The following is a 57,671-nucleotide window of genomic DNA, read 5'->3' on the forward strand; positions in this document are numbered from 1 at the left end:
ATCTCCCCGTTGCAGGGCCGCGCGACGCCCCCGACAGCACAGCCATCTCACCGTGGAGGCCGGCCTGGCATGGCCGACGGGTTGATCTGCTCAACACGCCAACGTTTGAAAAGATGGCTTAATTAATATTATTGATTCGCTTTGCATACCAAGCCTGTTTATATTTGAATATTGTATTTACAGACCATAACTTTAGCGCGGCGACCACGCCATACCTCGACATTGCGAAACATTTATTACAACGCGCATCAATTTTAAGAATAGTCAGAATTTCAATCAGCGCAGAGGCTTCTGACTTATTTATCGGGTTGAACTTCACACCTGGCAATACCGCGGCTAATCACGCCGAAACAGACGGAAGCGATCCGCCTGAAGTCCGCTTATGTCCGTGCCGGCCACACTGCCGAAGGAATGCCGACTGCTCCGTCGAATAGCCACCTAGCCGTGCGCAGCAGCGCGGCGCTCAGCACTTCAGGCCGGCCGGGGCTTCCGCCAAGAACGAGCTCCACCGTGAACTCGCCTGTCGGGTGTTCAACCGACACGCGCTTTCGCGTGCCCTCAGCGTCCACATCGGCGAGGCCGTCGCAGACCGTACCCGGCAGCACCGCAGCCGTGGCTACGCTCACCGCGCCGAGTACACCGATCGACGCGTGGCAGCGATGCGGAATAAAGCTGCGCGTACTGATCGTGCCATGCTGGCGAGGCTCGGCCACCAGACACATCTTCGGAACCGTGCGCGCGCTCACGTCGCCGAGATTCATCAGTGGCCCCACTGTGAGCCGGATCTTTTCGATGCGCGCCTTCAGTTCCTCGTCCGCGTCGAGTTGCTCGCGCGTTTCATAGCCGGTGCGCTCGAGATCGCGCGCTCGCATCAACACGAGAGGCATGCCGTTGTCGATGCACGTCACGTCGATACCGTCGACCGTATCCTTGAGATGCCCCGTAGGCAGCAGCGTGCCGCAGGTGGAACCCGCCGTGTCCCTGAACTCGAGCGGAATGGCCGCTGCGTGGCCTGGCACGCCGTCAATGCGGGCATCGCCTTCGTAGGTGACCTGGCGACCCGGCGTACTGACCGTCGCTACGGCGATCTGCCTGGTGTTGACCATGTGAATCGCAACCGGTGTGCTGCCATCGCGCGCATCCACGAGACCGCGTTCGATCGCAAATGGGCCGACGCCCGCGAGAATGTTGCCGCAGTTCTGCCCGAAATCGACCCGCGCTTCGTTCACAACGACTTGCGCAAACAGATAGTCGACGTCGGCATCGTCGCGAGTGGAGGGCGAGATGATCGCCACCTTGCTCGTCAACGGATCGGCGCCGCCGATGCCGTCAATCTGACGCGGATCGGGTGAGCCCATCACGGCAAGCAGAACACGGTCCCGAAGAGCAGGATCAGCCGGCAAATCCGACGCCATGAAATAGGCGCCTTTCGATGTGCCGCCGCGCATCATCATGCACGGAATGCGCGTTTGTGCGCGACTGGGCATGACCTCGCCTCTTCCTCAAATATCTTCGGCCGAGGCGACGTAGCGCAGGCCTTTTTCCGCGAGCTTCTCGCGCATCGCATAGTAGTCGAGTCCCAGCGTACCGCCGGCCAGCACCGAACGCGTCTTCTCTTCCTTCGCCATGCGTGCTTGCGACGCCTGCGCAACATTCGCCACGGTATCGAGCGGCACGACGACCACGCCGTCATCATCCGCAACGATGACATCCCCGGGATTCACGATCTGCTGCGCGCACACCACCGGAATATTCACCGAGCCGAGCGTTTCCTTGACCGTGCCTTGCGCCGACACAGCCTTCGACCAGACCGGGAATTTCATTTCCCTGAGCGAGGCGACGTCGCGGCATCCCGCGTCGATGATCAGTCCGCGCACGCCACGTGCCGTAAGCGAGGTCGCGAGCAGATCGCCGAAATAGCCGTCCTCGCAGGGCGAAGTCGGCGCCACAACGAGAACGTCACCCTCGCGGCATTGCTCGACGGCAACATGCAGCATCCAGTTGTCCGACGGCGGCACCAGCACCGTCACCGCCGACCCCGCGATAGCCGGCCCCGAGTAGATCGGCCGCATATACGACGCAAGCAGACCGAGCCGGTTCTGCGCCTCGTGAACGGTGGCGGCGCCTGCGTGCTGCAGCACGGCCACATCGCGCGGATCGGCTCGACGGATAGTCGTCACCACGATGCCTCGCTTCATGCCAGATCTCCCGTCACGGCCGGCGTAATGCGTTGATAACCTTCCGCGTACTGAATATCGCGCGTGGCGGTGATGCCGATATTGCGCTTGGCCTGCACGCCACGTTGCAGGGCGACGCGCGTGTAGTACTCCCACAGGTGCTCCTGGCCCGCCATGCACTCGATCGCGCGGCGCTTGGTGTCCCAGACCTCGGTGATATCGAGGAACGTATTGGGCGTCCATTCGCACTGTTCGGTTTGATGCGGTTCGAACGCGTAGACAGGCGGCGCACCGACCACCTTCTGCCCGGGATTGTGACCTTCGGCCTGGGCGATGATCCGCGCTTCCTGCGCCACGTGCATGGCGAGTGGATGATCGAAGTTGTAGGGGTCTTTCAGCGAATGGCTCAACACGAACGCCGGTTGCAATTCACGGTACACATCGACCAGGCGCATCAGAGCCTCGTCCGTCACGCGCAATGGGTAATCACCGAGGTCGAAAAATTCGACTTCCGCACCGAGGATGTCCGCGGCCCGCTCGGCCTCCTCCTTGCGCGCCGCCTTGACCTTCTCGATCGTCATTTCGCCCTTGCGCCAGAGTTTGGCCGACTCTCCGCGCTCGCCGAACGAAAGACACACCACTTTCGTACGGTATCCATTTTTCTTGTGCAGAGCGATTGCGCCACCTGCTCGCCACACGAAATCGGCGCTATGCGCGCTCACTACCAACATCGCCTTGCCTGCCATTTCCAACCCACCTGTATTCACTATGCGATGGGTACTATTGTAGGTTTCGAAGGTGGCCAGGAAGCACCTAAAGGAGCGTGCAATGCCATCTAATCTGTTTATGGGAATGAATCGGCTCAACGCGAGACCGGCCTGGAGCCTTGAGGAGCGCGTTGTTCAACGATATTCTCGAACACGCGGCACAACGCGGCTGCAACTACGCCGTCCCGCGCTCGAATCAGAACAGGTGATGTATCCCGCTCAGAAACACCGTCTGCCTTCCACCTGACGCCGCACCGATGCCGAGCGTGTTCGCCACCGCCCCACCACCGGCGGTCTCGAACATCAGGTCCGCATAAAGTTGAGTCGCTTTCGACAGCGAATACACGTTCGCCACGGTGAATTGAGTCCAGCGATTCCCCGCGAGCGTCGCCGTCCACGCCCCCGCCGCAACCTCTTCCGCAGGCGTCAGGCGCACATTGACGCCGCCGTCGACCGTGCGAAAGTGCTCGCTGCCGCCGTCCGACTGGATTCGCACATCCGTTGCAAGCGCATGCAACGTCACGCGTTCGAAACGATACGATCCGCCGATCCCCATATCGCGTACCTGTTTCGCGTTGAAGGTGGCGCCGGGCGCGAGTGCCTTTCCTTCGAACGACGTCAGGCCGAGTCCGTTGGAAAGCGGCAGCAAACGGTCACGGTATTCTGAGTACACGGTCACCAGCTTGAGCGGGCCATTTGTATAGTTGGCGCCGAAACTGATAGTCCGTCCGTTGGTGTTGCTGGCCGATGCGCCGGGAAATCCGTAGAGCGCACCGAAACTGAGTCCGCCGTAGTTCGCACTTTTCCACTTCACCGTGTTCGACAACTGCACCGGCAACGTGCTGCCAAGGCCATCGAGATTGCCGGGGTGAAACGCCGAAAAGTCGCCGAGCAGTTGACCGGTCGACACCGAGCCGAGCCAATCGAAATTCCAGTCTGTCTGACGGCCGAGCGTCACGGTGCCGAATATCGGATCGGACAGTCCCACATACGCCTGACGATTGAAGAAGGTACTGCTGCTGGCGGACGCACCGGTCGTCGTGACGAAACCGCTTTCGAGTCTGAATACCACCGAGCGCCCCGCGCCGATGTCTTCAACGCCCTGGAAGCCGAAGCGGTCGGCCTGGAAGGTGCCCTGTTCAGCGATATAAGCATGGGCGCCGTGCAGATTGCTCACGTAGCCAAGACCCGCGTCGAGACTGCCATACAGCGTGACGCGGCTCTGTGCGTTGGCCGCGGTCGAAACGACAAGCGCAGGCAGGCACGCGACAAGCGTCGCGCGGAAAGCGAAATGGGTTTTCATGGCGTGTTGGTTGAAGCGTTGGAGGGAGAACTGCATGGGCGTGCGTTAGCAGTTAAAGCCCGAGGTCATCAAGTCGTTTGGATCTTCTCTGCGGCCCCCAGATGCCATGCGCCGAATACCAGGTTGACGACGATGGCGGTGAGTGTCCCCGCCGCCATGCCGTTGCCCAATACGATCTGCACATAGCCCGGGAACGATGCGTACACGTTGGGGACCAGAATCGGTATCAGCCCCGCAACGAGCGCGGCGGCGAGCGTGTACTGATTGCCGCGCGCATGCAGGTCGACCTTGCCGAGCAGATTGACGCCCATCACGCCGATCATCGCGAACACGATCAGCGCCGTGCCGCCTACCACCGGCGCGGGAATGGCGTAAGCAAAGCGTCCGAGCGGCGCGAACAGCGCGACGATCATCAGCATCGCACCCGCCGTCGCGGTCACGTAGCGCGAGCGCACGCCGGTGGTCTGCACCACGCCGATGTTCTCGGCGCTCGTGATGATGAGCGAAGTGCCCAGCAGCGAGCCGAGGAGCGACGCCACCGCGTCGCCGCGAATGGTCCTCGGTACATCGCGGCGCATATCGATCTTCCTGCCGGTGATCTCGCCGACGGCAACTGTCTGCCCGGTTGCCTCGGCCATCGAGATCACGCTGAAAATCAGCATCGGCAGCGCGGCGAGCACGTCGAAACGCGGCATGCCGAAAGGCAGCAAAGTCGGCAGCGTGAAGAGCGGAGCACCCCACATGCCACCTGCGGGCATCAGTCCCATTGCCCAGCCAGCACACGTGCCCATCGCAAGACCGAGCAGCACGGCAAGCCGCCCCACCGTGCCCGTGAAGATGCGCGCTACGGCCAGCGTGGCCACGATCGTGAGCAACGCGAGGCCGAGCGACTGCGGCCGCGCGAAACCCGGCGTACCCGGCTGCCCGACGATGATGCCGGCGTAAATCTTGATGAGGCTCACCGACACGAGCAGCAGCATCGTGCCCACCACCACACGCGGGAAAAACCGCAGACAGCGCGCGAATACCGGCAGGACAAGCCAGTAGAACAGGCTGGTGAGAATCGCCGCGCCCGCGGCGGTGCGCAGATCCGTCTGCGTGGCGATAACGGCGAACAGCATGGCGGGCGCCCCGCCCGGCACCATCACGAAGGGCAGCCGTGCGCCGATCGACCCCGCCCCGAGCGATTGCAGCAGCGTGCCGGCGCCACAGGCAAAGAAGGTCGCGCCGATCAGATGCACGGTCATGTCCGATGAGAGCGACAGCATCCTCGACACCAGAAAAACCGCGGTGACGGGCGAAGCCGCCATCGAGAGGACATGCTGCAGGCCGAACAGCGCGAGTTGCCAGGCTGGCAGGCGCGCATCGACGCTATGTGTGGCTGGGTCAGGATTCACGTTGCCCCCGAGGGATCGAAAACGCGGCGTTCAGGCGCGCAGCCACGGCAATTGCTCGCGGCTGTAGCGGAAGGTCTGGAAGACGCTGTTCAACTGGCCGGGGCCGGTTTTGCGCGCCGCTTCGTCCGGGTACTGGTCGAACCAGGGAATCACGTATTCCCACACCACTTCTCCAGCGGGCGTCACTTCGAAGAGGCGGCCCGTGGCCGACTCGGTGATGTGCGTGTTGCCATTCGCGAGCCGCTGCGCGTTGCCCATGAAAGCGCTGTAAAACGCATTCACCATGTCGTCGGCGTACGACCACACCACCTCATTGTTCGACGGATCGATCTCGAGCACGCGCGAGAAAGCCACGTGCGCGCCGCTACGGAAGTTGCCGTTGTCGAACGTGAGAATGTTGCCGTTGGCGAGCGCCACGGGTGCGTGCTGGTGCGACACCACACTCGGCGGAATGTGCATCGTGACGCCGCCGGTCTTGCGATCGACGGCGATGATGCCCGAGGTGGTGCGCAGGCTCATCAGCACGTCGCCCTTCGCATTTACGCCAAGCCCGTTCACGAGCGGCCAGTGATACCGGCCGAAGCCGGACGCGATCGGAAAATCCTTGGGCGTGAGGTGTTCCCATGCCTTCCATTCCCACACCAGCTCGCCCGATCGATTCACTTCGCGGATCACATCGCCGTACATGACTTCGTCGGGGCCGTGCGCGGTGCCGCCCGGCACACGCTCGGCAAATCCCGCCGGCACGGGTGCGCACGCGGAGTAAAGCAGGTTGCCATTGGCGAGCCACTGCGCGTCATGATGATGCGCGGGATCTTCGTAGTGCCAGACCACCTCGCCCTCAGGCGTGACTTCGGAGAAATCGCCACCGTGCCACATCGACCATGGCGCGTAACGGTCTTCCGAGTTTGCATGGTTGCCGTTGTAGCCGAGATTGCCGTTGGGAAGAATCACCGCGTGGCGTCCGGCTCGCACCGGCATCTTCCACTCATGCACGACTGCGCCCTCGATATCGATGAGATAGACGCGGCCACCCGCCGTTTGCGGAGCTATCAGCGTATACCCGCCGAATGAAACCCTGGGGTCGTGAGCAATGAGGCCGACGCCGCGGCGGCGCTGGGTAATTTGATCGACTGTTGTGGTCACGGTTCGCTCCGTTAAGATGATGAAGCGAAATCTAGGCTATCCGTTCCGTCAATAAAATCTGATTATTCTTTACGGCCCGTATGGAAAAACCGTACGGTTGATTTATGCGTCCAATATCGCAGACATTCCGTTGTTTCGACGAGGTAGTGAGGCGCGGTTCGATCCGCAAAGCCGCCGAATCGCTGCACCTGACCGCGGCCGCCGTGCACCAGCAAATCCTCAACCTGGAGGAGCAGGTCGGCTCGCCGCTCTTCGACCGTTTGCCACGCGGCATGCAGCTCACCACGGCTGGCGAGATCATCATTGCTGCGGTGCGGCGCGGACAGCGCGATTTCGACAACGCGATGACTCAGGTGGAAGATTTGCGTTCGTTGCGCCGCGGGCATATCAACCTCGCGGTGTCGCCTTCGTCAGCGGAGCAGCTAGTGCCTGAAGCCATTCAGGCTGCAATGAAAAGCTATCCGGGGGTGACGTACAGCGTGCGCTCGGGCAACGGTGAAAGTATTCTCAAGTGGGTGGAGACCGGTGAGGCCGACATCGGCTATGGCCTGCGTCGCAAGCCGCCGCCGGGCGTCGTGGAAGTGCGCGCCTTCTCGCAGCACCTCGGGCTCGTCACGCCGCCTGGGCATCCGCTGACGAAGCTCGGCAAACGGCCCCGGCTGCGCGACTGTCTCGACTACCCGCTTATCCTCATGACACCGGATACGGAGTTGCGGGCCATGGTGGATCAGATCGACCACCGCGAGCAACGCAAGGCGCGTCCGCTGGTGGAGACGAGTTCGGTTTCGATGGTGCGCCGACTCGTTGCGGACGGTGTCGGGATCGGCTTTCTGATTGCGGAGAATGTGGCGGAGGACGTAACCCAACGCAAGCTTGCGTGGACTGCGCTCGCCGACGCCGGCGCGAAGTCGTTCAGTTGCCTTTATCAGCGCTCAGATCTGACCACGACCGTTGCGATGAGCATGTTCCTGCAGTTCCTCGGCCACGCGATTGAGGCGACCGAGAGCCAGTTCCACGCTTCGACGCAATCCGGCCGCAAGCGTGGTCAGCGGGTCAAGTAAGGAATCCGGAAGAGTTCAGAGTTCGGTAGCGCGCTCAACGGCGAACCGCTCCAGACACGCCTGCCTGACTCTTTCGACCGACACGGCCCAGTCTTCGCCCACTGCCCGACGGAATAGCCGCAGCGTGTGCGGATACCACGGCGAATCGTTGCGTTCGTGCATCCAGCGCCAGTCGATGTCTTTCTCCGGCAGCATCACCCAGCATGGCTTGCCCAGCGACGCAGCCAGATGCGCCATGGACGTGTCCACGCAGATCACCAGATCGAGTTGTTCGATGATCGCGGCGCTGTCAGCGAAATCGTTCACTGCCGAGCCGAGTTCGAGCAGCGGCTGACCGGCGGGCGGGTTTTGCGCCTCGTCCTCGCCCTGGCCTTTTTGCAGACTCACGAAGCTCAGGCCCGGCACGCTCCAGAGCGGTGCGAGCGCGGCCAGCGTGGGGATCGACCGGTTTGCATCGTTATGGTGTTTCGCATTGCCTTTCCACACCAGCCCGATCTTGCGGCCGGGCGGCAGGGTCTCGAGCATCGGCCGCCATTTTTCGACGAGCGACGGCTCGGCCGCGAGACGGACCGGGCGCGGAATCGTGTCCACTACCGTACGCAAGTGCAGCGGCGCGCTGAGCAAGCTCGTCCAGCAGTCGTATGTCGATGCGGCTACATGGGCCAACGCCGTATCGTGATCGAGCACGGCATCCACACCGTCCACCGTAGCCATCAGCCGGTGCAAGGCAGGCTGGCACGCAAAGGCGATATGCGCGGCCCCTTGCGCCTTGAGCAGGGCGAAATAGCGGCTGAACTGGACCATGTCGCCGAGGCCGTCTTCCTGCCAGACCAGCAAGGATTTGTCGGCGAGCGAGTCGCCCGGCCATTGCGGACAGCTCAACATGGAACGCGTCTTGTGATGCACGAAACCCGGCTGGTCGTAGCGGCACTCGTACAGGCGCCAGCCCTCTTCAAAGCGGCCCATGCCGAGCACCAGCACAGCCAGACCGAACCTGGCGTCGCCGTAATCGGGGCGTAATGCGAGTGCCCGCAGGTAAGCGGCTTCGGCCTCCGGCAGCCGCTTGAGTTGCGCCAGCGCCGCGCCGACGTTGTAGTGAGCCTCGGCCAGATCCGGATGCAGCGCGAGCGCTTGTGCGAAGGCCTCGACAGCCTCCGGCAAACGGTCGAGCTGACGAAGCACGCAGCCCAGGTTGTTGTGCGCGTGAACGATGTCCGGCCGGCAGCGAATCGCCTCCCTGTAAGCCATTTCGGCTTCGGGCAGACGCTCCAGGCTGGTTAGCGCGAGGCCGAGGTTGTAGTGCGCCTCGGCATAGTTTGGGCGATGCGCGATTGCCGCACGGTACGCCGCCTCAGCCTCGGGCAGACGCTTGAGATCCGCCAGCACCGCGCCGAGGTTGAGGTGCGCCTCGGCGTAATCCGGGCGAATCGCCAGCGCGAGCCGGCAAGCCAGCTCGGCCTCGGGCAAACGGTACGTCGCCTTCAGTACGCCGCCGAGGTTATTGAGCGCTTCGGGATACTGGGGTTTGATGGTCAGTGCCTGCCGGTACGCGGCGTCCGCCTCGGCAACCCGGCCGAGTTCCATCAGCACGTTACCCAGGTTGTTGTGCGCCTCGGCATGTTCCGGCAGCCCGATCAGCGCCTCACGATAGGCCACTGCCGCCTCATCCAGGCGCCGCAGCTCGTGCAATACGATCGCCCGGTTGTAGTGCGCTTCTGCGTAGTCGGGGCGGATCGCGACCGCCTGACCATACGCTTCCTCCGCCTCTTCCCGGTAGCCCATCCCGTAGAGCACCGTGCCGAGATTGTTGTGCGCGTCGGCCTGGACGGGGCGCAGCGCGACCAGTTGACGATAGACCGCCTTGGCTGCCGACAGGCGGCCGTGCGATTTGAGCAGCATGCCGAGACTGCTGTACACCTCGGCATAGTCGGGTTTTGCGCGCAGACACTGGCGCCAGTAGGTTTCTGCGTCCGACAGATTGCCCATGCCGTACCAGCAGGCACCCGCAATATTCAACGCGTCGGCCCGTGCGTCTTCCTCCACTTCGTCTTGCGGTTCGAGGATCGGCTCCACCAGCGACCAGGCATCGGCGAATTGCCCGTTTTTGCAGAGCAATGCCGCCTGCTGATTGATGTCGGCTATCGAGGATGCGCTCGTCTGCGTGGCGGTCATGAGTCGTGGTAACGGGTTGCGGCGCTCGGGCCGGATCAATCGTGTTTTGCACGCCCTGTCCGGCGTTTTGCGTATCTGCGCGGCCGCGCAGGGGGACGAAGAGCCGGCAGGGAAAGCGGAACATTTACCACACAGATTAAGGGAAACGCTCAGGCTGTAACGCCCCGAAATGAGCCGGTTTCCGCCTTCTAATCCGGCGCTATAGACGGAATCACAGGAGAAAAGACCGCGCGGCAGTGCTAGAATCGCCCGCGTCTTTACGTTCACCACCATGACTCCACGCTCCCATAACCGCATGACCGCATGGCTTGGCCTGATCGCCATGTGGCTTGTCGTGTTCGCGCCGGTCGTGAGTCAGATGCTGGTATCGAACCGCGCGAACGAGCCCTACGCGGCGCTCTGTTCGGCGCTACAGCCGGCCAATCAAAGCCTGGTGAGCCAATCCACGCAGGCCAACCCGGCGCCTGTCCACCTCAGCCACGACGACGCCTTCGGCGCATGCGGCTACTGCCATCTGCTCCAGCATCACGTCGCCATGCCGAGCGTCGCAGCCGTTGAACCGCCGCTCGCGCTCGCGCTTGCCGGCACGGTGCCGCCCGCCCTCTCCACCCGCTTCACGCCGCTCGGCGCGTTCCCGTCCGGACGCCCAAGAGGCCCGCCCGCCGTTTCCTGATCGCTGTTGTTCCTGATCGCGCATTTGCCGCACCCGTTGAGGGGGCGCGCGATCGCCTGTCCAATGTATCAAGGAAACGTTCATGCTCAACTTCGCTCTGCGAAGGCTGCCCTTTTGCGCCCGGCGCATTCCCTCCGGCCGGCGGCCGCTGTCGTCGCTGTCGAATTTCCCGGCGTATTTTTCTGCGCTAGTTCCGGCCTTCGCACCGGCATTTATCGCCCCCCCGGCTCACGCGGAAAGCGCGCCTGCCGACGCCACGCTGCCTGCTGTTAGCGTCACCGCCAGCGCCAATGCCGTCGCCGCCCCGCGCGCCGTGGACCCTAACCTGCCGGCCTCCGTCGAGACCGTGACGCGCGAACAGTTCGACAACTGGAACGTCGTCAATACCGAAGACGTGTTGAAGTACATGCCGAACCTTGCCGTGCGCAAGCGTTTTATCGGCGATCTGAACTCGATCATCGCCGTACGCGGCACCAGCAATACGCAGAGCGCACGCGGTCTCGTTTACGCGGACGGCCTGCTGCTGAGCAATCTGCTCGGCAACAGTTATTCGTTTCCGCCGCGTTGGTCGATGGTGTTTCCCGACGAGATCCAGCAGGTCGACGTGATCTACGGACCGTTTTCCGCGCTCTATCCGGGCAATTCGCTAGGCGCCACGGTACTCATCAGCACCCGCATGCCGAAGAAGTTCGAAGCCGACGCGGACGTCAAAGCCTTCACCCAGCACTTCGGCCTGTTCGGTGTGAATCAGAATTTCAACGGCAGTGAGGCGAGCGCTTCGATCGGCGATCAGATCGGGAAGTTCTCGTATCGCCTGGGTGTGAATCACCTGGAGAACACGAGCCAGCCGCTGCAATTCGCCACGCTGGCCAAGTCGAGTACGCCCGCGAAAGCCGGCGACACACCGGTGACCGGCGCGTACTTCTACAACAACCAGACCAACACGCCGACTGCGGTGCTCGGCGTGAACGGCGAAGGGATCGAACACACCGTGCAGGACCAGTTCAAGCTGAAGATGCAGTACGACTTCACACCGACACTGCAAGCCGCCTTCACGCTCGGCTACTGGCACCAGACCTACAACAGCGCGACGTCGAGTTTCCTGCGCGATGCGAACGGCAATCCGGTATACAGCGGCAAAGTTGCGATCGGCGGCTACGAGTACACAATTCCGGCTGCCGCCCTCGCTCCGAGTCTCGGCTACAGCGAGAACTGGCTATACGGCCTCACGCTGAAGACGCGCAACGCCACCGGCTGGAATGGCGAAGCGATCGCTTCGTACTACGACGTCAGCAACAGCGTGGCACGCACCGCGAATTCGGGAGCGCCGGGCAACGGCCCCGGCACGGTGATCTTCGGCGACGGCACCGGCTGGAAAACGCTCGATCTGCGCACCACCTACACACCCGTCACGCCGCAAGCGGGCCTGACGAGTCACGCGCTGAGCTTCGGCTATCACTACGACAACTATTTCCTCGACAACGAGAGCTACAACACGCTGAACTGGCGCGACGGCGCGGCAACCTCGTTTGCCAACGCATTCAAGGGCAAGACGCAAACTCAGGCGCTGTACGCACAGGATGCCTGGCACTTTCTGCCGCGCTGGAAGCTGGTCTACGGCGTACGGTATGAAGACTGGCAAGCCTATGGCGGCTCGCAGGCGCTGCCGGGCAAAGCGTTCCCGTACAGCGACGCGAACCAGCATCATTTTTCGCCGAAGGCCTCGTTGTCGTTCGATGTCACTGACGATCTGACTTTGCGCGCATCGATTGGCCGCGCCTATCGCTTTCCGACGGTGGGCGAGATGTTCCAGGGGCAAATCAATGGCTCGTCGATCATCAACAACAATCCGAATCTGAAGCCCGAAGACGATCTCTCTAAAGAGTTGACCGCTGAATGGGCGCACTGGAACGGCGTGTTCCGCTTCTCGCTGTTTCAGGACGACGTGAAGAACACGATCTTCAGTCAGACCGATACGACCGTGATTCCGAACGTGACGAATTTCCAGAACATCGGCAAGGTGCGCTCGCGTGGCGTCGAAACGAGCTACTCGGGACAGGATGTATTCGTGCGCGGCCTCGATCTGCTGGCGAGCGTGGCGTACACGCAGTCGAAGATCATCGCGAACGCGCAGAACCCGGCGACGGTCGGCAAGTACTTCTATCGGATTCCGCTGTGGCGCGCGAATCTCGCCGCGACGTATCACATCGACGAACGTGCGGCGATCACGCTCGCCGCGCGCTACTCCGGCCGTGAATACAACACGCTCACCAATACCGACACCAATCCCAATGTATTCGGCGGCACCAGTTCGTACACGGTGGCGGACGCGAAATTCACGTTCAAGCCGACGAAGCTGAGTGAAGTCGGTATCGGCGTCGACAACATCTTCGACGCGCGCTACTTCGTCTATCACCCGTATCCGGGCCGCACGTTTTACGTCGAAGCGAAGTTGCGTATGTGAACACGCGATTGGCATGCGCGGTTTGCGCTCACGAGTTGCAAACCAGCGCATGCAGCGCTGCGCACCCGATCGACCCATTTCTGCTTCAGGAGGATTGAATGTCCACCACCACCGCACAACGCGCGACCTCGGCACCAGGCGCCGCGAACGCCGGCTACCGGACGCTCTGGCGCTGGCACTTTTACGCAGGACTCTTTGTGATGCCGTTTCTGGTCGTGCTCGCGATCACCGGCACGCTGTATTGCTTCCAGCCGCAAATCGAACCGCTGCTTTACCCGCACCGCCTGATCGTCGAACCGCAAGCCATGCCCAGGCTGACCGAAGACGCATTGCTCGCCAAAGCCCGCGCGGCGATGCCTGCCGACGCGCGCGCGGTGACGGCACCCATTGCGAGCGCACTGGAGCGCAGCACCGAGTTCATTTTTCGCCTCGCCGACGGCGAAAAACAGAGCGTCTATCTGAGCCCGTACAGCGGCGAAGTATTGGGCACGCTGAGCGTCGAGCACCGCTTCATGCAGGTGGACCGCATGCTTCACCGCAAGCTGCTGCTCGGCAAACCAGGTGAATTGCTGATGGAATTGGCCGCGTGCTGGACGCTAGTGATGATCGGCACCGGCATCGCACTCTGGTGGCCGCGTGAGAAGACCACCGCACGCGCGGCGCTGGTGCCGCGCTTCTCGCTGCGAGGACGTCCGCTCTGGAAGAATCTTCATGTCGTGATGGGTATCTGGCTCGCGCTCGGTGCGCTCATCTTCGTGCTGAGCGGTCTGCCGTGGACAGGCTCATGGGGTAAGCAGTTCAAAGCGCTCGCGACCGCCGCTAATCTTGGCGCGCCGCCGGGTTCGTGGGGTGGCTTGCCGTTGCGTTCTGCCCTGCCCGGCGTGCGTGCTGACAAGCATGCGGGTACTGCGGACGCAGGCGCCGAAACGCAGCAGGGCCACGGGGAACACAGCGCGCACCAGGCGAACATGGACTCGATGCCGGGCATGGTGATGGACGATCTGCCCTTGCCACTCACGCCGTGGGCTGTCGGCAACACGCCAGTGCCGCAATCCGCCGATGCGCACGCGGCGCAAGCGCTGCCGCTCGGACACATCGTTGACCTCGTCGCATCGCTGGGTGTTCAGAGCGGCTACGACATCGTGCTGCCTTCATCCGCGACAGGCGTCTACACCGTCTCGTACTTTCCCGCCGACCCGAAAGACGAGCGCACGCTGTACATCGACCAATACAGCGGCACGGTGCTGAAAGACATCCGTTACGGCGACTACGGCGCGGTGTCGAAGGCCGTGTCGTACGGCACGTCGTTGCATATGGGCCGCTATTTCGGCGTCGCCAATCAGATTCTCTGCGCTGTGATTTCGCTTGGCCTCGCGGGAATGGCTGTGACCGGCTTCGTGATGTGGTGGAAGCGCCGGCCGCAGCGCTCGCTCGGCGCACCCTCGCGCGAACGCGCCGCACCGCCGATGCGTGGCTGGAAAACCGGTCTCGTTCTGCTCGGCATAGTCTTTCCATTGATGGGCGCCACGCTACTCGCAGTGTGGCTTGCCGACCGTACTATTTTTGGCCGCGCTACGCGGCAACCTGCTTAACGCCTCATTTCCGCCGCTAAAAACAAGGAACACATCATGAAGACGTCACGCAACCTTCTCCTCGCCGCCTTGCTGTGCGGATCATCCGTTCAGGCCTTCGCCGGCGCCGCGGCAACCGTGAGCGTATCGGATTGCTGGATCCGCGCGTTGCCGGGTGACCTGCCATCGGGCGGCTATTTCAAGGCCGGCAATACGGGCGATCAACCGGTCAATCTCACCGGCATCAGCACTGAAGCTTTCGGCATGGCCATGCTGCATCAGACGCAAAGCCAGGGAAGCACGTCTTCCATGGCGATGGTCCATCAGGTGGCGGTGCCCGCGCACGGCTCGCTCGTCTTTGCACCGGGCAACTATCACGTGATGCTGGAACAGCCGAAACAGCCGCTCAAGATCGGCACGACGATCCCGCTGACGTTCTCGTTCAGCGACGGCGAGAAAGTCACCGCCTCCTGTGCCGTGAAAAGCGCGAGTACGATGAGCCAGTAACATGCCGGATAATTCATGCGGCAGGCTTAAAATCGGCTTACGTATGGCCCCGGCGCCACGAATCAGGCGCACCGTCCCAGCCCCGAAGCAGCCGATAGCGAAGCGACGGTTGAAATGGTGCGGCGAGTAATCCATCGCCGCTTACTCAGGAGAAGCAAATTGAACTCGAAACTTAGCCGGCCGGCATTGATCGCCGCGGCCCTCGCAGGACTCGCGGCCACCGGCATCAGCGCAGCGCATGCGGACGAGAGGGTTCAGTGCTTTGGCGTCGCCAAGGCCGGCCAGAACGACTGCGCGAGCAAGACCGGTGTGCACGGTTGCGCCGGTGAGGCCAAGGTCGACAACGACAAAGGCGACTTCAAGACCGTGCCGAAAGGAACCTGCCAGAAGATGGGCGGCAAGTTCGACGAACAGCATTCCTGATGCCCATGCGGCGCTCCTGTGCCAGTCGGGGCCGATGATGCATCCCCCCGTTCCTTCTGCCTGCGCGCCGCCCGGCATCGGTATCGGTTTGCGTCATGCCCATTACCGCGACTTCCTCGGTGCTACGCCGGCGGTCGACTGGGTCGAGGTGCACAGTGAAAACTATTTCGGCGACGGCGGCTTCGATTTGCACGTGCTCGACACCGTGCGACGCGACCTGCCCGTCAGTTTGCACGGGGTTGGTCTCGGGCTTGGCTCGGCGAAACAGCTCGACCTCGCTCACGTTGCGAAGCTCAAACGTCTGATCGAGCGAATCGAGCCGGCTGTCGTCTCTGAGCATCTTTGCTGGGGCGCGACATCGGCTGGCTATCTGAACGATCTTTTGCCGATGCCCTTGACTGAGGCGGCGCTCGCGCTGCTCTCCGTGCGTGTCAGCGAACTACAGGACGCGCTCGGCCGGCCGGTTCTATTGGAAAACGTCTCCACCTACGTTCGATTCCGCGACGATCAGTACGGCGAGACGGCATTTCTTGCCGAACTCGCGTCACGCACGGGTTGTGGCGTATTGCTCGACGTGAACAACCTGTATGTGAACCAATGCAATCATGGAAAGGACGCCGTCGCGGCCATGAACGCGCTGGCGATCGGCACGATTGGTGAAATTCATCTTGCTGGTCATCGCGTGACGGACATCGCCGTCATCGACGATCACGGCTCACGTGTCGCGAACGAAGTCTGGGCGCTTTATGAGTACGCACTGCAGCGGTTCGGTACGATACCGACGCTGATCGAGTGGGATACCGATGTACCGGCGTTAAGCGTTTTACTCGACGAGGCAGGTCGCGCACGCGATATCCAGAAAACCGTTCACGGCGGGCGATCGGCACTCAGCCCTTCGACTCAATACGAAGCCGGCAATGCGCACACCGCTTGAGTCACTGCAGCGCATGTTTGCCGAATCGCTTGAAGGCGAACAGCGGCCTGTGCTTTCGCAACTGCAATGCACGGGGCGTGGAGTCGATTACGCGGAAGGTCGCGCGGACAGTTCTGGATGCGCCGCTGAACAAACACCCGGCGTCAGCGGCGATGGCAATGGCGCCGCCAACGAACTCGCGGACAATCTGCGCCGACGCATCGACCTCTATCGGAGTAGCATTCGCGCCAATCAGCGGACCGCACTCGCGAGTGCGTATCCAGTCCTGTTAGCGCTAGTCGGCGAAGACTACTTCGATGCGTTGTCAGTGGTTTACGCAGAAGCCCATCCGTCACAGAGCGGCGACCTCAATCGCTTCGGCGCAGCGCTACCGGCTTTCATCGAAACCTACGAACAAGCCCCCCGTTTCCGCTATTTCGCCGACCTCGCGTGTCTCGAGTGGTCGCTGCATCTGGCCTACTTTGCCGCCGACGCTAACGCGCTCACGCAAGTGGAATGGGCCGCCATCCGCCCCGAGGAGTTGCTCGAAGCGAAACTGGCTGTGCATCCCGCCTGCGCGCTCATCGCTTCACCCTATGCGATTGCCGAGATCTGGGCAGCGCACCAGCCAGGCGGCTCCTTTCCGGCAAATCCCGAGTCACCGACCCATGCACTGGTCGTGCGACCACAATGGCGGCCGCAGATACTCGTTCAATGCCCCGCCGCACATGCTGCTTTCGATGCCTTGCAACGCGGAGCGACGCTCAATGACGCGCTCGACTCGGCGTTTGCAATCGATGCCGAATTCAATTTCACGTCGCAATGGCGCGCGTGGATCGCAGCCTCGGCGATTACAGGCCTCCAGCCCTTTTAAGCAGACCGCAGACCGCCCAGCCGGCGCCAGTGCCGGCGCCAGTGCCTTAACAACCTGCCGAACCTGTCCATCCAGAAGAATTTCGACCGCACCGTTGCCCTGTCCGCTCGTTTACGTTAAATTATGCTCGATTATGATCGTTTCGCAACCGAGCAGGGTAAAGTCATGCAACGAACGCGACAGGACGCAGTGGACGGGCTTCTGCCCGAGGAACGGGAGCGGCTGATTCTGGAACGGCTGCGGGCACAGGGCCGCGTATTGGCATCCGAACTCGCTGCCGAATTCCAAACATCTGAACATACGGTCCGCCGCCACTTGCGCGAGCTGGCCGATCAGGGCCATTGCAAGCGCGTGTATGGCGGCGCCCTGCTGATCTCGCCTGCCGGCGTAGACGCCTCGGTCCGCATGCACGAAGCCGTGGATCGCAAGGCCTGCCTCGCCGTCGTCGCTGCGTCCATCGTCCGGCCCAAGCAGATCATTTTGCTGGACACCGGGTCGACCAACGTCGCGATTGCCGCGGCACTCCCGGACAACGCCGATCTAACCGTCGTGACGAACTCGCCCGAGGCTTGCGCGCGGCTCCTGAACCGGCCGGGCTTCGACATCATTCTTGTCGGCGGCCGCATCGCGCGGCACGCAGCCGGCGCGACCGGCGCCACAGCCTTGCTGCAGATCCAGCAGATCAAGGCCGACCTCTGCTTTCTGGGTGCGTGCGCGTTCGATCCAGACGAAGGCGTCGCCGCGTTCGACGCTGAAGAGGCCGAACTCAAACGGGCGATGGTGCAGGCAAGCAGCCAGGTCGCCATCGCCGTCACTTCGGAAAAACTGATGACTGCTGCGCCGTTTTACGTTGCGCCGGCGCGCGCCGTGGACCACCTGTTCGTCGAAGCGGATGTGACGGCCGCGCGGCGTGCCCAACTCGCAGCGGTGTGCGACAACGTGATGGTGGCGCGCTCATGAAAGTACTCGCTAATCCGGCCGGCACATCGTTCACGAAACCGCTCAAGGAGCGGGTCGCCACCCTCGGCGTGTTTCTCGCCAATGGATTCGGGATCGGCGCCTGGGCAGTCGAAGTGCCGCGCATCAAGGAAAGCCTGTCGCTCAGCGACACGTCGTTGGGGATCGCGTTGTTCGCCTTCGCGCTAGGGGCCATCATTGCGATGCCGCTGGCCGGACAGCTGGCGCCGCGCTTCGGCAGCGGCCGGGCCACCGCGCTGCTCGGCGCTGCGTTTGTCATCGCGCTGCCGCTGCCCGCCTTCGCACCGAACCTGGCGACGCTGTGTATCGTGCTCCTCGCGCTCGGCGCAGCGAACGGCGCGCTCGACGTCTCGATGAACGGCCACGCCAGCACAATCGAAACGCAGTGGAAGTCGCCCATCATGTCGTCGTTTCATGCGGCGTGGAGTGCGGGCGGCCTGCTCGGCGCGGCGACGGGCGCCATGCTTCAGAAAAACGGTATTGGCGTAATCGGCGCTCTCGCGCTGCCGGACGTTTTCATCGCCGTCCTCATGGCCGCTGCAGCGATGCTGGCATTGCGTGATCTCGGTCCGCGCGCGGCCGCGTCCTCGAGTGGCTTCGCATTGCCCAACGCCAAAGTGATGAAGCTTGCGCTGCTCGCGTTCCTTTGCATGATGGTGGAAGGCGCGGTGGCTGACTGGAGCGCGGTGTATTTGCGCGCTACCTTGACCGAAGCGGCCAGCGTCGCGGCGGTCGGCTATTCCGCGTTTGCATTCTCGATGGCGGCTTGCCGCATCGTCGGCGATGTGTCCGTGCGGCGCTTCGGTTCGAACAAGGTGGTCGGCTTCGGCGGCCTGCTGGCGGCGGCCGGACTCGCGCTGGTGTTGAGCCTGCCGACCGTGCTCACGGCTTGCGTGGGCTTTGCCATGGTCGGCGTCGGTCTCGCGAATATCGTCCCGGTGATTTTCAGCGCGGCGGGCCGCTCGACCGATACGCCGGCTGTTGGTGTTTCGATGGCGGCCACCGCGGGTTATGCCGGTTTTTTGGTGGGTCCGCCGTTGATCGGACTCGGTGCAGGTTTGCTTGGCTTGCGCGTGGCGCTATGCGTGCTCGTCGTGGCTACCATGGTTGTTTGTTTGACGGGGGGCAAGGCGGTGCGTGGTGGGAGTGCTGGTTAGAACACGCCGGGCTTGCGAAAGCAGCGGCCAGCTCAGCGCGCCCAGCAGTGAACGCGGTTGCGCGCCGTCGTCCAGACCGGTGGCCGGCCATTCGTGCTTCGAGGGCACCCAGAGGGTGCCGAACAGGTGATCCCACAGCGGCAGTAATTGCGTGAAGTTGTGGTCGTAATGCTCGGTGCGATTCGAGTGATGCAGGCGATGGTATTGCGGATTGTTGACCCACGTCGTGAAGCGCCCCAGGTCGATGCGCAGATTCATATGCGCGAAGTAATTGCCGAACATGAAAATGATCCCGGTCACGCCGACGATCCACGGCTCGACCCTGAACAGCACGCCGACCACTGGATAGAGCAGGCATCCCTTGAGGAGCACCTCGAGCCAGTGATGCCTGAACGTCACCGTGATATTGAACTCGGCGGCACTGTGGTGCAGTGAATGCAGCTTCCACAGCACAGGCCATGCATGCTGCAAGCGGTGAAACGCATACTCCAGCACATCGAACGTCAATAGTACGATTACGATGGACGCCAACGCGCCCCATCCCCGCGAGGCCAGCACGACCCAGCCTCCGCCGAGCGCATTGACTAATGCGACACTGATCATCGCCATGAGCGGCCGCATGACTTCCGCGAATGCCATATACAGCGCCGCGTAGGCGACGTTAAAGCGCATCCCGGCGCGCGATTGCAATAAGTCGGCCGGCCAGCGGCGCTCCAGTGCCCCGCCCACGCCCATCATCAGCAGGGCGAGCGCGAAGGCGCCCAGCCAGTGGCTCGCGTGGTGCAGCAGTTCAGAAAATCCGCCCGATGCAAACATGTGATTTCCCAGTCAATACGGTACGCTCAATCGCCTGGCCGCCCAACCTGGCCCGCGCAGGGTCGAGAACATTGGCCCATGACCTGCGGCGCGAACTGGCACGCTTACACGATCATATTCTGCAAACCGAAGTTCGTCAGCAGGAAGCCGATGTCCGCGATGAATTAGCCGAGACACATTGGCTGCCGGACGAACCGGTACGCGCGTGACCAGCGACATGTCCACTGTCACGCATGAGGCCGCCACGAGCAACAGCAGTGTGATGCGTGTGGGCGCCGCGGCAGTTTCGCACGCGTTACCCGGCATGGTGTGGGCGCTCACTGGAGAGTCGGTGTCATGGTGCGCTCACTGCGAAATACGAAGGATTTGCGACGCCAGCTGCGAAAAGCATGGCGCCAGGTCCCCGGGTGTCGCCGCGTGGCAATACACGCCTACCGGCTGCTTCGAGTTGTAGCAGCGCGGTAGCGAATCGGGTGTATTCGCCATGCATTTGAGAACGTCCTGGCCCAACTCGTTATCGGGGCCTGCGGGTTGCACTAGCTGCGGGCCCAAGCCGAGCGTGAACACATAGATGTTGTTGTTGCGTGCGTCCGCTGCCATCGCTTCGAGCAGGTTGCGTGAGGCTCGATTGACATTCTGATAGGTGACGGCCGCCGTGACAACGCGCGGACTATTCGTGATGATCGGAAAGGTCGTGTCGGTCGGATTGTGCGCATTGTAGTAGGCGGGAAGTGACGGGATGAAACTGCTCGAATCGCCCTCCAGATCCGAGTCGTAACACGGCGAACTAAACGCTGTCTGCAACTGATCGAAGCGCCACAGCCCGCTCATCTTGCCTTTACTGTCGGGCGACGCTATCGTGCCAACGAGGTTGTTACACGCCTTGGCCTTCTTCGCAAACGTAAACGCCGACGCAAAGCTATTCGGCGCACCATCGGAAAAGAACACGATCACGCGTAGACTCGACGGATTCTGCAACTTGTTCATCTGATTACGCGCATTCCAGAACGCTTCCGAGGAATTGGTGCTGCCAGAGAAGCTATATTTCTGGATTTGCGACGTCATCGTCGCGCGCTCGAAACCACGTGAGCTGTCCAGTTTGAACGGCGTGTCGATGATAGTGCCGTAAGCGAAATGCATCAGGGCGACCCGGTCGTTCGTGATGTCAAAGCTGTTCAGGAACGAGATGGCGTTCGCTCGCACCACGGGTGGCTCGGTCGGGTCCGTTCCCATCGACCCAGTCGTATCGATCACAAACGCCATATCGAGCGTCTTGCGGATCGCCTGCGAAGATGCGCTAACGTTCAGCACCTTGAACCCAAGCGTCTGCATGAAGGTGACCGGCACCTGGGCCTGCGCCGACATGCCGATCGTCACGGTCCCCTGATTATCGAACACGACTGAGGGCGTACCGGCCGTTGCCGTCGAGCCGAGAAAGCCGGCCGGATAGTTGGCCGCAAAAAACGCATTGGCGGCCTGCGTCGCGTTCGTGGTCTGCTCTGACTTATTGTTGCCGCGCGTGACGGCCTGGCCCGCGGCGACTACCGCGCCGTCGGTGGCGGCATCGAGCCGCGCCCGAATCATGTAGCCGAGACCCGAATCGATTGCGAGGCCAACAATGCCCAGCAACGCGACCAGCGATACCGCGACAAGGATACTGATCGAGCCTTTCTGATGTTTGCATGGCGCTGTTTTCATTCCATCCCCCGACCTGCTTTTATTTTGAATCAGAACACCGTCATCGCATACAGATTCGGCGACAGCGCCGGTGTCGTGACACCGCCACCCAGATTTAACGATCCGATCAGCGGTGTTTGCAGATAAAACGCTTCGACGGCGTACGCAATCTGCCCGCTCGATAGGTTGCCTTGCAACAGATTCACGACCGGCGAGTTGCTGCCTGGCGCGGGCAAGCCGCTGCAACTACCCGTGCCATCGGTGGCCCAGCTCGTGCTCGTGCCGCTGCTGCTGCCACAGGTCCACAGTTTGCTTGCCGGAAAGTAGTTGCCGCCGGTCCAGCGATACTGCGCGACCACCACCCCGGTGCAGTTGTTGCCGTTGGCGTCGCAGTTGTTGTTGCCCATGATCTCAGTGATGTAGACCATGCCGTTCGCGTTCATGTTGAGCGGCGGCGTGGTCGCGGTGAGCGACGACATGATGGTCTGCATCGGATACGTCAGAGACGCGCGCGACGACAGGTTCGCCCCTTCGCGGCTCACGCTGATCAGAATCATCTGCGCCTGGATGTTGCGCGCGACGTCGACGACCGGCAGCGCAAGCGCAACGAGTATCGGCAGCAATAGCGCCAGTTCCACGCTGACGATACCCGTGGCCTTGCCGCGGCTCCTCCCCCATGGTTTTGTCTTCATGTTAGAAGCCCTCGTTGCGCATCGTCGTCGCGACGCTAAAGCTATATTGGCCTCCGGCGAAGAACGGGCTGACCAACGGCGTCAGCAACGGCCAGATGCAATTGATCTGCAACACCACGATGTCGCCAGGACTGCCGAACATGCTGGATCCGTAGCTCGCCTGGGTGTTATAGCTTTGCGTCACGCCGTTGATCGTAATCGTATAGCTGGGTGACACCATGTTGTACAAACCCATTGAACTATCCTTGATCTCCTGGACGATCGCGAGATAACGCTGCTGATTGGTCGCGTTCGGGTCGAGGTTGCTTTGACCGGTCACTGAATAGCGTGCGCCCTCGCGCACTGCATATTGCATCGTCAGGTTGACCCACAGCGCGATCCCCAAATCCATCGCAATGCACAGCAGCAGAAGCAGCACCGGAGCAAGCAGCGCAAACTCAACAGTGACGACACCACGCTGTTTGAGCGTTCGCTTCGGCGCTTGCTTCAATTGCGGACGAGCAATTTTCATATCGTCTCCTCGTTGAGGGTCACCAGGTATCGTCATCGAGGCCGGCATGGGGTCCATGCTTCCCTAGATGCCACTCATCGTGGGCACCAGCTGGCGTATCACCTGGATCGCTGCCGGACCAATCAATACCGTAACCAATGCGGGAAAGATAAAGAACATCAGCGGAAACAGTAACTTGAGCGCGATCTTGGCAGCCTTCTCTTCAGCGCGCATGCGGCGTTTGGTGCGCAGGTTGTCTGTATAGACACGCAGCGAATCGCCGACGCTGGTGCCGAATCGATCGGCCTGAATCAGCATCGCAGCGAGCGTGTCGATATCTTCGACGCCGGTGCGCAGCGACAGGTTGCGCAGCGCCTTATCGCGTCCCGAACCGGCACGCAGTTCGAGCAACACCAACTCGAATTCGTCTTTCAGCGCGTGGCTTCTTACGCCGATTTCCCGTGTGACGCGCATCATAGCCGCGTCGAGGCCAAGGCCGGCCTCCACACAGACGGTCATCAGATCAAGCGCATCAGGCAGATCCTCGAACAGCTTGCGCTGCCGTTGTTCGATCATGCGTGAAAGGACCAGGTTCGGCAGATAGAAACCGAGCGCCGACGCAGCGAGCACTGCAAGCAGCAGCAACATGCGCCGCTCAGGGGTGAACAGGCTTCCGCAAAAAATCAGGGCTATGGCCGGCAACACCAGCGCCAGCAGGGTCTTCGCGGCGAAATAAAGCGCCGGGGCGGACGGATTGCGGATGCCTGCATTGGCAAACCGCAACCGGAGCGTCGACTTGTCCCAATCTTCTTTCGGCAAAGAAAGTTTTGCGACATGGTGGGACATTTTCGTGACGGTTTCGACCCACGTATTCTGTTTGCCCGAGTCGGACTCGTCGAGGGACGCCGGTGCACCGACATGATCGATACGCCGTTGCAATGGATCGGGCCGCAACAGCATCATCGCCTTCAGCATGGCGCCGAACACTATGAGAAACATCAGGCCCAGCATGACGATTTGTTCGGTTCTCATGGTCTGCGGGCTGCCCCGCCCTCCTCGATTCGTTGTTACCCGATGCGCCGGCTTGAAATCGTTCCGATCCCGCGACTACACGCGGATACGTATCACCTTGCGCATCCACAAGATGCCGAATAGCATCATCGTGAGCGCAGACACGGCAAGACGGATGCCGGTCGGATCGGCCCAGAACACTTTGATATATCCCGGGTTGAGCAGGGACAGTACCCCTACGACGACGAACGGCAGCAAGCCGAGAATCCATGCCGACAGCCGCCCCTCCGCCGACAGCACTCGCACCTTGCCCAGCAGCTTCAGGCGCTCGCGAATAATGTTGCTGATGCAACCGAGGATCTCCGCGAGGTTGCCACCCGCCTCGCGCTGGATCAGCACGGCGATCACAAAATAACGAAGATCGTCCACCGGCACCCGGTTCACCATGTTCAGCAGCGCATCGTTCATCGACACGCCGTAATTGATCTCGTCGAATGCCAGCGCAAACTCTCCGCCAAGTGGATTGGGAAGTTCTTCGCCGACCATCCCAAGCGCAGCGGGAAACGAGTGCCCGGCGCGCAGCGCACGGCCAATCAGATCGGCGGCGTCCGGCAGTTGTCGCTCCAGCTGCAACACACGTTTGCCGCGCTTGCGGCGCAGGACCATCAGCGGCAGCAGCGCGCTCGCGCCGGCGAGTCCGAGCATCACGGTCCATGGCACATGCAGCACGAATCCGATGAACAGCCCCGTGAGCCCGGACAGGAGCGCATAGGTCACAAAACGCGCTACCGACCACGTGAGCCCCGACTGTTGCAACTGGCGGTCAAGCGTATGCACGCGCGGCAAAACCAGCAGAAGCCGGGTGAGCGCTGGCGATTCGCTCAGCATGCGTTGCTTCAGAATCGACAGTTGCTCCGCGCTCACATTGCCGCCCGCGGACAATGCGCGGATGCGCTCGTCCATGCGCTTGACGACAGGGCCATGATGGCTGCTCCAGAACAGGTAGATGCTCTCGATCAGCAGCACGATCGCCAGAAACGCCAGAACCGCGAAACCGATAAACGATGTGTTCATGCTCGACTCCTTGGACGACGCGGACCTTGCGGTTCGCGTCGTGTGCTTACACGTCCAGATGCCGCGTGGGATCGAACATCTGATCGGGCAGCGTGATACCGAAGCCGGCCAGCCGGTCGCAGAACTTCGGGCGAACGCCGGTCGCGCAGAAGTAACCTTTGATCATGCCGTTTTCGTCGACACCGGTACGCTTGAACGTAAAGATCTCCTGCATGTTGATGATGTCGCCCTCCATGCCGGTGATTTCCTGAATGCTCATCAACTTGCGGCGGCCATCCGTGAGCCGCGACGCCTGCACGACCACCGTGATCGCCGAGGCGATCTGCTGGCGGATCGCCTTGATCGGCATCGTCAGGCCGGCCATGCCAACCATGTTTTCCAGCCGTGTCAAACCATCGCGCGGTGTATTCGCATGCAGCGTCGCCATCGAACCTTCGTGGCCGGTGTTCATCGCGTGCAGCATGTCAAGCGCTTCGGCGCCCCGCACCTCGCCCAGTACGATGCGATCGGGCCGCATCCGCAGCGCATTGCGCACCAGCGAACGCTGCGAAATTTCGCCCTTGCCTTCAATATTCGGCGGACGCGTTTCGAGGCGCAGCACGTGTTGCTGGCGCAGTTGCAGTTCCGCCGCGTCTTCGATCGTGACAATCCGCTCGTCGTCGGGAATGAAACCGGACAGCAGATTCAGCAAGGTCGTTTTGCCGCTGCCAGTGCCGCCCGAAATCAGCACGTTGAGCTTCGACTTGATCAGCGCTTCGAGTAGTTGCGCCATCGCCGGCGTGAAGCTCTGGTTGTTCACCATATCGGTCACGGTCAGCGGATTCACCGCGAAGCGGCGAATTGACACCAGGGGGCCGTCGATCGCCGACGGCGGAATGATCGCGTTGACGCGTGAGCCGTCCGGCAGGCGTGCATCGACCATCGGTGTCGATTCGTCGATGCGCCGGCCTACCCGTGAGACGATCCGCTCGATGATTTTCATCAAATGAGCATCATCGTAGAAGGTCACGTCGGTGTGTTCGAGGCGGCCGCGGCGTTCGACGTACACGTGCTGTGACGTGTTGACCAGAATGTCGGAAATGGTCGGATCGCTAAGCAGCGGTTCGAGCGGCCCGAGTCCGACCATCTCGTCATGCACGTCCTGCGCAAGCCGGCGGCGCTCCAGCTCGTTCATCGGAATCTTGTCTTCCTCGACAATGCGCTCGACGAGTTGCGCCAGTTCGCGCTTGACTTGCTCAGGTGAAAGGCGTTGCAGCTTGTCCAGTTCGACGCGCTCGATGATCGTTTGATGAATATTCATCTTGAGCTGCTGATACGCGCGCCGCGCCGCAAGGCTCTCGGCGGCGACGCCTGCCGCTGCCGCGCCCGCCGTATCTGCCGGCATAAATCCGTTCTGGATCGACATCTGTTCGCGCAATGACATGATGGTCTCCGCTGCCGTTAGCCGGTCAGTGTTCAGTCTTCAACTGTTGAAGGGGATTTGGCCGGGTCGCGAAGAGGCGGCTCAGCACGCCTTTGCGCGGCGCCGCGACGACCGGCCACAACGTTTCGGCGAGCAGAACGATCCCTTGGGCGAGCGCACTGCCCTTGGCCGTCGTGACGATCGGTATGCCGTGATTAAGCGCGTCGTTCGCGTGTTTTTCGTCGCGCGGCAACTGATGCGCGGCTTTGGCGCCAAGTGTTTCCTCGAGCGTCGCCAGGCTGATACGTGCGTTCTTGTCGTACTGGTTCACGATCAGCCGCACCTTACTCGCCGAATAACCGAGTTCCTTGAAGATATCGAGCATGCGGCGCCCGGAATGCAGATAGAGAATGTTCTGCCGTATCACCATGCAAATCGAGTCGCTGTGATCGAGCACATGAATCGCGAGCGGGTTGATACTCTGCCCGACATCGACGATGACCGCGTCGTACTGTTCACGCACCAGCGCGAACATCCGTTCCAGATGTGCAGGGCGCAGCTCGGCTGCTTTGACCGGATCGCCAGCACCGGCCAGCACGTCCAGATTCGGGTGAACGTGCATCACGCAGGCTTCGAAGAAAGCGGCGTCGAGCCGGTCGATCTGCGAGCACAGATCGGCGAGCGTCGCCGGCGGCGCCTTGTCGGCCACCAGTAGGCTCGCGTCGGCAAACTGCTGGTTCAGGTCGATCAGCAACACGCGCTTTTCGCGCTGCGCGGCGAGGGTGTACGCGAGGTTTACGGCGATCAGCGTGGTGCCGCTGCCGCCCTTGCACGAGCTCACCGATACCATGCGTCCTTCGCGGCGCAATCCTGCGTTTTTCTTATTGGAGACATGCGTGAGCGCGTTGACGATTTCGCGTTCATCCAGCGGCCACGACAACACGTGCCGCACGCCGGCGCGCATCGCAGCCATCAGGAGATTGGTCGACGGCGCGGGCGTGATCAGCATGCAATGCAGATGCGGCGTCTGCACGAGCGCCTCCTCGATGCCGCTCAGTTCGCGCTCCGTCAGATCGACGTCGTCGACGATCAACAGATCCGCCGTCTTGACCGCCGGGGCATGCGCGCGCAAGTTGCGCGCCTCTCCGTGCACGGTGCGCAGGCGATAGGCCACGCCGCTTGCTTCGAGCCGTGCGCCGATGTGCGTCGAGCGTTCCGCGCTGGACGAAATCAGGAGGATGTCGATCATTTCAAGTCTCCGCTGACCCTGCAAGGTTCTGTTGCCAGAACCTGTTTCAGTAACTACTGCTCGAGCCGACGCCGATCGTGAACATATTCGTTGGCGGTGTCGGCGCGGTGAACGATTTGGCGTAGCCCTTCTGTCCGGCTACCGCCGCCGTACCGTCGATGCCCGACACCGGATCGGTGTTGGCCGAGGCTTCCGGATTGAGTGTCTGCATTGCCTTGAGCTGGTTGACCGAATCGCCGAAGGTCGCGTCCCAGTGGGGTGTCGAGGTGAGGCACCCGGCGAGCGTTACAGTCACGCCAGCGCACAACGCGAGGCGGATCAGTGTGGGAATGGTTTTCATGTCGATCTCCGAATAACCGTTAGATGCGCGCTTCTATCACCGCGCCGCGTGTGAGTCGGCGTCCGCGGGGAGCGTCGCACTGACCACCGCCGCGGCGGGGACCGGTTCGCTACGCGGCGCGTCATTGGGTTTGGTGGACGTGAGCGGCTGCGAGTCGGGCGTGCCGTGGTCGTCGTCCGGTGCCGGTACCCGAGCGGGCCCGGAGACCGGTACCGTGTTGCGATCAGGGGCAGGCGCCGGTTGCGGCGGCAGCGTCGGCGCAACCAGTACGGGCGACGTCGTTGTAGCGGCCGATGAAGCGCCTGCCGCCGGCGTCGCGCGCTTCTTGCCTTCCATGTTGCCGGTCAGATAGACGTTGGCTTCGCCCGCATCGCCGAACCCGTCAGTTGGCAGCGGATAGTTTCGCGGCAGCGGTTTCGCAAGGCGCGGCGTGACCACGAACACCAGTTCCGTCTTGTCCTGTTCGTAACTCGTGCTCCGGAACAGCGCGCCTAGCACCGGAAGTTCGCCCGCTCCTGGCAGACCCTTGAGCGTGCCGGTCACGCTGCTTTTGAGCAGACCGCCAATCGCGAAACTCTGGCCGTCGTAGACCTGCAGCGTGGTCGAGGCGCGGCGGGTTGTGATCAGTGGCAGGATCGTTGTGTTGTTGGAGTTGCCAGCGGTGACCGCAACGCCTGTCGACGACAGTTCCGATACTTCCGGTGCGACCTTCAGGTTGATGCGGCCGCCTTCGAGCACGGTCGGCGTAAAGGTCAGGCCGACGCCGTATTGCTCTTCCTGCAGCACGATCGTCGTGCCGTTCGCACCGTTGCTTTGCGGCACCGGAATGTAGACCTTGCCGCCCGCGAGGAAACTCGCTTCCTGGCCGCTGATCGCCATCAGGTTCGGCTCGGCGAGAATCTTCACGAGTTGATCAGTTTTCTGGGCGTCAAACGCCAGCTTCAGCGGCGAGTTGTTGGCCTTCGATGCTGTGATGGCGCTAAGCCCACCCGACAGGAAATCCGCCAGCAAGCCAAAACTCCAGCTGCCGAAGCCGCCATTGATGTTAGCTGCCATGCCAAGTTGGTCGATGAGCGTCTTCGACACTTCGGCAACCTTCACCTCGAGCATCACCTGCTGAGGCGCGGCGATATGCATCATATTGATGATGCGTTCCGAATTGCCGCCTCCTAACGACGGCGGCGGCTGGATAGCCAGGCGCGCCCCGCCGATCGGCAGCGGCCCCGCAGCCGGCGCGGCGCTCGGCACGGCCGCGGTAGGACGCGCCACAAACGCATGCGCGAGTTCGACGATGCGCTCAGCTTTCACCGAGTCCGACACCACGCCCGTCAGCACCAGCGTGTCGGCAGCGGCCTTCACCTGCACACCGGTTTCTTCAGGCATCAGCACCGCGAGTGTCTGTTGCAGGCCGGCCGGGTCTGCGCCGACATTCACGTCGATGATCGTGCACGAGCCGCTCTTGCCCTGCACGATCATGTTGGTTGTACCAACGTCAGACCCGAGCAGATAGAGGGTTGTCGGCGACACCAGCATCGCCTGCACGATCGATGGGTTACCAACCGTGCGCGTACGCACGGGCTCACGCAGATCGACCATGGTCGACTTGCCAACAGGAATCTGTACCGACGTATGGTCAGCGACGGGCCCTGTGCAGCTCGGGCCTCTGCCGGCTTGCGACGAGCCGTTGGTAGGCGCGCCGCTGCCGCTCATGCCGATGGTCAGATGCACCGGCCCGCTGGCCGCAACGGTAAGCGGTGTATCCGGCAGCGCCGGCACGTTCTGCCCGGCGGCCTGCGCGGCGGGCAACGCCCACAGGCAGGTACCGATCAGCCCGCATGCGCTCGCCTGAGCGATCCGCAGCCGGGTCCTGGGTTGCGTGACGTGCGGAGCACTCGTCGCATTCGCGCGATGATTCGGTCTGGCGTTCATGTCCTACCCCCGTAATGGCGCCGTTTGTCACGGCTTGCAGGCTGAGCCTGTCAGAAGCATTCTTGTCTTGAATCTGCACCGTCAAGCACCCGTACGCAGTTGCCTGGCGCCCGCGCTGCTACTTTGCGTACGATGCGTGCCACCGGTGCCGGTTCAGGTGCCACCGGTACGGCCACCGGAATCTTCAGTAGCGACGCCTTGGTGGCGCCGATCGTGTCGGTAGCTTGTGGGTCGATCTGATTGCGCAACACAAGGGAAAGCGTGCCGATGCTGCGCGCCAGGTCGATCTTTTCAGCCTGCTCGGGCGACACTTCGAGCGTCACCGCATCGACGACTTTCGGTTTGGTCTCGTCGCGTCCAACTTCCTGCGCGACCGCAAGGACGAGAATCTTTTCGAGCACGATCTTCGAAATGTTCTGATCGCGCTGCGTGCTCGGGTCCTTGCTGTCTTTCTGTGTATTAACGATGATGTCGACGTAGTTGCCCGGCAATGCGAAGCCGGCGACACCGATCACATCGTTCACACGCACTGTGATCGCGCGCTTGCCTTCGTTGATGACCGCCGACAAACCGCCGAGCGTGCCGACCGGCGAGAGCTTCGCCTCGAGGATCGGCTCGCCGTGCAAGAGGCTTTCCTTCAGCACGCGGCCTTCCAGCTTTTGCATGTCGGTGAACGAACCCGGCGGCACACTGTTCGACGGCCAGTCCGCCACTTTGAGGAAATCAGGCGAGATGCGTTGACCCAGGTTGATGTCAGACGCGGCCACGACGACTTTCGTCGTCGCGCTCGAGGTCTGCGACGTCATCCAGCGCGCCGCAAAAACCACCGCGGTCAGGCCGGCAATCGTGGCGATCAGCAGCATGATTAAAGCGCGGGCATTTTTCATTTCGTTCTCCTGCATCCTGTCGTCTGTCGACGACGCTATGAGAATTGAGCTACAGCATCCGATGACGGTGTATTAGTTGAATTCCAGTGGGTGCAGCGGCGTCGAAGCGATGACATTGTGTCCAACCGCTGCCGCGCTATCGAGACGCGAGGTGGCATGCAGCGGCTCGCGCTGCATCTGTTCGCTGAGCCTGCGTCGCGCTTCCTGGATGATCACCAGCATCAGCAGGTCGATCGATTGACCGCCGGTCGTTGCGCAGCGGTCCAACCCGTGTGCGGCCGGATGCCCGGCCGGCTTGATCGTTGTTCTCATCACATCCCCCGAATCTGGTTGGCCTTCCTGCGAAGGCGCTTTCCAGGTGAATCGTGTTTGCGCACCAGTGCAACAACGACGTCCCGGTTATCCTCTTAACGTGTGCCTCTCTACGGAGACTCAGGCCATTTGGGCCTCATGTCTTCACGCCGGCTGGTCAGAACCGTGCGTCACACCTTCCCTTGCCTGCCTCGTCACACGCTCGCGAATAACACGAACGTGCTGCCTATCGCTATCGCTACACCGTACGGTATGGTTCCGATCGAACCGTCCGCGAGGCCGCTGCGTCGCTGCACCATGCCGTCACCGGGCACAGCAGTCTCGACCAGTAGCGAAGCGACCCCAATCAATCCCGTCAACATCTGGCGCCGCCTGAGCAACACCACCAGCGACCATGCACCGCCAATCGCAAAGGTCGCCAGTCCAATTTCGAATGCGCCGTATGCGCCGCAAAACGAACCGACAGCGGCCATCAGCTTTACGTCGCCTGCACCCATCAACCGCATCAGATAACCCGGCAGGAGCAACAAGCCACCCGTCAGACAACCACCTAACCACATTTGCATCCCTTCAACTGCCCCGTGGAGTACCACCTGCACCGGCAGCGCGACGACGAGCGCCGTGGCAACGAGCCAGTTCGGAATCCTTCGCGTGTGCACGTCCGACAACGCCGCGATCACGACGAACGCCAACACACAAGGTCCAATGGGAAAGGGCACACCGTTCATCGCACGCTCCGTTGTCAGGATCGACGCCGTTTCGGGACCGAGCCAGCCGTCGCTTTACCTCAACATGCTTGATGAGATAAAACAGACGACCGGACTCACGGCCCTCTTCTGCTCGCAGCGATCAGGGGACGGCAACGCCATTGAGCTTGTTCGCGATCTTGGTGAAGAGAGCGGAAATGTCCGTGCCCAACAAGGTCGCTGCCGTGATAATCCCCACCGCAATCAGCCCGGCCAGCAGGCCGTATTCGATCGCTGCAACACCGTCTTCTTCGCGCAGAAATTGTTGGATCGTGTTCTTCATGCTAACCCCCGTAAGAGTGAAAGTTGACTTCGATTTGTGCCGCACCAGTTGCCTGAAAACAGGTCCACCGGTGCGGCGTTGAGGTCCGTCCACAGAGACGGAAAAAGTGGCGAGGTCAGCGCTTCGCGTTGTCCCGGTCGCGAATTTTCGATACCCCGTATCGATCGTTCGCGCCGTGCTTTATCGACATCCGTTTTTCGTTGGCCCCGCCGCACCCCGTAAAGCGCGTTGAACTCCCCGACGCGTTCTACGAAGACTGTTGCTGCTGCCGGGATTTTTTCTGCTGCTTCTGCTCGTTTGCTGCTTCCCGGCTGCAACGTGTTTCGCTTTGTGACTCACTTATTGCACGCGCTGTGCCATGTACCCTCAAAGCCTTGCTGGACGGCGATGAGCGATTCGGCGCACCCCGCAGAAGGGGGTTCGCATCACGCGATGATTCGCGTTTGATACGCCATGAGCGGCCGTGGCGGCGGGTTGCCGCGATGCGCCACGTGTGATTTCCGAAGGGTGGGGAAACCCTCAGCCATGATGACTGGCAATGGTTTGACGAATGCTCAGGTCAAAAATGCCGGGTCTCAACACACAAAAGTAGCTTTTACGGGTCGCGGACCGGTGTGTCGCAAGCTTGAGACAGCAAGCCTCCGTTTTGGGCGACAGGTTGCGAGATTGACGCGGCCTGCGTCTGCATCGCTATGTGTGCTGGCCCGCACTACGGGGATTGACGGTGGATTTATGAATCGCTTGGACGTGGGACAGGCAGGCTGCCGCACACATTTTTTTGTGTGGCGTAAGCGGTGCGCCCGCTTCGCCTCACGCTATGCGCAGCGCCTTGCTGGACGCGCGTTACGCGGCGAAACGATGCATTGCAAACGATGGTGTTTTGCTGGCGGCGGATAAAGAAACCGCACACCCCACGCGTCGCGTAGCGTCCTGGATGCTCGCGAAGCACACGGCGTCCGGCTTAGTTCAGCGCTGAGTAAGATGCGGCAAGAAATGGCCGGTTTTGATTCATGTGGAGCGCAGAGAGATCCATGTCGATGCGCAGCGTACTTACGCTGCTTGCGACTCAAGACTCAATATTCCACGAGGATGGTGACGCGGCGATTCGCGGCGCGCGCTGCGGCATCGTCGCCGATGATCAGGGGGAAGTTGTCCGCCCTGCCAATGGCGGCCATTCTGTGAGGTTCGATGCCCTTGTCGGCAAAGAATCGAACCACGGCGCCGGCTCGTGCCGACGACAGCTCCCAGTTGGATTCGTACTTCGCTGTCGATATCGGCACGCTGTCCGTGTGCCCCTCGACGAGGATGTTGTTCTTCGAGCGGTCGCGCAGCACGCCTGCGATCTGATCCAGGACGCCGAACGACTCCGGCAACAGGCGCGCGTCGCCCGAGTTGAAGAGAATTTTTGCGTTGATGGCGATTTCCACGCCCTGTGAGGCACTCGAAATCGTGATCTGCCGGTTGTCCTGAAGCGGCGCCAGCAACGAAAGAAGCTGCCGCCTCGCGGCTTCCGGTGCGCCGGGCACGGCGACCACCGGCGCGTGGGCGCTGCCGGCAGCCGTCGCCGCTTTCACCTCGCGGTGCTCGAGCATTCTGACTTCGAGCTCCCGGTTCTTCGCCAGCTGCAGCGCGTAAAGCGCGAGGAACAGCACCATCAGGGTGGTGATGAGGTCCGCGTAGGAGATCAACCAGCGGCCGGATTGCGCCTCGCCATCGCCGTCGTCATCGTCGTGCCGATAGCCGGCTTTGTCCGCCGCAAGGCGCTTGTTACCCGAGGAGATTGTCATGCTCGAAACGTCTGCTTCCGAATTGCGTTTGAATGGGCGCCTGGCGCGTTAGCGCCCACCGAGCGAGGCCGGCTATCCGGAGTTATCCCATGGCGATCCCTGGTTACCCTAGCAACTCCGCCGATCGTTCCCGGACGTCACCCGCGAGCCGGGTTTCGATCGTATGGGGCGACTCCTTGCGCGAAATCGCGAGCAAGCCATCGAGGTACAAGCGTCTGAAGCGCAATTCGCTATCCACCTGCGCCCTGATCTTTCCGTACAGCGGCAGGAAAACCAGATTCGCCAGCGCAAGACCGTACAGCGTGGCCACAAAGGCGACTGCAATCCCTTGCCCGAGTTGTGCCGGCTCGAGCATGTGTCCCGTGACCTGAATCAGGCCGAGCACCGCCCCTAAAATGCCGAACGTGGGCGCATAGCCGCCGGCCTGCTGCCATATCCGCGCGGCCGCCATGTGGTTGCGCTCGTAAGCATCCAGTTCGCGTTGCAAGGCGTCTTCAAGCACGGCCGTCGACACTCCGTTGGCCAGAAGCTCGAGACCTCGCTTGGCAAACGGATTGATGTCGCCCGCCTCGATCGACTCGAATACGAGCATGCCGTTCAGCTTCGCCTGATCGCCCCACTCGAGCAGGACCGACAAGCTTTGCCGGTCGACCTGCCGCGCTTTCACAAACGCGAGCCGCAGTTGCTTTACGCCGTCATAAAACCTTGCCCAGGTGTTCTGGATCATCACCGCACCGAAGGTGCCGCCCAAAACGATGACGAACGCCTCCAGCTGAAACAGCGAAGTGAAGTGACCACCCTCGAGCGAAAATCCGGCCACGATGGCGGTCACGCCGAACAAGGCGCCAAATAGCGTCAAAAGATCCATACATCCTCTCGAACGGCTGCCCCGGTGATCGGACTGGACCTGAAAGCGTCCGCGGTCCGACCGTCAGGCCTCAGGCATCCACGTTGGAAAGCGGCGCCGCAGACGGCGATTTGATCGAACGCACGGTCTCGATGAAGCGCTCTTCGATCTCGGCAATCTCGAGCGGATCGATCTTGATCTCACGGCGCATGACCCACGACACCTCCTTCTTGCGCGCCTCGGTCATCACCGAGAACAGGCGATCGCAAATCGGCTCGCCTGTCACGGCGGAAAGCAGTTTCGCGAGGTCATAGGTGTCGAAAGCGCTGATGGCTTCGAACAGGGTTCGCTGGTCGACAAACTCAAGATCGGCCAGCGACTTCAGCTCGCTCGCGCCACGGGGAGTACGCCGGGAAAAATACGTGATGCCCTTTTCCTCGACGTAATTCAACACTTTGGTCTTGCGAAACGCGAAGATGTCTTCGGCGATTTCCGCATGCGAGAGCTTGTTGAGAATCAGATTCTTCTCGACGCCAATCAGGGCTTCCAGGTCGGCCAGTTCGATCAGTTCCAGTTCGCTGTTGATCGACACGTCGAGATCGTGATCCGCCACCTGCTGGGCCCGTTCCGTGATCCGCACGGGATCGAAAGTCACGAGCTGCCGGCCGGCTGCGCCGTCCTGCGCCGAATAGCGTGCCGACAGGGTGCTCACACGATCGGAGCGGCCCGGTTCGAGCGTGACGAGATTGAGTTTTTCCATGCGCTTGAGCATGGCCATCACATGCGGGCGGGAATGGCCGGCAATCGCATGACACTTCTTGATGACTTCGGGCAGGGGCACTGAGCACTCCTCCCCCTGACCGCGGCGCGCGCGTCCATCCACCCGGTCCGCGCTCTCGATACCCGCCATCAGCGACAGAACATGCGCGTAGGAGAGAACCCCTGGCAGAAAATCAGCATGCGTATTGGTGGCGAGAACATCGTCCTTCTTCTTCACGCGTCGAATCATGGTGCGCACGATGTGGCGCAGCAGCGGCGATACGCGTTCGAGTTCCTCTTCCACGACGCTTGCCGCAATCACGGTCAATTGACAGAAGCTGATGGCTTTCGCGGTGTGCGCTCGTGGCTCGGCTGGCAACAACGAGGCTTCGCCAAAAAACTCACCCTTGCCGAGCGTAGCGAGAATGACTTTCTTTTCGTCGCACTGAGTGGAGATTTCGACTTTGCCGTCTGCGATTACGTAGATGACGGCGTCGCCCGCGAAGCCTTCGGAATAGATGACTTCGCCCGGAGCCGCTGCGCGCGACCATGGCGATCGTTGCTGATTCAAAATTCAATCCCCCGTAGAGCTATTGCCTCGCACATCCCGCGTCTTCATGAGGCACGGGTATGTGCGATGGTCCTGACTTATTTGACTGGATAACGACATGCAAAACGCAAATCTTTAACCCTCTCAATCGTCAGACATAATCGTGCAAATAGCGCAAACGTTTGGCAGGCCGTGAGATTACGTAAGGGATTGGCCTTCATGCCCGGGGTTCATCAGCAGCGCGAGGCACACGCCCGGCATACGAGGTGAGCTCTGATCGCGCCGTATCCGCATCATTGCCGTGCGCCTGTACGCAGACGCTCCAGTAACTCGCGGCCCTGACGGGTCAGTTGCAGTGTCGAACCTTGCCGGTCACGCTGCCGGATTTCCACCAGCTCGTAACGGCGTAACGCCAGTACGTCCGGATCGAAAGCTTCCAACCGCTTGTCCGTGTCGCCAAGCAGCATGAGTGTCGCAAGTTCGTGGTGGCTGAGCATCCGATACCTCCATTGATCGATACATGGGCGATGGAGGCATCCTAGACAAACGACACTACAGTTAGGCTACGGTCGTGTTTCGACGGATTACCTGCAGTGCTGTAAGCGCCGGCGCTAACCGTTGATGCGTCGCGCGGCGGAGGTGGTGAGCGAGGCGCGTGAGTAAAGGGGCGCAATAGTTTCTGTGCGCCCCGTAATTGGGGTCTGCGTATGGGGCGCGACGACGCCGCCTTACAGCCTTACAGTGTCATTAGTGTTTCTGTAATAGAAAGAAAGCGTTCGACGTCGCTGGGTGCTTGACAATGCAGCGGAGAAATCCGCACAGCGCCCGCCAGATTGAATGACTTCAGCATACGGCCGGAGTACAGACTCGAGGCGATCCGCTCGTAGACGATCACGCCGCGCTTCTCGTACTCGCGCACCGCGTCGGTCGGGCTCAGATTCGCGAAGCCGATACCGAGGATCAGGGCGCGCTTCGTGAGATCGGCGTGATCCCAGAACACCTCCACGCCATCGAGCCGCCGCAAACCGCGCCGCCCACCCTGGCCATCGAGCAACGCTGCCAGCAGCGCGCGCTCATGCAGCTCGATGCGTTTCATCCCTTCCACGAAAAGCTCGCGGCGCGTATCGGCATCGCTGAACTGGCCGCCGATCCACGTCACGTACTCGACAATCTCGGTCACGACCGCGAACTGCGCGGGCGCCGGGCTGCCGAGTTCCCACACGCCTTCCTGCTTCGCGTCGAGGCGGTGATGCGGCAGAGCGGCCACACGAGGCGACAGCCACGAGATGCCGGAGCCGCGGCAACCAAAAAACTTGTAGGGCGCGAAATTGATGCCGTCGACCGGTGTCTTCTGCAGGTCGATGACGCCGTGCGGCGCGTGCTGAACCGCATCCACGACGATGAAGAGTCCGGGTTTCTTTTCTCGCGCGCGCTCGACAAGCGTCGCGATATCGAACTTGGCACCGGAAATATTCGACGCGTACATCACGCTGAGCAGCGCCGTATCCGCGTCGATCAACGACAGAATCGCATCCACGTCCACGCCGCCCGTCTCCGGATTGCTGGGCGCAACACGCAACGATTTACCCGTGCGTTGCGCGTAGTACGTCATCGCGTCGAAAGAGGACGGATGTTCGAGGATCGTCGTGACGGCGTTGGTGCCCGGCACGTTTTCCATGATCGCGCGCACCATGTCGAACATCGCGCCCGACGCGGTCAACGATGGGTAGATGCTGCCGTCCTTCGCGTTGAGGATCGTGCGGATGTCCGCCTCGCCGCGCGCCTGAACGTCCTGCAGATGGCGTGCGCGTGCATGGATGCGCTCCGGGCAATCGGGCAGTGCATCGATTCGCGCGAACGCCTCGACGGCCGCCTTGAGGCGGAACGAGCCGCCCGCGTTGTCGAAGAAGAGTCGCTCGCTTCCGTCGATGTCGTGGTCGACATGGTGGAAACGCGCCTTGATCTCCTGCATCAACGACTCGGAAAAGAACTCGCCTTGATTACTGCTCATCTGAATGCTCCTGATCTCTCTACTCAGTGATTGTCGTGCTGCGAACCGTACCCGCTCATGCGTCAAGCGACGCGAGATACGCTCGGCCCTTCTCCGCGTCGTACTGGCGCTCCCATCTGGCGATGACGAGCGGCGCAAGCGCGTTGCCCACCACGTTCAGCGCGGTACGTCCCATATCCATCACGCGGTCCACGCCGGCGATGAACGCGAGCCCTTCGAGCGGCAACCCGGCGCTCGCAAGCGTCGCGAGCAGAATCACGAACATGAAGCCCGGCACGCCGGCTGCTCCCTTGGATGTCACGACCATCGTCAACACCAGGACCATCTGTTCCTGCCAGCCAAGATGAATGCCGTACAACTGCGCGACGAACAGCGTGCCGATGCCGAGATAGATCGATGCGCCATCGAGATTGAACGTGTAGCCGGTCGGCACGACGAAGGTCGTGATGCTCTTCGGCACACCGTAGTCTTCCATCTTCTTCATCAGTTGCGGCAGCACGGTGGCCGAGCTGCAGGTCGAGAACGCGATGATCAGCTCGTCCTTGATAACGCGCAGCAACGTGAAGATGCGAAAGCCGAACAGCCGGGCCGTGATGCCGAGCACGACAAGCACAAACAGCACGATCGCGAGATACGTGACGGCCACCAGCTTGAGCAACGGCAACAATGAACCGAAGCCGAAACTCGCCACGGTCACCGCGATCAGCGCGCACACGCCGATCGGCGCGTAACGCATGACCATGTTCGTCACCTTGAACATGGCTTCCGCGACGCCCTTGAGCATGGCGATCACCGGCTTGCGGAATTCCTCCGGGACCGATTGCAGACCAAGGCCGAACAGCACCGAAAAGAAGATCACTGGCAGCAGGTCGCCTTTGGCCATCGACGCGAGGATATTGTCCGGAATCACGCCGAGCACGAGCGTCATCAGGCCATGATGACCCTGCACCTGCTGCGTTACCTGCTGATAGCGGGAAATGTCGGCGTGGCCGAGTTGCGACATGTCGGTGCCGACGCCCGGCTGCAGCACGTTGCCGAGAATGAGCCCGAGCAGGATCGCGATCGTCGTGATCACCTCGAAATACACAAGCGTCTTCAGGCCGATACGACCGAACGATTTGCCGTCTCCGACACCGGCGATCCCGACCACCATGCTCGTGAAGACGATCGGCACCACAATCATCTTGATCAGCTTGATGAAGATATCGCCAGCGGGCTGCAACAGCCCTGAAATGGTCGCATCCCGCATTTGCGGAAAGTGGTTCAACACGAGTCCCGTGGCGACACCAATGACGAGACCGATCAGTATCTGCCATGCGAGTCCGACACGCGGTTTGCGCTCGATATGGTTGACAGGCGGGCTTTCGACGACGGTATCCATGCTCTCTCCAGATTGGGGACGGGGCGATGAAGGAACCTTAAGCAGCCGAAATAAGTAAAAAAAGCGATTTTTTTGTATGAGAAACTATCGCTTTATTTCATGGAAAGGAAGGCGCGATGCTGACGTTCAAGCAGATGGAAGCGCTCTACTGGATCGTTCAACTGGGTTCGTTCGAGGCCGCTTCGAGCCGCCTCAACACCACGCAGTCGGCCGTTTCGAAGCGGATTCAGGAACTCGAGCGCGCCTTCGACCTGACGGTATTCGACCGCGCTCACCGCAGCGCCAGGCTGACCGAGAAAGGCGCCGAGTTCTTCGCCTACGCGAAAGAACTGCTCGAACGGCGCGATCAGATTGTCGAGCGGATCAGCTCGAAGGAGGCGCTGGTGCGCCAGGTCCGCATCGGCGTGACGGAACTGACCGCCTTGACGTGGCTGCCACGGCTGATCGGCGCGATTCAGGCGGCGTATCCGAAGGTCGTGGTTGAAGCCGAGGTGGATTTGAACGCGACGCTGCGCGACCGGCTCGCCGACGACACGATCGATATCATCGTCGTGCCGCAAATCCACAGCACCGAGTCCTTCGTCATGACGCAGGTTGGCGAAGTGGAGAACGCGTGGATGTGCGCGCCGGCACTGGCGCCGAAGCAGGCCGCCATTCCGCTCACCGAGATCGCGCAGTACCCGCTGATCCTGCAGGGCGGTCTATCAGGAACCGGCTTTATCTATAGCCGCTTTCTGCAGGAGCACGGGGTCAGCATGCAACGTATTCTCGCGAGCAACAGTCTGATTGCGCAGATCGGGCTGACACTCTCGGGCCTCGGCATCAGCTATCTGCCGAAGGCGTGTCTGAACCACATGGTCACACGCGGCGCGCTCGGCATGATTCAGACGCGACCGGCGCTGCCGCCCGTTTCATACGTCGCGATGCATCGCGCGGAACAACCGCACTCGCTGAATGCCGAAATCGCACGGCTCGCCGCGCAGTGCTGCGATTTCAGCTCGAACCTGCTCGATCCGGGCCGCGTCTGAGCGAACCTCGGCCCTGCGTTGCGAATCATCTGCCGTGCAGGTGTATGCCCTCCCGCGTCAAGGCAAGGCAAGGTAATTGGCACAGGTCGCGTGAGCAGATCGACGTAGAGGCTAAAGAAACGATTGTTGTCGAACTGCGTGACGTAAGTGATATTCCGGTAGAGATCGCGATGGAACCCGGGGAACACCATCCGGAGATGGTGCCCGGTCATTCAACGTCAAGCTACCCGGAGTTACAGGTCGGACTGCCTCACGTCACAACAGGCATCCGCTTCAGGCTGCGCTTTCGACTTCCGCGCGAGTCGGGATCGACGGCTGTGCGCCGGCGCGCGTGACCGAAATCGAAGCCGCGCGTTGCGCGAGGCTGATTGCGCCTTCCAGCGGCTGCCGGGCGGCGAGCTGCGCGGCAAAGACGCCGATAAAGGTGTCGCCGGCCGCGGTCGTATCGACGGCCCGCACCTGCGGCGCGGGAAAATGCATGCCTTCGCCGCCTTCCGGCAAGAGGTAAGCGCCTTGCGCACCGAGCGTGACGATCACGTTGCGCGCGCCGCCGCGTTGCAGCTCCAGCGCCGCCCTTCTCGCGCCGCTTTGCGATTCGACCGGCAGGCCGGCGAGAATCGCGGCCTCGACTTCGTTCGGCACGAGATAGTCGACGAGCGGCAGCCATTCCGCGGGCAGCGGGCCGGTTGCCGGTGCAGGATTCAGCACGGTGATCTTGCCCAGGCGCCGGGCGAGCGCGAGTGTTGCGTGGACGGAATCCCAGGGTGTTTCCAGTTGGCAGACCACGACGTCGCTCGCCTTGATCGCCGCTTCGTGGCGTGCGACACCTTCCGGCGTGAACTCACCGTTGCTGCCCGCGACCACCACGATCGTGTTCTGGCCGTCGTCCGACACCGTCACCATGGCGACGCCGGTGGGCTGCACGGCGTCGATCTCGATGCCCGCGCAATCGATTCCTTCAGCTTCCAGATCCTTGACCCGCTGTGCGCCGTTCGCATCCTTCCCCACGCGCCCAACCATTGCCACGCGCGCGCCGATGCGGGCGGCCGCCACGGCCTGGTTGCCGCCCTTGCCGCCGGCAACCTGCGAGAACTCCTGCCCGCTGATCGTCTCGCCGGGCCGCGGCAAATGCGGTGCACGGGCGACGAGGTCGGTATTGATGCTGCCCACCACGAGCACGCGGCCCGGCTTCACTTCTTTCGACACGTTCACTCTCCTGCTGACCATCCGCGAAGGGTCGCTGACGGTCACTAATGGTCAAATATTTATGCAGCGCGACGTCGGCTTCTATACGTATCCAGCACGACGGCCACGACAATCACGGCCCCCGTGATGATGCGTTTGGTCGGCTCGGTCGCCCCGATCTGGGCAAGACCCGCGGCCAGCACCGAGATGATCAACACGCCAAAGAACGTGCTGATCACCGAGCCACGTCCGCCCATCAGGCTCGTTCCGCCGATCACTACGGCCGCGATCACCTGCAATTCGATGCCCGCGCCGGCATTCGGGTCAGCGGCCTCGAGCCGCGAAATCTGGAACAGGGACGCGAGGCCGGCCAGCAAGCCCATCATCGCGAAGACGGCAATCTTGTACGGACGCGGGTTGACGCCCGCGAGGCGCACTGCTTCCTCGTTCGTGCCGATGCCGACCAGGTAGCGCCCGAACACTGTGCGGGTCAGCACCAACTGGGCGACGACCATCACGACGATGGCAATCAGGAACGCGGGAGAAATGCCGAACGCGATCGGGTTGGACAGGAAGTCGAACGCATCGCCGATATAGGCCGTGCGGGAGTTGGTCATCTGGTACGCGAGACCGCGGGCCGCCTCGAGTACGCCGAGCGACACGATGAACGACGGAATCCGCCAGGCCACGGTAATCGCGCCGGTCACGCAGCCCGTCAAGGCCGCCCCCGCCATACCGAGCAAGGCGGCAGGCAGCGCCGGCCAGTGCCACTGCAAGGCCGCCACGCTCGTGAGCGCCGCGCCGAGCGCCAGCACGGAGCCGACCGACAGGTCGATCCCGGCAATGATGAGCACAAAGGTCATGCCGACCGACATCACTACCAGATCGGGAATCTGGTTCGCGATCGTGCTGAAGGTGTCGTAGCTGAGGAAGTGCGAGCTCAGCAGCGAGAACAGGATGATCATCCCGAGCAACGCGCCGAGCAGGCCCAGGTAGTTCGAGAATCCAAGGCGCGTGCCGATCGGCTTCGCGTCTTTGGGCGGTTCGTTCTGCACGGAAGGCAGGCTGGTTGGTGCAGTCATGCTTCAATACTCCACAGATTTTTGATCGGGCGCCGCTGAGTCGGGCGCTTTGGCGTCGGGTTCGATCGGATCGTGCAGCAGCGCGTCGCGTTTCGTATAGCCCGCGAACGCCGCTGCGAGCAGCGCGTCCTGGGTCCAGCTTCCGCGCTCGAACATGCCCGTCATCCGTCCCGCCGACATCACCCCGATCCGGTCGCAAATCGACATCAATTCGCGCAGATCGCTCGACACCACCACCAACGCGCGGCCTTCCCGCGCAAGCGCCCCCATCAGGGCGTAGATATCGAACTTCGCCCCGACGTCGATGCCGCGTGTGGGCTCGTCGAACAGCAGCACCGTGCAATCGCGCGCGAGCCAGCGGCCGATCACGACTTTCTGCTGGTTGCCGCCGGAGAGTTCCGACACCGGTTGCGACGGCCCTGAACTGCGAATGCTCATGGCGTCGATCTGCTTGCGCGCCAGCGCCGCCTCGCGACGGGCGTCCACCACGCCGTTCTTCGACACCGAGCGCAAATGGCCGAGCGAGATATTGGCGGCAATGGGTTGCGTCAGCAGGAGGCCCTCGCCTTTGCGGTCTTCCGTAATCAGCGCAATGCCGTTCTTCACGGCGTCCGACGGCGAGGATACCGTTACAGGCTGGAGGGGGCCGCCGCCATGCGCGATCGACACCGTACCGGCATCCGCACGATCGGCCCCATAGATGAGCCGCATCAATTCCGTACGGCCCGCGCCGATCAGACCGCTGATGCCGAAAATCTCGCCGGCTTTGACTTCAAAGGACACGTCGCGCACAACGGGCTCGCGGGTCATGCCCGTGACCTTGAGCGTCAGGCCGCCAATGCGCCGTTCGCCGAGATCGATCCGCTCACCAATATCACGGCCGACCATCAGCGTGACCAGACGGTCGGCCGAGAGATTCGCCATCTCGTCGACATGCACGAGCCGCCCATCGCGCAAGACGGCAGCGCGCCGCGCGATCCGCTTCAATTCTTCCAGTCTGTGCGAGATGTACACCAGCGCCACGCCGCGCGCCTTGAGCCGTTCGACCTGTTCGAACAACAGGTCCACCTCGCGGGCGGTCAGCATGGCGGTGGGTTCGTCGAGGATCAGCACGCGGCAATCGCCGATCAGATTGCGCGCGATCTCGACCATCTGCTGATGGCCGATACCCAGCGTGCCCACCAGCGTGTCAGGGTCGATCGCGTCGAGCCCGACTTGCGCCATGGCGTGGCGGGCGTCTTCGCGCAGTTTGGCGCGGTCGATCCAGCCGAACATGCCGCGCTGCGGCAAACGATTCAGGAACAGGTTCTCCGCCACCGAGAGGGTCGGCAGCAGGTTCAGCTCCTGCATGACCATGCGCACGCCGAGCGCCTCGGCGTCCTTGCGGCTACCCGGCGTATAAGCCGCGCCGCCGAGCGTCATCGAGCCGGTGGTCGGCGTAACGAGACCGCCGACGATCTTGGACAAGGTGCTCTTGCCCGCGCCGTTTTCGCCGGTCAGCGCCAGCACCTCGCCCGCGTACAGATCCAGCGAGATATCGGCGAGCACCGGCCCGGCGTAGGTCTTGCCGATGCCGTGAACAGTCAGCACGGGCGGGGCAACGGCAAGGGATAAGTTGGGAGTGGACATCAGATTGATAAAGCCAGACAAAGATCAGGCGGCGTGGCCCACAAACGACGCGGGCCACGTGTTACCCCAATCTTACTTGGTGACCAGATCGACAGGCGTTTCGACGACGCCCGACAATTCCGACTGCTTCTTGTGTTCAGCGATTGCCTTCAAAGCCGTATCGATACCGAACACGGCCTGTCGGGCGGCGTACTGATTGGCCGTGGCAAGAACGCGGCCGTCGGCGAGCATCGGCTTGATTGCGTTGATGTCGTCGTAGCCGACCACTTGCACCTTGCCGGCCTTGCCGGCCGCGCGCACGGCCGATACCGCGCCGATCGCCATGTTGTCGTTACCGCACAGCAGCGCCTTGACGTCCGGATTCGCATTGAGAATCTGGCTCGCGACGGCGTTGCCCTTGTCGATTTCCCACTCGCCCGACTGCAGCGAGACGACCTTCATGCCGCCCGTCGCCATGGCCTGCTTGAAGCCGGCCGTGCGTTGCTGCGCATTGGTGGTGGTCGAGACGCCTTCGATAATGGCGACGTTGTCGCCCGACTTCAGGCGCTTGGCCAGGTAGTCGCCGACTTTCTGTGCGCCCTTGGCGTTATCCGGGCCGACGAACGGGATGTTCAGGTCTTTCGACTTGAGCACGTCCGGGTCCAGCTTATTGTCGATATTGACCACGATAATGCCGGCATCGACCGCTTTCTTCAGAACCGGCACCAGCGCCTTGGAATCGGCCGGTGCGATCACGAGTGCGTCGACCTTCGACACGATCATCTGCTCGACGATGCGAATCTGGTTACCCGTATCGGTCTCGTCCTTGATGCCGTTCGTGACGAGATCGAATTTCGCGGGGTTCTGCTTCTGATAGTCTTTCGCGCCGGTTTCCATGGTCAGGAAAAACTCGTTCGCCAACGACTTCATCACCAGCGCGACTTTCGGCTTGTGGGCCGCCTGAGCGAACGCCGCGCCCGGCAGGATCGACACTGCGAAGAAAGCTGCGCTGGCTACGATAGCGCGACGCCGCGCCGGTTGGAAATGACGAATCATTGATGTCTCCGTATCGCTCGTTCGGTCTACGTAGTGACTGATAGCCGTTGAGTCGTGTGATGGGCAGGTTCGCCACACTTGCCGCCCACTGCCAATGAAGCCCTCGGGTTTCTTTGCCAGATGCTGGGACGAGTATGGCCAGGTCCAATGCTATCCTCGCGATCCACGTTATGCTATGCCTAATTTCAAAATCGAGCGTTACAAAAATGGAACACGTGGACTGGGACGACCTGAGGATTCTGGTAGCGATCGCACGTGGCGGCACGATGCGAGCCGCCGCGACGGCATGCGATCTGAGTCCGCCCACCCTGTCGCGGCGCCTGACCGAGCTTGAACGGCGGCTGGGCGAGCCGCTTGTCGACCGGGTTCCGTCGGGCTGTACGGTGACGGCATTCGGCGCGCGTGTGCTGGCCTGGGCCGAGCAGATGGAGGATCTGGCCCACCAGATCGAGCGTGCCGCGGACGTGACCGGCGGCGCTGCGGCTCACGGCACGGTGCGGATCAACGCCGTCGAATGGCCATCTTACATTTTGCTTAAACTGCTCGGGTCGTTCCAGGACCGGCTGCCCGGCCTCGCCATCGAGGTGCTGACCTCGCGGCGGCCGTACAGCCTTGCCCGCCGCGAAGCGGACATTGCGCTGTGGTCCGAATGCCCTGATGAGGGCGATCTGTATGTCCGGCGCATCGGCCGGATCCGCTTCGGGCTGTTCGGTTCGCGCGACTATTACCTGCGCCACAAGGCAGCAATTACCCGCAAGGAGTGGGACAAGCTGTCGTTCGTCGGTTATGACGACCGGCAACCGGATCACCCGGCCACGCAATGGCTGAAAACGCTGCCCGGCGCGCCTGCGCCTTCGCTTCGGAGCAGCTATGGCATGGGCGTATTCGACGGCGTGCTGGGCGGCTCCGGGCTCGGCGTGCTTGCCCAGCTCGCCGGCGACACCACGAGCGATCTCGTCTGCATCGAGAAACATATCAAGGCGCTCGACCAGGATGTGTGGATGGTGCTGCACCCCGCCCTGCGCGATAGCGAGCGCATCCGCACGGTGGCCAACCTGATCGCCGAGATTTTCCGTTAGGCCGGGGGCGCAATCCGAACCTTCCGGTATTTGGCAGTGAGCCCAGCGGTCGCGGACCGATCGCGGTAAACCTAAGATTCGCGCCCTTCCTCGACGCTGCAAAAAAATCTGGAATAAGCAGCCACTCGATGTGTTTGCCCTTACGTGGACGGCAGCAAACAGACGGTCTACGAGCCGGAGCAGAAACGCTTCTGCGCAGCTTCAGCAGCACATGAATCACCTAGGTGGACAAGTAAAGACGTAGTTCTCAATCACATGGATCGTTAGATTCAATCAACCTTAATTAGGCATCCAAATGAAACTCAACCTTGCAATGACCCTTTCGATGATCCTCCTTGCATCGGCCGGCGCAGTCACCCAGGCATCGGCGCAGGAAAAGACCCGCGCTGAAGTGCGCCAGGAACTGGTTCAGGCAGAAGCTAGCGGTTCGCGCCTCGTGACCGATGCGTCGTACCCCGAGATCAGCCCGATCTTCGAGCAGCAGGCCGCGCGCCTGAAGATAAACACGAGTGGCGAGGGTCCGGCGATGTCGGGGTCGACGGCGGCAGGCCAACGCTCGTCCAGCACATCCGCTCACCCGGCAGGCGCGGCCATGCCGGCGTGTGTCGGCCCCGTAAGCTTCTGCTCGCCGTACTTCGGCAGCTGATCGCTGACGATGCGCGTCTGGAAGTGGTTCGGGCTTCGGCGAATGACCGGCTGGCTGTCGAATGCCTATGCCGGGTGCGAGCGGACGATGGCGTTATGGGGCGTCCGTCCGCACTAACGACTCGGTCACAGGCCGAATTATTTTTTGATTTCCCCTTTGGCGATACAGCCCAATTAATTCCAATCGAACAGACATGCATTTTAATTGAAAAGACCTGAAATTCTGGCGCATCACCATCGAATTAGCATAAAGAAATGATTTTGTAATTAATTACAAGGCACAGAAGTCGTTAAATCAATTAGAGTCCGGCCTCCATTCCGGCGTGCCATACACCCAGATGTTGCCGAACAGCCGATGAATCAATAACTACCTGATAATAATAACATTTTCAAGAAACAGCCCTGGTTCATCCGCGACTTCCCCTCCCTCTCAACTATCTATTCTGATAGGTACCGATAATCTGTAATTAACGGTAATTTGGCGGCGCTCACGGATTTAACTGAGTGCCCCTATTAACCATTCAGAACAGCGCTTCCAGACGAATCTCCCATTTATTTGACTCGACCGGAAATAGCCACCGGAAGATTCGGCGTCTCGTTGCGCTGTTATCTCAGGAGGTCACATGAAGTCGTCAACCGCAAAACAGACGGTCCTATGTCTAAACCGTTACGCGGTCGTTGCTTTGCCTCTCGCTATTGCTTCGTTCGCCGCATTCGGCGCCTCACCCGCGTCCACGCTGTGGGCGCCCACCGACACGAAGGCGTTTGTGACGCCTTCCCAGGTCGAGGCGCGCACTGCGACGCCATTGCTCGAACTCGCCGCCGGCGAGACCGCACATATCGTCGTCAGTCTCAAGCTTCGCGACGAGGCGCAACTGAAGCAATTCGCTCAGGCAGTCAACCAGCCGGGCAACGCGCAGTTCGGCAAGTTCCTCAAGCGTCAGCAATTCCTCTCTCAGTACGCGCCGACCGAAGCACAAGTGCAGGCCGTCGTCGCGCATTTGCGGAAGAACGGCTTCGTCAACATTCGCGTCGCGCCGAACCGACTGCTGATTTCCGCAGACGGGAGCGCCGGCGCCGTCAAAGCAGCCTTTAACACCCCGCTGGTTCGCTACCAGTTGAACGGCAAGGCCGGCTACGCGAACACGGCGCCGGCACAAGTGCCGCAGGATCTCGGCGAAATAGTCGGTTCGGTGCTCGGCTTGCAGAACGTCGCGCGCGCCCATCCGATGCTGAAGGTCGGCGAGCGTTCTGCCGCGAAGACGCTGGCGGCCGGTACGGCCAAGGGCCACAATCCGACCGAATTCCCAGCGATCTACGACGCCAGCAGCGCGCCCACCGCGGCGAACACGACGGTCGGCATCATCACGATCGGCGGCGTCTCGCAGACGCTGCAGGATCTCCAGCAGTTCACCAGCGCGAACGGTCTCGCGGCCGTCAGCACGCAGACGATCCAGACCGGATCGTCGAACGGCGACTACAGCGACGATCAGGAAGGCCAGGGTGAATGGGACCTCGATAGCCAGTCGATTGTCGGCTCCGCAGGCGGCGCGGTACAGCAACTGCTGTTCTATATGGCCGATCAAAGCGCGTCCGGCAACACTGGTCTCACGCAGGCGTTCAATCAGGCGGTGTCCGACAACGTCGCGAAAGTGATCAACGTATCGCTCGGCTGGTGTGAAGCGGATGCCAATGCGGACGGCACGCTGCAGGCCGAAGACCGCATCTTCGCGACGGCGGCGGCACAAGGGCAGACCTTCTCGGTGTCTTCCGGCGATGAAGGCGTGTACGAGTGCAACAACCGCGGCTACCCTGACGGCAGCACCTATTCGGTATCGTGGCCGGCCTCGTCGCCGAATGTGATCGCCGTCGGCGGCACGACGCTTTACACGACATCAGCCGGCGCCTACTCGAGCGAAACTGTCTGGAACGAAGGGCTCGACAGCAACGGCAAGCTCTGGGCGACCGGCGGCGGCTACAGCGTGTACGAGGCGAAGCCGTCGTGGCAATCGGTGGTAAGCGGTACGCCGGGCCAGCGTTTGCTGCCCGACATTTCCTTCGACGCGGCGCAGAGCACCGGCGCACTAATCTATAACTATGGTCAGCTGCAGCAGATCGGCGGGACGAGCCTCGCTTCGCCGATCTTCGTCGGGCTGTGGGCACGTTTGCAGACTGCGAATTCGAATAGTCTGGGCTTCCCCGCAGCCAGCTTTTACGGCGCCATTAGCTCGACGCCTTCGCTGGTGCACGACGTGAAATCGGGTAACAACGGCTACGGCGGCTATGGTTACAAGGCAGCCACCGGCTGGGACTATCCGACCGGATGGGGCAGTCTGGATATCGCGAAACTGTCTGCTTATATCAAGAGCAACGGCTTTGCACATTGAGTCCACTGGCTGATTGATGTGAACGCCTGAACACTCGCCGATGACTTCGCGACACGCGGGTCATCGGCGGCGACGGGCAAACCGTTCGTCGACATCACCGTGCGAGAGCATCCCTCTGCTCGCGCCGAACGATTACGGCGGTCCGAATCCGGGCCGCCCCTCACGCGTAAAACGCCCCTCCTCGCTTTCCCCAATCGCTCGCGGTGCCCTCCCTCGGCTTGTCATTTTTGTTTTGCGATGCAATGATATAACATTCCTCGCGACGAATGACGACAAGGTGCCCGCTTGACCGGGACCGGTCCGCGCACGCCTGGTCATCCTTGCCGCACGCAGGAAGAACGTCAGCAAGACAGAAAACACATCCACCCAGTGCTCACCCTGAATAAATAACGATGAAAAACCGCACGCGTGTCTCCCATGCAGCCCTATTGCTGTTCGCTATCGCCGCTCATGCCCATGCCGCGCCCGACGAAGGTTCTGTGACGGGCGCCGTCACCGACGCAGCGGGCAAACCCGTCCGGAACGCCACGGTGAGCGTTCAGAACGCAAGCGGCGCCGCGGTCAATGAGGCAAAGACGGATGCAGACGGCCGTTTCGCAATCGGCCATGTGACACCGGGCACTTATGCGATCGTGGTTACGGCACCGGGATTCGCGAGCGGCAGCAGCATGGCGACCACGACTGCAGGCGCAGAAAGCGCAGTAAGCGTCAAACTCGCTCAAAGCGACACGCTCGACGTTCAGGTAAACGCAAAGCGTCTCGATCGAGCGCGAAACGGACTGCTGCCCGAAACCGGCAGCAGCGTGTACCGCTTCAGCCAGGCCGATATCAATGCACTGCCCGCGGGGCAAGACACGCCGCTCAACCAGGTGTTGCTCCAGGCGCCCGGCGTGGCGAGCGACTCATACGGGCAACTACACGTGCGCGGAGATCACGCGAATCTGCAATACCGCATCAACGGCATCATCATTCCCGAGCCGATCAGCGGTTTCGGCCAGGCACTCGACACCCGCATCATCGACCAGGTGAACCTGCTCACTGGCGCGTTACCGGCGCAGTACGGTTACCGCACGGCAGGCGTGGTGGACATCCGCACGAAGACGGGCGATACCGGCAACGGTGGCTCCATCGACGTGTTCGGCGGCAGCCATCAAACGATCAAGACCAGCGCGGACGTATTCGGCAGTGAGGGGCCGTTCAGCTACTACTTCAGCGGCTCGCTCGGCATGAACAACCTCGGGATCGAGAATCCCGCTGCCAGTGCCAATGCGATTCACGATCACACCCGTCAGGGCGATGCGTTCGGCTACATGTCGTACATCATCAACCCGCTCACCCGCGTAAGCGTGATGTTCGGCACGACGAGCAACCAGTTCGAGATTCCCAACACACCCGGCTTGCCGACCAACTTCACATTGAACGGCAGCAACACGTTCGATTCGAGCCAACTGAACGAAACGCAATCGGAGTTGAACAACTTCGCCGTGGTGGCCCTCCAGGGCACGAATGGCGGCGCACTCGACTATCAGGTTGCCCTCTTTACGCGCTACACGCGGACGCAATTCAATCCCGACCCGGTCGGCGATCTGCTCTTTAACGGCGTGGCGTCGCAGGATTTTCACAGCAACTCGGCCAACGGCGCCCAGGTGGACACGACCTGGCGGCTGAACGACAAGCATACGGTGCGGGCAGGTATCTTCTTCCAGCAAGAACACGCGGTGTTCAACGACAGCGTCAACGTATTCGCGACGGACAGCAACGGCAACCCGCTTTCCGATCAGCCCTTCAATATTCAGGACTCCAGCAGCAAGACCGGTTATCTGTACAGCGCCTACGTCCAGGACGAGTGGAAAATCACGGACAAGCTCACGCTGAACTATGGTCTGCGCTACGACAAGATGGACGAATATGTCAGCGCAAGCCAGCTTAGCCCACGCATCGGTCTCGTCTATGCGCTGACGCCGGCCACGACCCTCCATGCCGGTTACGCGCGCTATTTCACACCGCCTGCGTTCGAACTGGTGTCCGGCTCGACCATCAGCCGCTTCAATGGCACGACCAACCAGAGTCCATCGAACCAGAACGACCAGGTGCAACCGGAACGCAGCCATTATTTCGATCTCGGGGTGACCCAGCGTCTCGGGTCGAACGTGACAATCGGGCTCGACGCTTACTACAAGAAGTCGGCGAACCTGCTCGATGAAGGACAGTTCGGCTCCGCGCTCATCTTCACGCCGTTCAACTACAGGGAGGGGCGTGTGTATGGGGTCGAGTTCACGGCCAACTACAAACAGGACAACGTATCCGCGTACATGAATCTCGCGTGGAGCCGCGCGCAGGGCACGCAGATCGATTCGGCGCAGTTCAATTTCGACCCGGCGGAACTCGCCTACATCAACAATCACTGGGTCTATCTGGATCACGACCAACGCATCACCGCGTCGTTCGGTGGCACCTACGATCTTGGCAGAACCACGTTCACGTTCGACGGACTCGTAGGAAGCGGTTTGCGCAGCGGCATTGCGAACACGGATCGGCTGCCGCTCTATGCGCAAGTGAATCTCGGCGTGATACAGCACTTCAACCAGCCCCTCATCGGCAAATTCGATGCACGTCTCGTCGTGATCAACGCGTTCAACCGCGTCTATGAGTTACGCGACGGATCGGGCATCGGCGTCGGTGCACCGCAGTACGGCCCGCATTTCGCCGTCTACGCCGGCGTCACCAAGCATTTCTGATTCCGTCCAGTTACGAAGAGGTAGAGCATGCAAGATTGGACAAGCGTTCTGGCGGCAGTACGCGTAGGCGGATGGGTCATCTATCCGCTGACGATACTCGCCATTCTGGCAGTGGCCATTGCCCTCGACCGGGCCTATGTGTTTGTGCGTTTTGGCCGCTTGTCGGGCACGCTGCGTGGCGCACAAGACATGGTGGCGCCCGGCTCGGCTCTCGATTGGGCGGGCAGATTGAAGGATGTCTCCAGTCAGAACGCGTTCAGACGAATGAGCGCGCCCTGGGCGCCTGATCCTTCTGTACCGCTGTGGCTACGCGAAGCGAAGGCGCAATCGGTTGCCGCGCAAATCGAACGCGACATGAGCAAAGGGTTCTGGGTGCTGGAAACCATTGTGACGGCCGCGCCTCTGCTGGGTCTGTTGGGCACCATCGTCGGCATGATGCATTCGTTCCAGCTGTTCGGCGGCGATGGGCTCGTCGATCCGGGTGGCGTGACCGGCGGCGTGGCGCAGTCGCTGGTGGCAACCGCGATTGGTCTCGTCGTCGCCCTGTTCGCGCTCTTTGCGTTCAACTATTTTTCCCGCCGGCTCGAACGACTCATGGATGAACTCGAGTCGTTCGCGAATGCGCGGCTCAGCGAAATCCGTCTTGCCGTTGCCGATACGTCAGCTGGAGCGCGGCCGTGAAGTTCAAGCGCTCGCGCGCGGCGAAGCGCGGTCGCATCGAAATCATTCCAATGATCGATGTGATGTTCTTTCTGCTGGCGACCTTCATGCTCGCATCGCTCGCGATGCAGCGGCTCGACGCACTCAAGGTCAACCTCCCTGCCGGCAGCGCGCAAAAGATGGCGGCCCATGAACCACTGACCATTTCCGTGGACAGCAGCAATGAGGTTTTCGTGAACCATCAGCCGGTCCATCTCGATCAGGTCGAGCCGGCGGTAAAACGCCTGCTGCAAGCGGATGGCAACGTTGTAATCGCCGCTGACGACGCGGCGGGCCACGGCGTGGTCGTTCAGGCGATGCTGGCCGCGCGCCGCGCGGGTGCCGAGCGGTTTTTGATCGCCGTGCGTCGTGAGTAGCCGGATGCGCCTCGCGGACACTATGGACGATTCTCCGCGGATACGGATTGCGCTAGCGGTGCTGGTCGCGCTAGTCGTATGGATCGGGTTTCTGCTTCAGTTGGGGAATTGGTTGGGTACGCCACCGTCTGCACGTGTACCTGATAAGCCACTCGAGATGCGGGTGGTGGAACTCGATCCGCCGAAGGCTCCGGTTGCGAATCCTTCCGTGGCTCCGATCGCAGCGGCTAAGCCACACCATCCTGCCGATCCGCGCCCGCACGTGTCAGCACAAGCACGCACGACGCCACCTGTCCCATCGAAGCCGGATGTGCGATCGGTACAAAGCGTTGCACCCGCTCAGTCGGCGCCCGTGGCTCAAGAGCCGAAGCCGGCAGCCGAGCCGCCTGCGCGTGCAGCGAGTTCCGCTTCCGAAGAAAGAGCAAACGCCACGCCATCGGCCACATCGCCCGGCGAGGCAACGGCGCGTGCCATTGCTCAACCTTTGCCGGAACTCCCTGACGATTTACGTGACCAGGCGTATCAAACCGTCGCGACGGCTCGCTTTGCCATTCACGTTGACGGCTCGGTCGATGTCGAACTCGTCAAGCCGACCTCCAACCCGCGCCTCAACCAGATCCTGCTCGAAACGCTCCGCAAATGGCGATTCTTTCCGGCGATGCAAGCTGGACGTCCAGTCGAAAGCCGGCAGGACATCCGTGTGCATTTCAATGTGAGCTAGTCCGAGGAAGGTTGTGCGTTGAGTTTCCACCTGCACCTTCCTCACCCTTCCTCACCCCTTCGTCGCCCCAAACGTCAGCCCCGCCACGAAATGCTTCTGCATCGCAAAGAACATCGCAACCGAAGGCAACGCAGCCAGAATCGACCCCGCCGAAACCAGATTCCACGCCGTGGTCCACTGCCCCTTCAACGCCGCGACGCCTACGGTAATCGGCGCGGCGTCGTCACCTTGCGTCAGACACAGCGCCCAGAAGTAGTCATTCCACACGAACGTGAACACGAGAATCGCCAGCGCTGCCAGCGCGGGACGGATCAACGGCAATACGATCTTGAAGAACACGGTCCACTCATTGGCGCCTTCGATCCGCGCCGCCTCGACCAGCTCAAACGGCAACTGCTTGATGAAATTCCGCAGAAACAGCGCGCAAAATCCAGTCTGAAACGACACATGGAACAGAATCAGCGCGCTCACCGTATTGAACAGGCCAAGCTGCAATGAAAGGTCCCGCACCGGAATCATCAACACCTGCACCGGCACGAAATTGCCCGCAACAAACGTCGCGAACAACGTCGAATTTCCGCGAAACCGATAAATAGCCAGCGCGAATCCCGCCATCGCCGCAAGCGCAATCGAACCCACCACAGCGGGCACCGTAATCAGCACGCTGTTCCAGAAGTAATGCAGCATCGGCGAAGTCGTCAACGCCTCGCGATAGTTATCGAACATCGCGAAGTGCTTCGGCCAGCCCCAATAGTTGCCTTCGCTCAGTTCTTCCGTCGAGCGCACCGAGGTCACGAGCACCGCGATCATCGGCAGCAACCAGATCAGCAGCGCGAGCGGCAACGTCAGTTTGTACGCGCGGCGCGTCACCGGTTTCCATTTGTCGATCGGGATCGGAAACATGATCGGCTCCTTATTGCTCGGTGCGCAGCATGCGGCGCAGGTGATAGACGATGTACACCAGCATGATGGCGAACAGCACGACCGCCACCGCCGCGGAATACCCAATGCGGTAATACTTGATAGCCTGGTCGTACATGTAGTAAGCGAGCACGGTCGAGCTTTCGAACGGTCCGCCGCTCGTCATCACCGAGATCAGATCGAAGCTGCGCAACGCGCCGATCACTGTGACAACGATCGCCATGAACGTGGTCGGCCGCAATTGCGGCAGGATCACGTGCCACAGCATCGACCAGCCACGCGCGCCTTCCATGCGCGCCGCCTCGATCTGCTCGGCGTTCAGCGACGTCAGGCCGGTTAGATAAAGAATCATGCAATACGCGGTTTGCGGCCACAACGCGGCGAACACGATCCCGAGGGTCGCGTAGCGCGGGTCGCCGAGTACCGGCACGCCGTGACCGAGAATCACCGCGAGCAAGCCGAAGGTCGGGTCGTAGAACCACGAAAAGATCAAGCCAACCACCACGCCCGACAACACGAACGGCGCAAAAAACAGCGATTTGACAATGCGGATGCCGGCCACGGCCTGATTCAGATAGAGCGCAACGGCTAGTCCCATTGGCGGTGCAAGCAGGAACAGCAACAGCCAGATGAGGTTGTTCTTCAGCGCCGTGTAGAACGTCGGCGTATGGAACAACTCGATATAGTTTGCGAGGCCAACGAAGGATGGGTCGGTCATCCCGTCCCAGTTGAAAAAGCTCAGACGCATGGTCGAGATGATCGGCCACACGACGTAGATCGCCACCATCACGCAGGCGGGCGCGAGAAACAGGAAAGCGGCTCGCCGTTGCCGGCGCGCAGTTGGCGAAGGACGGCGCCGGCGTGCCGCGCCAGGCGGCCCGCCGCGCAATGCACCGCCCGAAGCCGGTACGCCCGATCCGGGCAAGCCAGAACCGCCCGGTTCGGCAGGGCCGCCAACAGTGTGACGGGTGACGGAATGCGACACGATCATTCTCCTGCCAATCTGATGCAACAAGTAGCGGCCCAAGCCCAAACCCAAACCTGAACCCGGGCCGCTACCGCTCACTTCTTGTAGATCCGCTTACGCGTCTGCTCGAGTTGCGCGAGCACATCGTCAAGCTTCGAAGGATCGGAAATGAATTGCTGCATCCCCTTCATCCCTTCATCGGCCATTTCCTTCGTCATGTCGCGATCGTAGAACTGCGCAATGCCGCCCTTCGTATTCGCGAGAATCTGGAAGCCGATCTTCGAAATCGGATCCTCAGGTTCCGGCGATTTGCTGTTCGCCGACAAGGAACCGAGCCCGGCGGCGAGCTTCGCGCCATTTTCCGGCGTCTGGACGAATGCAAGGAAGGCATGCGCATCCGCCTTGTTCTTCGCCTTCGACGGAATATGCAGCGATTCGACCGGACCGTCTTCGGCGGTCGGCACGCTCGCGTCGATGATCGGGAACTGGAAGTAGCCCATTTCCGGCTTGACGTTCGGCGGGAAACCGCCGGTGATGAAGGTGCCCATCAGCATCATCGCGGCCTTGCCCTGGAACAGGAACGGCTGCACCGCATCCAGATCGTAGGAAAGCGAATTGTCGATGAAATAGCCGGCGTCGATCAGTTGCTTCCAGGTCGTGTAGACCTTCTTCAGACGCGGATCGGTGTACGCGATATCGCCCGCCATCAGTTTCTGATGGAATGCGTTGCCGTTCAGGCGCAGGTCGAGATAATCGAACCAGCCGGCGAGCGTCCATGAATCACGGCCAGCCACGGCAATCGGCGTAATGCCCGCCGCTTTCAGCTTCTTGCAGTCGTCGAGAAACTGGTCCCACGTTTTCGGTTCGCCGGTAATGCCGACCTTCTGGAACAGATCCTTGCGATAGAACATGCCCCACGAGTAATACACGGTCGGCGCCGCGTACTGCTTGCCCTTATACGACGACGCTTCTTTCGTCGACGCATACATGTCGTTCCAGCCGTTCTTCGCCCAGTCGCCGCTCAGATCCTCGAACAGGCCGCGCTGCGCGTAATACGCCATCCGCTCGCCGTCATGCCAGTTGACGATATCGGGCGCGACGGTGGAGAGCCAACCGGGCAACTGAACTTTGTACGCTTCTTCGTCGACGAACGACACCTTTACGTCGGTACCGGGGTGCGTTTTCTTGAAGTCGTCGATGATCGACTGCCAGACTGCGCGTTGACTTGCGCCCTTGAAAGCGATGTTGACCGCGAGCGTGCCGGCCTGCGCGGTGCTGACGACGGACACGCCTGCGGCGGCCGCGGCCAGCGCGAGTGCCAGCAGAATCTTGCGAGGTTTCAGTGCCATGTT

52 protein-coding genes are annotated in these 57,671 nt (G+C 61.5%); 18 read left to right on the forward strand and 34 right to left on the reverse strand.

Features of this window, described 5'->3' with window-relative positions; translation table 11 throughout:
* Positions 1–380: 380 nt before the first annotated feature.
* From R8871_RS00785 to R8871_RS00810, 6 genes are all read right to left on the reverse strand, one after another.
* Positions 381–1,487 carry a 4-oxalomesaconate tautomerase gene (locus R8871_RS00785; protein WP_175048602.1) on the reverse strand — a complete coding sequence of 369 codons (1,107 nt, stop codon included), beginning with the start codon at positions 1,485–1,487 and terminating at the stop codon, positions 381–383.
* A 15-nt stretch (positions 1,488–1,502) separates the two neighbouring features.
* Positions 1,503–2,198: a 4-carboxy-4-hydroxy-2-oxoadipate aldolase/oxaloacetate decarboxylase gene (locus R8871_RS00790; protein WP_175048603.1), complete on the reverse strand. Its 696-nt coding sequence runs from the start codon at positions 2,196–2,198 to the stop codon at positions 1,503–1,505.
* Positions 2,195–2,923: a PIG-L deacetylase family protein gene (locus R8871_RS00795; RefSeq protein WP_175048604.1), complete on the reverse strand. Its 729-nt coding sequence runs from the start codon at positions 2,921–2,923 to the stop codon at positions 2,195–2,197. The genes R8871_RS00790 and R8871_RS00795 overlap by 4 nt, the downstream gene beginning before the upstream one ends.
* Before the next feature lie 217 nt (positions 2,924–3,140).
* Positions 3,141–4,247, reverse strand: coding sequence for a porin (locus R8871_RS00800; RefSeq protein ID WP_175048605.1), 1,107 nt, complete (start codon positions 4,245–4,247; stop codon positions 3,141–3,143).
* A 68-nt stretch (positions 4,248–4,315) separates the two neighbouring features.
* A complete protein-coding gene (locus R8871_RS00805) occupies positions 4,316–5,644 on the reverse strand; it encodes a uracil-xanthine permease family protein (protein WP_175048606.1) in 1,329 nt (442 codons plus the stop codon).
* A 30-nt stretch (positions 5,645–5,674) separates the two neighbouring features.
* Entirely contained in the window at positions 5,675–6,790 is a 1,116-nt protein-coding gene (locus R8871_RS00810; protein WP_175048607.1) for an aryl-sulfate sulfotransferase, read from the reverse strand.
* Positions 6,791–6,894: 104 nt separating this feature from the next.
* Here R8871_RS00810 and R8871_RS00815 point away from each other — a divergent pair, with 104 nt between their 5' ends.
* Positions 6,895–7,851, forward strand: coding sequence for a LysR family transcriptional regulator (locus R8871_RS00815; RefSeq protein ID WP_175048608.1), 957 nt, complete (start codon positions 6,895–6,897; stop codon positions 7,849–7,851).
* A gap of 15 nt (positions 7,852–7,866) precedes the next feature.
* On the opposite strand, the gene R8871_RS00820 is transcribed toward R8871_RS00815, so the two are convergent.
* On the reverse strand, positions 7,867–10,023 hold the full coding sequence (locus tag R8871_RS00820) for a tetratricopeptide repeat protein (protein WP_175048609.1): 2,157 nt from the start codon (positions 10,021–10,023) through the stop codon (positions 7,867–7,869).
* Between the two features lie 271 nt (positions 10,024–10,294).
* Between R8871_RS00820 and R8871_RS00825 the strand changes: the two genes are divergently transcribed.
* From R8871_RS00825 to R8871_RS00865, 9 genes are all read left to right on the forward strand, one after another.
* Positions 10,295–10,696: a DUF2946 domain-containing protein gene (locus R8871_RS00825; protein ID WP_175048610.1), complete on the forward strand. Its 402-nt coding sequence runs from the start codon at positions 10,295–10,297 to the stop codon at positions 10,694–10,696.
* 82 nt (positions 10,697–10,778) lie between these two features.
* Positions 10,779–13,160 carry a TonB-dependent receptor gene (locus tag R8871_RS00830; RefSeq protein WP_175048611.1) on the forward strand — a complete coding sequence of 794 codons (2,382 nt, stop codon included), beginning with the start codon at positions 10,779–10,781 and terminating at the stop codon, positions 13,158–13,160.
* 98 nt (positions 13,161–13,258) lie between these two features.
* Positions 13,259–14,752, forward strand: a complete 1,494-nt coding sequence (locus R8871_RS00835) for a PepSY-associated TM helix domain-containing protein (RefSeq protein ID WP_175048612.1) — start codon at positions 13,259–13,261, stop codon at positions 14,750–14,752.
* Positions 14,753–14,788: 36 nt separating this feature from the next.
* Positions 14,789–15,238 carry a copper chaperone PCu(A)C gene (locus R8871_RS00840; RefSeq protein ID WP_175048613.1) on the forward strand — a complete coding sequence of 150 codons (450 nt, stop codon included), beginning with the start codon at positions 14,789–14,791 and terminating at the stop codon, positions 15,236–15,238.
* Between the two features lie 159 nt (positions 15,239–15,397).
* Entirely contained in the window at positions 15,398–15,661 is a 264-nt protein-coding gene (locus R8871_RS00845) for a BufA1 family periplasmic bufferin-type metallophore (protein WP_246287286.1), read from the forward strand.
* Positions 15,662–15,695: 34 nt separating this feature from the next.
* Positions 15,696–16,595 carry an MNIO family bufferin maturase gene (bufB, locus tag R8871_RS00850; RefSeq protein WP_246287288.1) on the forward strand — a complete coding sequence of 300 codons (900 nt, stop codon included), beginning with the start codon at positions 15,696–15,698 and terminating at the stop codon, positions 16,593–16,595.
* The gene (locus tag R8871_RS00855) at positions 16,579–17,448 is read left to right on the forward strand and encodes an HvfC/BufC N-terminal domain-containing protein (RefSeq protein ID WP_246287291.1); all 870 of its coding nucleotides are present in this window, start codon (positions 16,579–16,581) and stop codon (positions 17,446–17,448) included. The genes bufB and R8871_RS00855 overlap by 17 nt, the downstream gene beginning before the upstream one ends.
* Before the next feature lie 165 nt (positions 17,449–17,613).
* The gene (locus tag R8871_RS00860; RefSeq protein ID WP_175048615.1) at positions 17,614–18,408 is read left to right on the forward strand and encodes a DeoR/GlpR family DNA-binding transcription regulator; all 795 of its coding nucleotides are present in this window, start codon (positions 17,614–17,616) and stop codon (positions 18,406–18,408) included.
* Entirely contained in the window at positions 18,405–19,583 is a 1,179-nt protein-coding gene (locus R8871_RS00865) for an MFS transporter (protein ID WP_175048616.1), read from the forward strand. Before R8871_RS00860 ends, R8871_RS00865 begins: the two co-directional genes overlap by 4 nt.
* On the opposite strand, the gene R8871_RS00870 is transcribed toward R8871_RS00865, so the two are convergent.
* The 20 genes from R8871_RS00870 to gltP form a co-directional block, all read right to left on the reverse strand.
* Entirely contained in the window at positions 19,506–20,399 is an 894-nt protein-coding gene (locus tag R8871_RS00870; RefSeq protein WP_175048617.1) for a sterol desaturase family protein, read from the reverse strand. The two genes, R8871_RS00865 and R8871_RS00870, sit on opposite strands and share 78 nt — an antisense overlap.
* A gap of 345 nt (positions 20,400–20,744) precedes the next feature.
* The gene (locus tag R8871_RS00875; protein ID WP_175048618.1) at positions 20,745–22,097 is read right to left on the reverse strand and encodes a VWA domain-containing protein; all 1,353 of its coding nucleotides are present in this window, start codon (positions 22,095–22,097) and stop codon (positions 20,745–20,747) included.
* 29 nt (positions 22,098–22,126) lie between these two features.
* Positions 22,127–22,768, reverse strand: coding sequence for a TadE/TadG family type IV pilus assembly protein (locus tag R8871_RS00880; RefSeq protein ID WP_175048619.1), 642 nt, complete (start codon positions 22,766–22,768; stop codon positions 22,127–22,129).
* Position 22,769: 1 nt separating this feature from the next.
* Complete coding sequence (locus R8871_RS00885) at positions 22,770–23,279, reverse strand: TadE/TadG family type IV pilus assembly protein (protein ID WP_175048620.1); 510 nt, start codon at positions 23,277–23,279, stop codon at positions 22,770–22,772.
* A gap of 63 nt (positions 23,280–23,342) precedes the next feature.
* Entirely contained in the window at positions 23,343–24,290 is a 948-nt protein-coding gene (locus tag R8871_RS00890) for a type II secretion system F family protein (protein ID WP_175048621.1), read from the reverse strand.
* 75 nt (positions 24,291–24,365) lie between these two features.
* Positions 24,366–25,343 carry a type II secretion system F family protein gene (locus tag R8871_RS00895; RefSeq protein ID WP_175048622.1) on the reverse strand — a complete coding sequence of 326 codons (978 nt, stop codon included), beginning with the start codon at positions 25,341–25,343 and terminating at the stop codon, positions 24,366–24,368.
* A gap of 46 nt (positions 25,344–25,389) precedes the next feature.
* On the reverse strand, positions 25,390–26,766 hold the full coding sequence (locus R8871_RS00900) for a CpaF family protein (protein ID WP_175048623.1): 1,377 nt from the start codon (positions 26,764–26,766) through the stop codon (positions 25,390–25,392).
* Positions 26,767–26,791: 25 nt separating this feature from the next.
* On the reverse strand, positions 26,792–27,994 hold the full coding sequence (locus tag R8871_RS00905; RefSeq protein ID WP_175048624.1) for an AAA family ATPase: 1,203 nt from the start codon (positions 27,992–27,994) through the stop codon (positions 26,792–26,794).
* A 46-nt stretch (positions 27,995–28,040) separates the two neighbouring features.
* The gene (locus tag R8871_RS00910) at positions 28,041–28,334 is read right to left on the reverse strand and encodes a hypothetical protein (RefSeq protein ID WP_175048625.1); all 294 of its coding nucleotides are present in this window, start codon (positions 28,332–28,334) and stop codon (positions 28,041–28,043) included.
* Positions 28,335–28,370: 36 nt separating this feature from the next.
* On the reverse strand, positions 28,371–30,263 hold the full coding sequence (locus R8871_RS00915) for a type II and III secretion system protein family protein (RefSeq protein ID WP_175048626.1): 1,893 nt from the start codon (positions 30,261–30,263) through the stop codon (positions 28,371–28,373).
* A gap of 50 nt (positions 30,264–30,313) precedes the next feature.
* Positions 30,314–31,150: a Flp pilus assembly protein CpaB gene (gene cpaB, locus R8871_RS00920; RefSeq protein ID WP_175048627.1), complete on the reverse strand. Its 837-nt coding sequence runs from the start codon at positions 31,148–31,150 to the stop codon at positions 30,314–30,316.
* Positions 31,151–31,222: 72 nt separating this feature from the next.
* Positions 31,223–31,462 (reverse strand): hypothetical protein, encoded by a 240-nt coding sequence (locus R8871_RS00925; RefSeq protein WP_175048628.1) that lies wholly within the window; start codon positions 31,460–31,462, stop codon positions 31,223–31,225.
* A 194-nt stretch (positions 31,463–31,656) separates the two neighbouring features.
* A complete protein-coding gene (locus R8871_RS00930) occupies positions 31,657–32,190 on the reverse strand; it encodes an A24 family peptidase (protein ID WP_175048629.1) in 534 nt (177 codons plus the stop codon).
* Positions 32,191–32,311: 121 nt separating this feature from the next.
* A complete protein-coding gene (locus R8871_RS00935; protein ID WP_175048630.1) occupies positions 32,312–32,491 on the reverse strand; it encodes a Flp family type IVb pilin in 180 nt (59 codons plus the stop codon).
* Positions 32,492–33,564: 1,073 nt separating this feature from the next.
* Positions 33,565–34,278, reverse strand: coding sequence for an OmpA family protein (locus tag R8871_RS00940; protein WP_175048631.1), 714 nt, complete (start codon positions 34,276–34,278; stop codon positions 33,565–33,567).
* A 103-nt stretch (positions 34,279–34,381) separates the two neighbouring features.
* A complete protein-coding gene (locus R8871_RS00945) occupies positions 34,382–35,146 on the reverse strand; it encodes a flagellar motor protein (RefSeq protein ID WP_175048632.1) in 765 nt (254 codons plus the stop codon).
* Between the two features lie 70 nt (positions 35,147–35,216).
* Complete coding sequence (locus tag R8871_RS00950) at positions 35,217–36,455, reverse strand: Crp/Fnr family transcriptional regulator (protein WP_175048633.1); 1,239 nt, start codon at positions 36,453–36,455, stop codon at positions 35,217–35,219.
* A gap of 272 nt (positions 36,456–36,727) precedes the next feature.
* A complete protein-coding gene (locus R8871_RS00955; protein WP_175048634.1) occupies positions 36,728–36,931 on the reverse strand; it encodes a hypothetical protein in 204 nt (67 codons plus the stop codon).
* 239 nt (positions 36,932–37,170) lie between these two features.
* A complete protein-coding gene (locus R8871_RS00960) occupies positions 37,171–38,445 on the reverse strand; it encodes an aminotransferase class V-fold PLP-dependent enzyme (protein WP_175048635.1) in 1,275 nt (424 codons plus the stop codon).
* Positions 38,446–38,500: 55 nt separating this feature from the next.
* Complete coding sequence (gene gltP, locus R8871_RS00965) at positions 38,501–39,826, reverse strand: glutamate/aspartate:proton symporter GltP (protein ID WP_175048636.1); 1,326 nt, start codon at positions 39,824–39,826, stop codon at positions 38,501–38,503.
* Positions 39,827–39,942: 116 nt separating this feature from the next.
* On the opposite strand from gltP, the gene R8871_RS00970 reads away from it, so the two are divergent.
* Positions 39,943–40,854 carry a LysR family transcriptional regulator gene (locus R8871_RS00970; protein WP_175048637.1) on the forward strand — a complete coding sequence of 304 codons (912 nt, stop codon included), beginning with the start codon at positions 39,943–39,945 and terminating at the stop codon, positions 40,852–40,854.
* 273 nt (positions 40,855–41,127) lie between these two features.
* On the opposite strand, the gene rbsK is transcribed toward R8871_RS00970, so the two are convergent.
* The 4 genes from rbsK to R8871_RS00990 form a co-directional block, all read right to left on the reverse strand.
* Entirely contained in the window at positions 41,128–42,081 is a 954-nt protein-coding gene (gene rbsK / locus R8871_RS00975; RefSeq protein WP_175048638.1) for a ribokinase, read from the reverse strand.
* Between the two features lie 38 nt (positions 42,082–42,119).
* Complete coding sequence (locus R8871_RS00980; RefSeq protein WP_175048639.1) at positions 42,120–43,121, reverse strand: ABC transporter permease; 1,002 nt, start codon at positions 43,119–43,121, stop codon at positions 42,120–42,122.
* A 3-nt stretch (positions 43,122–43,124) separates the two neighbouring features.
* On the reverse strand, positions 43,125–44,750 hold the full coding sequence (locus R8871_RS00985) for a sugar ABC transporter ATP-binding protein (RefSeq protein WP_175048640.1): 1,626 nt from the start codon (positions 44,748–44,750) through the stop codon (positions 43,125–43,127).
* A gap of 72 nt (positions 44,751–44,822) precedes the next feature.
* Positions 44,823–45,785 (reverse strand): sugar ABC transporter substrate-binding protein, encoded by a 963-nt coding sequence (locus R8871_RS00990; RefSeq protein ID WP_175048641.1) that lies wholly within the window; start codon positions 45,783–45,785, stop codon positions 44,823–44,825.
* A 206-nt stretch (positions 45,786–45,991) separates the two neighbouring features.
* Between R8871_RS00990 and R8871_RS00995 the strand changes: the two genes are divergently transcribed.
* The 7 genes from R8871_RS00995 to R8871_RS38680 all read left to right on the forward strand — a co-directional run bounded on the left by R8871_RS00995 (position 45,992) and on the right by R8871_RS38680 (position 54,431).
* Positions 45,992–46,864, forward strand: coding sequence for a LysR family transcriptional regulator (locus R8871_RS00995; RefSeq protein WP_175048642.1), 873 nt, complete (start codon positions 45,992–45,994; stop codon positions 46,862–46,864).
* A 295-nt stretch (positions 46,865–47,159) separates the two neighbouring features.
* Positions 47,160–47,510 carry a DUF4148 domain-containing protein gene (locus tag R8871_RS01000; RefSeq protein ID WP_175048643.1) on the forward strand — a complete coding sequence of 117 codons (351 nt, stop codon included), beginning with the start codon at positions 47,160–47,162 and terminating at the stop codon, positions 47,508–47,510.
* 622 nt (positions 47,511–48,132) lie between these two features.
* Positions 48,133–49,896 carry a S53 family peptidase gene (locus R8871_RS01005; protein ID WP_175048644.1) on the forward strand — a complete coding sequence of 588 codons (1,764 nt, stop codon included), beginning with the start codon at positions 48,133–48,135 and terminating at the stop codon, positions 49,894–49,896.
* A gap of 392 nt (positions 49,897–50,288) precedes the next feature.
* Positions 50,289–52,634, forward strand: coding sequence for a TonB-dependent receptor (locus R8871_RS01010; RefSeq protein ID WP_175048645.1), 2,346 nt, complete (start codon positions 50,289–50,291; stop codon positions 52,632–52,634).
* Between the two features lie 27 nt (positions 52,635–52,661).
* A complete protein-coding gene (locus R8871_RS01015) occupies positions 52,662–53,315 on the forward strand; it encodes a MotA/TolQ/ExbB proton channel family protein (RefSeq protein ID WP_175048646.1) in 654 nt (217 codons plus the stop codon).
* Positions 53,312–53,710, forward strand: a complete 399-nt coding sequence (locus R8871_RS01020; RefSeq protein WP_175048647.1) for an ExbD/TolR family protein — start codon at positions 53,312–53,314, stop codon at positions 53,708–53,710. Before R8871_RS01015 ends, R8871_RS01020 begins: the two co-directional genes overlap by 4 nt.
* A 22-nt stretch (positions 53,711–53,732) precedes the next feature.
* Positions 53,733–54,431 carry an energy transducer TonB gene (locus R8871_RS38680; protein ID WP_281370212.1) on the forward strand — a complete coding sequence of 233 codons (699 nt, stop codon included), beginning with the start codon at positions 53,733–53,735 and terminating at the stop codon, positions 54,429–54,431.
* A 51-nt stretch (positions 54,432–54,482) separates the two neighbouring features.
* On the opposite strand, the gene R8871_RS01030 is transcribed toward R8871_RS38680, so the two are convergent.
* The 3 genes from R8871_RS01030 to R8871_RS01040 all read right to left on the reverse strand — a co-directional run bounded on the left by R8871_RS01030 (position 54,483) and on the right by R8871_RS01040 (position 57,668).
* A complete protein-coding gene (locus R8871_RS01030; RefSeq protein ID WP_054039020.1) occupies positions 54,483–55,334 on the reverse strand; it encodes a carbohydrate ABC transporter permease in 852 nt (283 codons plus the stop codon).
* A 10-nt stretch (positions 55,335–55,344) separates the two neighbouring features.
* Entirely contained in the window at positions 55,345–56,343 is a 999-nt protein-coding gene (locus tag R8871_RS01035; RefSeq protein ID WP_175048649.1) for a carbohydrate ABC transporter permease, read from the reverse strand.
* 71 nt (positions 56,344–56,414) lie between these two features.
* Complete coding sequence (locus R8871_RS01040) at positions 56,415–57,668, reverse strand: ABC transporter substrate-binding protein (RefSeq protein ID WP_175048650.1); 1,254 nt, start codon at positions 57,666–57,668, stop codon at positions 56,415–56,417.
* Between the last annotated feature and the right edge of the window lie 3 nt (positions 57,669–57,671).

Origin of the sequence: Paraburkholderia sediminicola (assembly GCF_902859805.1) — a bacterium.
In the GTDB taxonomy this organism is placed as follows: Bacteria; Pseudomonadota; Gammaproteobacteria; order Burkholderiales; family Burkholderiaceae; genus Paraburkholderia; species Paraburkholderia sediminicola.

What these genes read in the sequence shown, in the direction of transcription:
- R8871_RS01010 (WP_175048645.1), top strand. Translation starts at nt 50,289, where the DNA reads ATGAAAAACCGCACGCGTGTCTCCCATGCAGCCCTATTGCTGTTCGCT.
- R8871_RS00905 (WP_175048624.1), bottom strand. Translation starts at nt 27,994, where the DNA reads ATGATCGACATCCTCCTGATTTCGTCCAGCGCGGAACGCTCGACGCAC.
- R8871_RS00945 (WP_175048632.1), bottom strand. Translation starts at nt 35,146, where the DNA reads ATGGATCTTTTGACGCTATTTGGCGCCTTGTTCGGCGTGACCGCCATC.
- R8871_RS00875 (WP_175048618.1), bottom strand. Translation starts at nt 22,097, where the DNA reads ATGAAAACAGCGCCATGCAAACATCAGAAAGGCTCGATCAGTATCCTT.
- R8871_RS00815 (WP_175048608.1), top strand. Translation starts at nt 6,895, where the DNA reads ATGCGTCCAATATCGCAGACATTCCGTTGTTTCGACGAGGTAGTGAGG.
- R8871_RS00865 (WP_175048616.1), top strand. Translation starts at nt 18,405, where the DNA reads ATGAAAGTACTCGCTAATCCGGCCGGCACATCGTTCACGAAACCGCTC.
- R8871_RS00880 (WP_175048619.1), bottom strand. Translation starts at nt 22,768, where the DNA reads ATGAAGACAAAACCATGGGGGAGGAGCCGCGGCAAGGCCACGGGTATC.
- R8871_RS01005 (WP_175048644.1), top strand. Translation starts at nt 48,133, where the DNA reads ATGAAGTCGTCAACCGCAAAACAGACGGTCCTATGTCTAAACCGTTAC.
- R8871_RS01030 (WP_054039020.1), bottom strand. Translation starts at nt 55,334, where the DNA reads ATGTTTCCGATCCCGATCGACAAATGGAAACCGGTGACGCGCCGCGCG.
- R8871_RS00910 (WP_175048625.1), bottom strand. Translation starts at nt 28,334, where the DNA reads ATGAAAACCATTCCCACACTGATCCGCCTCGCGTTGTGCGCTGGCGTG.
- cpaB (WP_175048627.1), bottom strand. Translation starts at nt 31,150, where the DNA reads ATGAAAAATGCCCGCGCTTTAATCATGCTGCTGATCGCCACGATTGCC.
- R8871_RS00915 (WP_175048626.1), bottom strand. Translation starts at nt 30,263, where the DNA reads ATGAACGCCAGACCGAATCATCGCGCGAATGCGACGAGTGCTCCGCAC.
- R8871_RS00870 (WP_175048617.1), bottom strand. Translation starts at nt 20,399, where the DNA reads ATGTTTGCATCGGGCGGATTTTCTGAACTGCTGCACCACGCGAGCCAC.
- R8871_RS00960 (WP_175048635.1), bottom strand. Translation starts at nt 38,445, where the DNA reads ATGAGCAGTAATCAAGGCGAGTTCTTTTCCGAGTCGTTGATGCAGGAG.
- R8871_RS00935 (WP_175048630.1), bottom strand. Translation starts at nt 32,491, where the DNA reads ATGAAGAACACGATCCAACAATTTCTGCGCGAAGAAGACGGTGTTGCA.
- R8871_RS00785 (WP_175048602.1), bottom strand. Translation starts at nt 1,487, where the DNA reads ATGCCCAGTCGCGCACAAACGCGCATTCCGTGCATGATGATGCGCGGC.
- R8871_RS00820 (WP_175048609.1), bottom strand. Translation starts at nt 10,023, where the DNA reads ATGACCGCCACGCAGACGAGCGCATCCTCGATAGCCGACATCAATCAG.
- R8871_RS00980 (WP_175048639.1), bottom strand. Translation starts at nt 43,121, where the DNA reads ATGACTGCACCAACCAGCCTGCCTTCCGTGCAGAACGAACCGCCCAAA.
- R8871_RS00985 (WP_175048640.1), bottom strand. Translation starts at nt 44,750, where the DNA reads ATGTCCACTCCCAACTTATCCCTTGCCGTTGCCCCGCCCGTGCTGACT.
- R8871_RS00890 (WP_175048621.1), bottom strand. Translation starts at nt 24,290, where the DNA reads ATGAGAACCGAACAAATCGTCATGCTGGGCCTGATGTTTCTCATAGTG.
- R8871_RS01015 (WP_175048646.1), top strand. Translation starts at nt 52,662, where the DNA reads ATGCAAGATTGGACAAGCGTTCTGGCGGCAGTACGCGTAGGCGGATGG.
- bufB (WP_246287288.1), top strand. Translation starts at nt 15,696, where the DNA reads ATGATGCATCCCCCCGTTCCTTCTGCCTGCGCGCCGCCCGGCATCGGT.
- R8871_RS00790 (WP_175048603.1), bottom strand. Translation starts at nt 2,198, where the DNA reads ATGAAGCGAGGCATCGTGGTGACGACTATCCGTCGAGCCGATCCGCGC.
- R8871_RS00795 (WP_175048604.1), bottom strand. Translation starts at nt 2,923, where the DNA reads ATGGCAGGCAAGGCGATGTTGGTAGTGAGCGCGCATAGCGCCGATTTC.
- R8871_RS00930 (WP_175048629.1), bottom strand. Translation starts at nt 32,190, where the DNA reads ATGAACGGTGTGCCCTTTCCCATTGGACCTTGTGTGTTGGCGTTCGTC.
- R8871_RS00940 (WP_175048631.1), bottom strand. Translation starts at nt 34,278, where the DNA reads ATGACAATCTCCTCGGGTAACAAGCGCCTTGCGGCGGACAAAGCCGGC.
- R8871_RS01040 (WP_175048650.1), bottom strand. Translation starts at nt 57,668, where the DNA reads ATGGCACTGAAACCTCGCAAGATTCTGCTGGCACTCGCGCTGGCCGCG.
- R8871_RS00925 (WP_175048628.1), bottom strand. Translation starts at nt 31,462, where the DNA reads ATGAGAACAACGATCAAGCCGGCCGGGCATCCGGCCGCACACGGGTTG.
- R8871_RS00900 (WP_175048623.1), bottom strand. Translation starts at nt 26,766, where the DNA reads ATGTCATTGCGCGAACAGATGTCGATCCAGAACGGATTTATGCCGGCA.
- R8871_RS00955 (WP_175048634.1), bottom strand. Translation starts at nt 36,931, where the DNA reads ATGCTCAGCCACCACGAACTTGCGACACTCATGCTGCTTGGCGACACG.
- R8871_RS00825 (WP_175048610.1), top strand. Translation starts at nt 10,295, where the DNA reads ATGACTCCACGCTCCCATAACCGCATGACCGCATGGCTTGGCCTGATC.
- R8871_RS00860 (WP_175048615.1), top strand. Translation starts at nt 17,614, where the DNA reads ATGCAACGAACGCGACAGGACGCAGTGGACGGGCTTCTGCCCGAGGAA.
- R8871_RS00800 (WP_175048605.1), bottom strand. Translation starts at nt 4,247, where the DNA reads ATGAAAACCCATTTCGCTTTCCGCGCGACGCTTGTCGCGTGCCTGCCT.
- R8871_RS00895 (WP_175048622.1), bottom strand. Translation starts at nt 25,343, where the DNA reads ATGAACACATCGTTTATCGGTTTCGCGGTTCTGGCGTTTCTGGCGATC.
- R8871_RS00995 (WP_175048642.1), top strand. Translation starts at nt 45,992, where the DNA reads ATGGAACACGTGGACTGGGACGACCTGAGGATTCTGGTAGCGATCGCA.
- R8871_RS00835 (WP_175048612.1), top strand. Translation starts at nt 13,259, where the DNA reads ATGTCCACCACCACCGCACAACGCGCGACCTCGGCACCAGGCGCCGCG.
- R8871_RS00970 (WP_175048637.1), top strand. Translation starts at nt 39,943, where the DNA reads ATGCTGACGTTCAAGCAGATGGAAGCGCTCTACTGGATCGTTCAACTG.
- R8871_RS00885 (WP_175048620.1), bottom strand. Translation starts at nt 23,279, where the DNA reads ATGAAAATTGCTCGTCCGCAATTGAAGCAAGCGCCGAAGCGAACGCTC.
- gltP (WP_175048636.1), bottom strand. Translation starts at nt 39,826, where the DNA reads ATGGATACCGTCGTCGAAAGCCCGCCTGTCAACCATATCGAGCGCAAA.
- R8871_RS00840 (WP_175048613.1), top strand. Translation starts at nt 14,789, where the DNA reads ATGAAGACGTCACGCAACCTTCTCCTCGCCGCCTTGCTGTGCGGATCA.
- R8871_RS00855 (WP_246287291.1), top strand. Translation starts at nt 16,579, where the DNA reads ATGCGCACACCGCTTGAGTCACTGCAGCGCATGTTTGCCGAATCGCTT.
- R8871_RS38680 (WP_281370212.1), top strand. Translation starts at nt 53,733, where the DNA reads ATGGACGATTCTCCGCGGATACGGATTGCGCTAGCGGTGCTGGTCGCG.
- R8871_RS00830 (WP_175048611.1), top strand. Translation starts at nt 10,779, where the DNA reads ATGCTCAACTTCGCTCTGCGAAGGCTGCCCTTTTGCGCCCGGCGCATT.
- R8871_RS01000 (WP_175048643.1), top strand. Translation starts at nt 47,160, where the DNA reads ATGAAACTCAACCTTGCAATGACCCTTTCGATGATCCTCCTTGCATCG.
- R8871_RS00990 (WP_175048641.1), bottom strand. Translation starts at nt 45,785, where the DNA reads ATGATTCGTCATTTCCAACCGGCGCGGCGTCGCGCTATCGTAGCCAGC.
- R8871_RS01035 (WP_175048649.1), bottom strand. Translation starts at nt 56,343, where the DNA reads ATGATCGTGTCGCATTCCGTCACCCGTCACACTGTTGGCGGCCCTGCC.
- rbsK (WP_175048638.1), bottom strand. Translation starts at nt 42,081, where the DNA reads ATGGTCAGCAGGAGAGTGAACGTGTCGAAAGAAGTGAAGCCGGGCCGC.